The 56,740-nt window shown below is 59.0% G+C and carries 52 protein-coding genes, 1 pseudogene and 1 riboswitch (2 of these 54 cut by a window edge); of the genes and pseudogenes, 30 read left to right on the forward strand and 23 right to left on the reverse strand.

The genetic code is table 11. The annotated features are described in order from the left end of the window. Positions 1-163 carry the 3' portion of an SDR family NAD(P)-dependent oxidoreductase gene (locus AC6I8P_RS00810; protein ID WP_264441865.1) on the forward strand. The gene continues 596 nt to the left of window position 1, outside the view, so 163 of the gene's 759 nt are visible here — the last part of the coding sequence; the start codon falls outside the window, past its left edge; its stop codon occupies positions 161-163. 50 nt (positions 164-213) lie between these two features. Here the strand turns inward: AC6I8P_RS00810 and AC6I8P_RS00815 are convergent, their stop codons facing one another. Next, positions 214-1,062, reverse strand: a complete 849-nt coding sequence (locus AC6I8P_RS00815; protein WP_088516509.1) for a PhzF family phenazine biosynthesis protein — start codon at positions 1,060-1,062, stop codon at positions 214-216. A gap of 114 nt (positions 1,063-1,176) precedes the next feature. Here AC6I8P_RS00815 and AC6I8P_RS00820 point away from each other — a divergent pair. Beyond that, positions 1,177-1,798 (forward strand): annotated as a pseudogene (locus AC6I8P_RS00820) (glutathione S-transferase family protein). Here the strand turns inward: AC6I8P_RS00820 and AC6I8P_RS00825 are convergent. Then, positions 1,765-3,255, reverse strand: a complete 1,491-nt coding sequence (locus AC6I8P_RS00825; RefSeq protein ID WP_058775178.1) for an aminotransferase-like domain-containing protein — start codon at positions 3,253-3,255, stop codon at positions 1,765-1,767. The pseudogene AC6I8P_RS00820 and the gene AC6I8P_RS00825 overlap by 34 nt on opposite strands. A gap of 135 nt (positions 3,256-3,390) precedes the next feature. On the opposite strand from AC6I8P_RS00825, the gene AC6I8P_RS00830 reads away from it, so the two are divergent. Further along, a complete protein-coding gene (locus AC6I8P_RS00830) occupies positions 3,391-3,978 on the forward strand; it encodes a LysE family translocator (RefSeq protein WP_059011339.1) in 588 nt (195 codons plus the stop codon). 277 nt (positions 3,979-4,255) lie between these two features. On the opposite strand, the gene mqo is transcribed toward AC6I8P_RS00830, so the two are convergent. Together mqo and AC6I8P_RS00840 are read right to left on the reverse strand one after the other, a co-directional pair. After that, positions 4,256-5,866 carry a malate dehydrogenase (quinone) gene (gene mqo, locus AC6I8P_RS00835; protein ID WP_141496784.1) on the reverse strand — a complete coding sequence of 537 codons (1,611 nt, stop codon included), beginning with the start codon at positions 5,864-5,866 and terminating at the stop codon, positions 4,256-4,258. 526 nt (positions 5,867-6,392) lie between these two features. Continuing rightward, on the reverse strand, positions 6,393-6,638 hold the full coding sequence (locus tag AC6I8P_RS00840) for a DUF1158 domain-containing protein (RefSeq protein WP_010615729.1): 246 nt from the start codon (positions 6,636-6,638) through the stop codon (positions 6,393-6,395). Positions 6,639-6,923: 285 nt separating this feature from the next. Between AC6I8P_RS00840 and mntP the strand changes: the two genes are divergently transcribed. From mntP to treC, 5 genes are all read left to right on the forward strand, one after another. After that, a complete protein-coding gene (gene mntP, locus AC6I8P_RS00845; RefSeq protein ID WP_021507902.1) occupies positions 6,924-7,496 on the forward strand; it encodes a manganese efflux pump MntP in 573 nt (190 codons plus the stop codon). Positions 7,497-7,615: 119 nt separating this feature from the next. Continuing rightward, entirely contained in the window at positions 7,616-7,693 is a 78-nt protein-coding gene (gene azuC, locus AC6I8P_RS00850) for a stress response protein AzuC (protein ID WP_125310475.1), read from the forward strand. Between the two features lie 188 nt (positions 7,694-7,881). Then, positions 7,882-8,718, forward strand: a complete 837-nt coding sequence (locus tag AC6I8P_RS00855) for a fumarylacetoacetate hydrolase family protein (protein WP_104094200.1) — start codon at positions 7,882-7,884, stop codon at positions 8,716-8,718. A 270-nt stretch (positions 8,719-8,988) separates the two neighbouring features. After that, a complete protein-coding gene (gene treB / locus AC6I8P_RS00860) occupies positions 8,989-10,431 on the forward strand; it encodes a PTS trehalose transporter subunit IIBC (protein ID WP_059011347.1) in 1,443 nt (480 codons plus the stop codon). Next, positions 10,415-12,079, forward strand: coding sequence for an alpha,alpha-phosphotrehalase (treC, locus tag AC6I8P_RS00865; protein ID WP_498030904.1), 1,665 nt, complete (start codon positions 10,415-10,417; stop codon positions 12,077-12,079). Before treB ends, treC begins: the two co-directional genes overlap by 17 nt. A gap of 52 nt (positions 12,080-12,131) precedes the next feature. Here treC and AC6I8P_RS00870 read toward each other — a convergent pair whose 3' ends face one another. From AC6I8P_RS00870 to AC6I8P_RS00895, 6 genes are all read right to left on the reverse strand, one after another. Continuing rightward, entirely contained in the window at positions 12,132-12,917 is a 786-nt protein-coding gene (locus tag AC6I8P_RS00870) for a hypothetical protein (protein ID WP_058759370.1), read from the reverse strand. A 48-nt stretch (positions 12,918-12,965) separates the two neighbouring features. Further along, positions 12,966-14,372, reverse strand: coding sequence for a radical SAM protein (locus AC6I8P_RS00875; protein ID WP_498030905.1), 1,407 nt, complete (start codon positions 14,370-14,372; stop codon positions 12,966-12,968). Then, entirely contained in the window at positions 14,372-15,646 is a 1,275-nt protein-coding gene (locus AC6I8P_RS00880; protein ID WP_058759368.1) for a glycosyltransferase family 2 protein, read from the reverse strand. The genes AC6I8P_RS00875 and AC6I8P_RS00880 overlap by 1 nt, the downstream gene beginning before the upstream one ends. A gap of 13 nt (positions 15,647-15,659) precedes the next feature. Next, positions 15,660-17,033 (reverse strand): glycosyltransferase family protein, encoded by a 1,374-nt coding sequence (locus tag AC6I8P_RS00885; RefSeq protein WP_498028391.1) that lies wholly within the window; start codon positions 17,031-17,033, stop codon positions 15,660-15,662. Positions 17,034-17,433: 400 nt separating this feature from the next. Next, positions 17,434-18,786 carry an MFS transporter gene (locus AC6I8P_RS00890; protein WP_058780236.1) on the reverse strand — a complete coding sequence of 451 codons (1,353 nt, stop codon included), beginning with the start codon at positions 18,784-18,786 and terminating at the stop codon, positions 17,434-17,436. A gap of 171 nt (positions 18,787-18,957) precedes the next feature. Continuing rightward, positions 18,958-19,860 carry a GntR family transcriptional regulator gene (locus AC6I8P_RS00895; protein ID WP_021507893.1) on the reverse strand — a complete coding sequence of 301 codons (903 nt, stop codon included), beginning with the start codon at positions 19,858-19,860 and terminating at the stop codon, positions 18,958-18,960. Between the two features lie 135 nt (positions 19,861-19,995). Between AC6I8P_RS00895 and AC6I8P_RS00900 the strand changes: the two genes are divergently transcribed. Then, positions 19,996-21,024, forward strand: coding sequence for a zinc-binding alcohol dehydrogenase family protein (locus AC6I8P_RS00900; protein WP_498030906.1), 1,029 nt, complete (start codon positions 19,996-19,998; stop codon positions 21,022-21,024). Positions 21,025-21,032: 8 nt separating this feature from the next. On the opposite strand, the gene AC6I8P_RS00905 is transcribed toward AC6I8P_RS00900, so the two are convergent. Further along, positions 21,033-21,950 carry a nucleoside hydrolase gene (locus AC6I8P_RS00905; RefSeq protein ID WP_421040008.1) on the reverse strand — a complete coding sequence of 306 codons (918 nt, stop codon included), beginning with the start codon at positions 21,948-21,950 and terminating at the stop codon, positions 21,033-21,035. 107 nt (positions 21,951-22,057) lie between these two features. After that, a riboswitch (Fluoride riboswitch) is annotated at positions 22,058-22,132 on the forward strand. 91 nt (positions 22,133-22,223) lie between these two features. Here AC6I8P_RS00905 and crcB point away from each other — a divergent pair. Together crcB and AC6I8P_RS00915 are read left to right on the forward strand one after the other, a co-directional pair. After that, positions 22,224-22,601, forward strand: a complete 378-nt coding sequence (gene crcB / locus AC6I8P_RS00910; RefSeq protein WP_021507890.1) for a fluoride efflux transporter CrcB — start codon at positions 22,224-22,226, stop codon at positions 22,599-22,601. 107 nt (positions 22,602-22,708) lie between these two features. Continuing rightward, entirely contained in the window at positions 22,709-23,506 is a 798-nt protein-coding gene (locus AC6I8P_RS00915) for a sugar phosphate isomerase/epimerase family protein (RefSeq protein ID WP_421040009.1), read from the forward strand. On the opposite strand, the gene AC6I8P_RS00920 is transcribed toward AC6I8P_RS00915, so the two are convergent. The 3 genes from AC6I8P_RS00920 to AC6I8P_RS00930 all read right to left on the reverse strand — a co-directional run bounded on the left by AC6I8P_RS00920 (position 23,503) and on the right by AC6I8P_RS00930 (position 26,059). Beyond that, a complete protein-coding gene (locus AC6I8P_RS00920) occupies positions 23,503-24,108 on the reverse strand; it encodes an alpha/beta hydrolase (protein ID WP_058759363.1) in 606 nt (201 codons plus the stop codon). The two genes, AC6I8P_RS00915 and AC6I8P_RS00920, sit on opposite strands and share 4 nt — an antisense overlap. Before the next feature lie 11 nt (positions 24,109-24,119). Then, positions 24,120-25,061 carry a glutathione S-transferase family protein gene (locus AC6I8P_RS00925; RefSeq protein WP_136547232.1) on the reverse strand — a complete coding sequence of 314 codons (942 nt, stop codon included), beginning with the start codon at positions 25,059-25,061 and terminating at the stop codon, positions 24,120-24,122. Positions 25,062-25,159: 98 nt separating this feature from the next. Further along, entirely contained in the window at positions 25,160-26,059 is a 900-nt protein-coding gene (locus AC6I8P_RS00930) for a LysR family transcriptional regulator (protein WP_058759361.1), read from the reverse strand. 185 nt (positions 26,060-26,244) lie between these two features. Here AC6I8P_RS00930 and AC6I8P_RS00935 point away from each other — a divergent pair, with 185 nt between their 5' ends. Next, positions 26,245-27,369: a GNAT family N-acetyltransferase gene (locus tag AC6I8P_RS00935; protein ID WP_058770921.1), complete on the forward strand. Its 1,125-nt coding sequence runs from the start codon at positions 26,245-26,247 to the stop codon at positions 27,367-27,369. Here AC6I8P_RS00935 and AC6I8P_RS00940 read toward each other — a convergent pair. After that, positions 27,366-29,198, reverse strand: a complete 1,833-nt coding sequence (locus AC6I8P_RS00940) for an ABC transporter ATP-binding protein (RefSeq protein ID WP_141496773.1) — start codon at positions 29,196-29,198, stop codon at positions 27,366-27,368. The two genes, AC6I8P_RS00935 and AC6I8P_RS00940, sit on opposite strands and share 4 nt — an antisense overlap. A 63-nt stretch (positions 29,199-29,261) precedes the next feature. Here AC6I8P_RS00940 and AC6I8P_RS00945 point away from each other — a divergent pair, with 63 nt between their 5' ends. The 3 genes from AC6I8P_RS00945 to AC6I8P_RS00955 all read left to right on the forward strand — a co-directional run bounded on the left by AC6I8P_RS00945 (position 29,262) and on the right by AC6I8P_RS00955 (position 30,668). Continuing rightward, on the forward strand, positions 29,262-29,756 hold the full coding sequence (locus tag AC6I8P_RS00945; RefSeq protein WP_021507883.1) for a GNAT family N-acetyltransferase: 495 nt from the start codon (positions 29,262-29,264) through the stop codon (positions 29,754-29,756). A 125-nt stretch (positions 29,757-29,881) separates the two neighbouring features. Further along, a complete protein-coding gene (locus tag AC6I8P_RS00950; protein WP_498030907.1) occupies positions 29,882-30,343 on the forward strand; it encodes an RNase A-like domain-containing protein in 462 nt (153 codons plus the stop codon). Position 30,344: 1 nt separating this feature from the next. Continuing rightward, the gene (locus tag AC6I8P_RS00955; RefSeq protein WP_058759357.1) at positions 30,345-30,668 is read left to right on the forward strand and encodes a contact-dependent growth inhibition system immunity protein; all 324 of its coding nucleotides are present in this window, start codon (positions 30,345-30,347) and stop codon (positions 30,666-30,668) included. 73 nt (positions 30,669-30,741) lie between these two features. Here AC6I8P_RS00955 and AC6I8P_RS00960 read toward each other — a convergent pair whose 3' ends face one another. Then, positions 30,742-31,656 (reverse strand): sugar ABC transporter substrate-binding protein, encoded by a 915-nt coding sequence (locus AC6I8P_RS00960; protein ID WP_471808711.1) that lies wholly within the window; start codon positions 31,654-31,656, stop codon positions 30,742-30,744. Positions 31,657-32,091: 435 nt separating this feature from the next. On the opposite strand from AC6I8P_RS00960, the gene AC6I8P_RS00965 reads away from it, so the two are divergent. From AC6I8P_RS00965 to AC6I8P_RS01000, 8 genes are all read left to right on the forward strand, one after another. Then, positions 32,092-33,486, forward strand: a complete 1,395-nt coding sequence (locus AC6I8P_RS00965; RefSeq protein WP_498030908.1) for an MFS transporter — start codon at positions 32,092-32,094, stop codon at positions 33,484-33,486. 141 nt (positions 33,487-33,627) lie between these two features. After that, entirely contained in the window at positions 33,628-34,791 is a 1,164-nt protein-coding gene (locus AC6I8P_RS00970) for an HD-GYP domain-containing protein (protein WP_021507880.1), read from the forward strand. A 108-nt stretch (positions 34,792-34,899) separates the two neighbouring features. After that, positions 34,900-34,989 (forward strand): K(+)-transporting ATPase subunit F, encoded by a 90-nt coding sequence (gene kdpF / locus AC6I8P_RS00975; protein WP_021507879.1) that lies wholly within the window; start codon positions 34,900-34,902, stop codon positions 34,987-34,989. Then, positions 34,989-36,668, forward strand: a complete 1,680-nt coding sequence (gene kdpA, locus AC6I8P_RS00980; RefSeq protein WP_088516523.1) for a potassium-transporting ATPase subunit KdpA — start codon at positions 34,989-34,991, stop codon at positions 36,666-36,668. Before kdpF ends, kdpA begins: the two co-directional genes overlap by 1 nt. Before the next feature lie 7 nt (positions 36,669-36,675). After that, complete coding sequence (gene kdpB, locus AC6I8P_RS00985) at positions 36,676-38,724, forward strand: potassium-transporting ATPase subunit KdpB (protein ID WP_058759354.1); 2,049 nt, start codon at positions 36,676-36,678, stop codon at positions 38,722-38,724. Positions 38,725-38,735: 11 nt separating this feature from the next. Further along, positions 38,736-39,308 (forward strand): potassium-transporting ATPase subunit KdpC, encoded by a 573-nt coding sequence (gene kdpC, locus AC6I8P_RS00990; RefSeq protein WP_498030909.1) that lies wholly within the window; start codon positions 38,736-38,738, stop codon positions 39,306-39,308. 108 nt (positions 39,309-39,416) lie between these two features. After that, complete coding sequence (gene kdpD, locus AC6I8P_RS00995) at positions 39,417-42,092, forward strand: two-component system sensor histidine kinase KdpD (RefSeq protein ID WP_498030910.1); 2,676 nt, start codon at positions 39,417-39,419, stop codon at positions 42,090-42,092. Between the two features lie 54 nt (positions 42,093-42,146). After that, on the forward strand, positions 42,147-42,647 hold the full coding sequence (locus tag AC6I8P_RS01000; RefSeq protein WP_021507874.1) for a TIGR00645 family protein: 501 nt from the start codon (positions 42,147-42,149) through the stop codon (positions 42,645-42,647). Between the two features lie 162 nt (positions 42,648-42,809). Here the strand turns inward: AC6I8P_RS01000 and AC6I8P_RS01005 are convergent, their stop codons facing one another. Then, a complete protein-coding gene (locus AC6I8P_RS01005; RefSeq protein ID WP_264441874.1) occupies positions 42,810-43,739 on the reverse strand; it encodes a LysR family transcriptional regulator in 930 nt (309 codons plus the stop codon). Between the two features lie 93 nt (positions 43,740-43,832). On the opposite strand from AC6I8P_RS01005, the gene AC6I8P_RS01010 reads away from it, so the two are divergent. The 4 genes from AC6I8P_RS01010 to AC6I8P_RS01025 all read left to right on the forward strand — a co-directional run bounded on the left by AC6I8P_RS01010 (position 43,833) and on the right by AC6I8P_RS01025 (position 47,876). After that, entirely contained in the window at positions 43,833-45,041 is a 1,209-nt protein-coding gene (locus AC6I8P_RS01010) for an MFS transporter (RefSeq protein ID WP_459746263.1), read from the forward strand. A gap of 53 nt (positions 45,042-45,094) precedes the next feature. Further along, on the forward strand, positions 45,095-46,444 hold the full coding sequence (locus tag AC6I8P_RS01015; RefSeq protein WP_159378010.1) for a cation:proton antiporter: 1,350 nt from the start codon (positions 45,095-45,097) through the stop codon (positions 46,442-46,444). Positions 46,445-46,470: 26 nt separating this feature from the next. Further along, positions 46,471-46,818, forward strand: a complete 348-nt coding sequence (locus tag AC6I8P_RS01020; protein WP_021507870.1) for a hypothetical protein — start codon at positions 46,471-46,473, stop codon at positions 46,816-46,818. A 161-nt stretch (positions 46,819-46,979) separates the two neighbouring features. Further along, entirely contained in the window at positions 46,980-47,876 is an 897-nt protein-coding gene (locus tag AC6I8P_RS01025) for an alpha/beta hydrolase (protein WP_262265131.1), read from the forward strand. 281 nt (positions 47,877-48,157) lie between these two features. Here the strand turns inward: AC6I8P_RS01025 and AC6I8P_RS01030 are convergent, their stop codons facing one another. Then, the gene (locus AC6I8P_RS01030) at positions 48,158-49,075 is read right to left on the reverse strand and encodes a bestrophin family protein (RefSeq protein WP_150360782.1); all 918 of its coding nucleotides are present in this window, start codon (positions 49,073-49,075) and stop codon (positions 48,158-48,160) included. Between the two features lie 253 nt (positions 49,076-49,328). Between AC6I8P_RS01030 and AC6I8P_RS01035 the strand changes: the two genes are divergently transcribed. Next, entirely contained in the window at positions 49,329-49,970 is a 642-nt protein-coding gene (locus tag AC6I8P_RS01035) for a hydrolase (protein ID WP_021508093.1), read from the forward strand. Between the two features lies 1 nt (position 49,971). On the opposite strand, the gene AC6I8P_RS01040 is transcribed toward AC6I8P_RS01035, so the two are convergent. Then, positions 49,972-50,874 carry a LysR substrate-binding domain-containing protein gene (locus tag AC6I8P_RS01040; RefSeq protein ID WP_262256841.1) on the reverse strand — a complete coding sequence of 301 codons (903 nt, stop codon included), beginning with the start codon at positions 50,872-50,874 and terminating at the stop codon, positions 49,972-49,974. Positions 50,875-50,969: 95 nt separating this feature from the next. On the opposite strand from AC6I8P_RS01040, the gene AC6I8P_RS01045 reads away from it, so the two are divergent. After that, the gene (locus tag AC6I8P_RS01045; RefSeq protein WP_264240947.1) at positions 50,970-51,791 is read left to right on the forward strand and encodes an SDR family oxidoreductase; all 822 of its coding nucleotides are present in this window, start codon (positions 50,970-50,972) and stop codon (positions 51,789-51,791) included. Between the two features lie 95 nt (positions 51,792-51,886). Here the strand turns inward: AC6I8P_RS01045 and AC6I8P_RS01050 are convergent, their stop codons facing one another. The 3 genes from AC6I8P_RS01050 to gorA form a co-directional block, all read right to left on the reverse strand. Continuing rightward, entirely contained in the window at positions 51,887-52,690 is an 804-nt protein-coding gene (locus AC6I8P_RS01050; RefSeq protein ID WP_215480676.1) for an acyltransferase, read from the reverse strand. Between the two features lie 70 nt (positions 52,691-52,760). Beyond that, positions 52,761-53,693: a nucleoside recognition family protein gene (locus AC6I8P_RS01055; RefSeq protein WP_215480675.1), complete on the reverse strand. Its 933-nt coding sequence runs from the start codon at positions 53,691-53,693 to the stop codon at positions 52,761-52,763. A gap of 141 nt (positions 53,694-53,834) precedes the next feature. Beyond that, the gene (gene gorA / locus AC6I8P_RS01060) at positions 53,835-55,187 is read right to left on the reverse strand and encodes a glutathione-disulfide reductase (protein WP_498030911.1); all 1,353 of its coding nucleotides are present in this window, start codon (positions 55,185-55,187) and stop codon (positions 53,835-53,837) included. Positions 55,188-55,317: 130 nt separating this feature from the next. On the opposite strand from gorA, the gene rnz reads away from it, so the two are divergent. Continuing rightward, positions 55,318-56,229 (forward strand): ribonuclease Z, encoded by a 912-nt coding sequence (rnz, locus tag AC6I8P_RS01065; protein ID WP_058770934.1) that lies wholly within the window; start codon positions 55,318-55,320, stop codon positions 56,227-56,229. Between the two features lie 3 nt (positions 56,230-56,232). Here the strand turns inward: rnz and AC6I8P_RS01070 are convergent, their stop codons facing one another. Continuing rightward, positions 56,233-56,740: the 3' portion of a 23S rRNA (adenine(2030)-N(6))-methyltransferase RlmJ gene (locus tag AC6I8P_RS01070; protein WP_021508100.1), read on the reverse strand. The gene runs 335 nt beyond the window's last position; only the last 508 of its 843 coding nucleotides appear in the window; the start codon falls outside the window, past its right edge; it ends in the stop codon at positions 56,233-56,235.

Here is a 56,740-nt window from a genome sequence, read left to right on the forward strand (position 1 = left end):
GCGCGACACCAAAGATCTGAACGCGCATATCGCTTCAGTGACCGCGCTGGGCCGCGTTGGTCTGCCGGATGACATCGGTAATGCCATCAGCGCGATCCTGAGCGACGAAACCGGCTGGATTACCGCCCAGCGTATCGAGGCCTCCGGCGGTCAGGCACTGTAAAAACATCGCGCTGCGACCGAATCGTGTTAACGAACGGAGCAGCGCCCGTTTTACACCTCAATCGTGCCATCAATCAGGGTGACGGTTTGCCCGCCGATCCAGATTGTCTCACCGGCAAAACGCACCACAATGCGACCGGCACGCTGGATGGCGCTGCCCTGACGCGCGCAGTAATCCTGCCGCTGGCCCTGCGCCGCCAGATAGCGTGCCAGACAGGCGTTGGCGCTGCCGGTGACCGGATCTTCGACCAGGCTACCGTTCTCGACCAGCAGCGCGCGCACCTCGTACTGCGCCTCTGCGTCCTGCGGCAGCGGGCCAAACAGGGCGATGCCGTTCACGCCCGCATGCTGCTGCAGCCGCAGTAAATCGTCCGCCTGGGTGACCACCTCCAGCACCGCCTGCGCGCTGCTCATCGGAATCAACAGCCAGCGAATCCCCATATCCGCCACGGCTGGCGTCTGGCTGAGATCGAACGCGTCACTGTGCAGCGCGCTGCTCATCAGCGCATCACTGAACGGCGTCAGGCTGGCGTCCGGCGCGGCAAAGGCCAGCGTACCGTCAGCGCCAATCTGTACCTCAACCAGGCCCACGCCGCACTCCTGCACAATCTTACCCGCTGTTTTCAGGGGCCAGCCGGCTTCCAGCAAGGCATGCGCGGTGCCAAGCGTGGGGTGTCCGGCAAACGGCAGTTCGCCGCCGGGCGTAAAGATGCGCACACGATAGTCGGCTGTGGCATCCTGTGGTGGCAGCACGAAGGTGGTTTCCGACAGATTGGTCCAGCGCGCGATGGCCGCCAGCTGTGCGTCGCTCAGACCCTGGGCATCCATAATCACCGCCAGCGGATTGCCGCTGAACGCGCCTGTGGAGAACACATCCACTTGTTTAAACGCCACCTGCATGTTCGCTCCTTTCCTCATTGAGGTTGTCTGAAATCCGGATTTACATCCTGCTGATTGCTTAAGGCGTCTAACAGGACTATGAATAGATTAACAATTCTGCCAGCGGAGTCCGCTATGTTAAAAATTCTGGGCCGTAACTCGTCAATCAACGTTCGTAAAGTGCTGTGGCTCTGTTCAGAGCTGGATATTGCCTGGGAGCACGAGCCGTGGGGCGAAGACCCGCAATCGTTGCACTCACCGCAGTTTATGGCACTCAATCCCAACGCCATGGTGCCGGTGATCATCGAAGATGACTTCGTGATGTGGGAGTCCAACGCGATTCTGCGCTATCTCGCCAACAGCAACGGCGGTGAATGGCTCTACCCGGATAATCCGCGCGCGCGCGCCGGTCGATCAGTGGATGGACTGGCAGGCCACCGAGCTCAACACCTCATGGCGCTATGCTTTTATGTCGCTGGTGCGCAATTCGCCAGCCCATCAGGATCCGCGCCTGCTGGCTGCCGCCATCAAAGGCTGGAGCCACACCATGGGTATTCTTAATCAGCAGCTGGAAAAAACCGGGCGCTACGTCGCGGGGCGAAACTTTACCCTGGCCGATATTCCGGTTGGCCTGGCGGTGAACCGCTGGTTTGAAACCCCGCTCGACCATCCGGACTTTCCTGCCGTGCAAACCTATTACGAGCGCCTGACCGAACGCGAGGGTTACACCACCTGGGGCCGCAACGGTAAGCCCTGATCCTGACCCGGCGCGATACCGGTGATTTCACAGGCCAGCGCGCCGGTGCGTTTCAGTGCCCAGGTGTAACGCTCATCAAACGGATAGCAGCAGGAGAGACGCAGCGCATGGCGATAGCGATCGCTCAGTGAATAGAGCGCGCCCGGCGTGACGCAAATTTGCTCCTGCAACAGGCGATGGAACATCTCCACCGTGTCAACCTTACCCGGCAGCTCGACCCAAAACACAAAGCCGCCGCGCGGCAGGGTAGCGCGCGTGCCCTGCGGGAAATGACGGGCAATGATGCCGCGCGCCGCATCCAGATTGGCGGCATAGCGACGCCGCAGCGAACGCAGATGGTGATCATAACCGCCGCTGGCGAGAAATTCGGCCAGCGTTTCGCTCAGCAGTTTTGATTCGGTCATCGACGATACCGCTTTCAGCCGCGCAATCGCCGGGTGGAAGCGGCCGGCAGCCGTCCAGCCCACGCGAAAATCGGGCGCGACGGTTTTGGTGAAGCTGGTGCAGTAAATCACCCAGCCGTCGCGGTCAAAGGCTTTGACCGGCGGCGACAGCGGCCAGTCAAACTGCAATTCGTCATACAGCCCATCTTCCAGCAGCGGAACGTGGTAAGTGTTCACTAACTTCGCGAGACGCTTTTTATTTTCCAGCGGCATCACGTAGCCCAGCGGATTCTGCGCGCCCGGCATGGCGATCAGCGCCTGAATGCGCTGCTCCTGTAGCAGCATCTCCAGCGCATCCAGCGACAGGCCGTTTTGCGGATCGGTGGGGATTTCCAGCGCCTTCAGCCCGAGTGAGGCCAGCAGCGGGAACAAAAAGAAGTAGGTCGGCGATTCAAGCCCGACGCAGTCGCCCGGCTTCGTCACCGCACGCAGCGCCAGCTGCAGCGCTTCCATGCAGCCGTGGGTCAGGGTGATGTCCGCGACAGTCAGATTCAGGCCGGTGTGCAGGCTACGGCGCGCAATCTCCTCCCGTAAGCGCTCACTACCCGGCGGAAGCGCGTAGCGACCAATGATGTCGTTATCGCGGCGAATAAGGGAGGCGGTAATGCGTCCCAGTTTCGCCGCCGGAAACAGCTCACTATCCTGCGGGCAGGCCAGCGAAATATTGGTGTAGTCGGGGTGATTCTGCGCGGCGAACACCTGCTCGATCAGTTCCAGTTTTTGCGTGCTGGGGTCATTAACGCTGGCGCTCATTGGCCTGAGCGGTCGCGTCACCGCGGGCAGCACGCCACGCACGTAGTAGCCCGACTGCGGACGGGCTTCTATCAGGCCGCGATCTTCAAGGATATGCCAGGCACTTAGCACGGTATTGATGCTGACCTGGTGCGACTGTGCCACGCGCCGGATGGCCGGCAGGCGCTTACCCGGCTTCAGTGTGCCCTGATGGATAGATTCGGCAAAACTGTCCGCCAGCTGCTGGTACAGCGTCTGGCCGGATGAGAGAGGAAGGGACACAAAAGCCTCCGCGCGCGATAGGTACAATTTAAAATTGCCTTAACTGTATCCATCACAATAGTGATTTTGTGTCTCTGTTGCCATTGTAATTTGCGCATTAGCATGGTGTTTCGTTGATTCTCAGGGAAACGCACCATGCTCGATCCATCCTTCTTTAGCTACGTTACAGTGATGTCGATTACACCGGGTCCGAACAATCTGTTACTGGCCACGTCCGGCGTCAATTTTGGCTTCCGGCGCACGCTGCCGATGCTGTTTGGCATCCTGCTCGGCTGTGCGTTACAGATGCTGCTGGCGAGCGTGGCGCTGGAGCTGCTATTGCACTGGATGGCGTCGGTGCGGTTGCCGCTGACGGTGGTGGGATGCAGCTATCTGCTGTGGCTGTCGTGGAAAATCTTCCGCGCCGGTGCGCCGCAGCTGCGCGAACGTCCGCGTCCGATGACCCTGCTGGGCGGCGTGTGTTTCCAGGCGGTGAATCCCAAAGCCTGGCTAATGGTCACCAACGTGGCGCTGATGTACGCCAACAGCAACGGTGTGCTGGCGGTGCTGCTCGGCTTCGCCGCCCTCAACCTGCCGTGCATTTTAATCTGGGCAGCGCTGGGCGACCGGCTGCGCCATCACCTGCAGATTGCGTGGAAACGTCAGGCATTCAACACGCTAATGGCGCTGTCGCTGGTGGCGACCACCGGGTGGATGCTGTATGACGCGCTGCTATTGGGCTGATGCCACGGCGTTGGATGGCGCGGTAAGCAGGGGCACAATATGGGGGGCTGGTCAGTTAACGAAGCCGTACGACGCACCCTGATGTAGCGGCGCGATTTATCGCGCAATGTGCAATGTATTGTGCCGCTAACAAACGTGCGCTTCCTGGTGAATAAATTCCAGGCTGGAACCGTCAGGGATTGCGTCATCCAAAGGGCGACACTGTAATCAAAAAAGAGGCCGCGATTGCGGCCCCAGTCAGGTCTGTATTTACCGGTGAAGGGACAGGCGTCGCCGCTTACTTGCCCACCACATGGGCGGTTTCACGGCCTTCGTCGTTGGCAGCTTCCGGCGTGATGACCGGTGCGTAATCCAGCTGCAGCACGCGACTGGTTTCGGCCAGCACCTTCTCGGTCAGCGCTACGTCGCCGTTCAGCTTGCGGCCCCACGACGGGATTACCGCGCGGATTTTGGTTTGCCACTCTGGCGAGCGCATTTGCTCCGGGAACACTTTCGCCATCAGCTCCAGCATAATCGGTGCTGCGGTGGAGGCGCCCGGTGACGCGCCCAGCAGCGCAGAGATCGAGCCGTCGGCCGAGGTGACCACTTCGGTACCGAGACGCAGCACGCCGCCCTCTTTCTCATCATTTTTGATGATTTGCACGCGCTGACCGGCCGTGACCAGCTTCCAGTCTTCCTGTTTTGCCTGCGGTACATAAGCGCGCAGCGCTTCCATACGATCGTCATCGCTCTGCAGCACCTGATCGACCAGATATTTCACCAGATCGAAGCTTTTCAGCCCAACCTGCATCATCGGCAGCAGGTTACTGCTGTTCATCGCGCCGAACATATCCAGTAGCGAGCCCTGCTTGAGGAATTTTGTGGAGAAGGTCGCAAACGGGCCAAACAGCAGCACCTGCTTGCCATCCAGCACGCGGGTATCAACATGCGGTACCGACATCGGCGGTGCGCCCACGCTGGCTTTGCCATACACCTTCGCCATGTGCTGCGCCACCACGTCCGGGTTTTCCGTGACGAGGAACGAGCCGCCCACCGGGAAACCAGCGTAGCCTTTTACTTCCGGGATGCCGGTTTTTTGCAGCAGCGGCAGCGCGGCACCGCCGGCACCGATAAACAGCTGGCGCGCGGTCAGCACACGCGGCTCACCGCTGGCGAGGTTGTGCAGGCTTACCTGCCAGCGCCCATCGCTCAGGCGCTTGATGTCGCGTACTTCCTGACGCAGACGCAGGCGGAAATTCTCTTTCTTCTCCAGCGCAGCAATCAGCTGGCGCGTCACCTCACCGAAGTTAACGTCGGTGCCCATGTCGGTCCAGGTGGCCGCCACTTTCTGCTTGCGGTCGCGCCCGTTCATCACCAGCGGAATCCACTCAGCGATCTGGTCACGATCTTCGGAATAGTTCATGCCGCGGAACAGGGTGCTTTTCTGCAGCGCCTGGAAGCGCTTGCGCAGGAAAGCCACGTTGGCCTCGCCCCAGACAAAACTCATGTGCGGCGTGCTGTGAATAAAGCTTTGTGGATTACTCAGGTTGCCTTTCTGTACGTGATACGCCCAGAACTGGCGGGAAATCTGGAAGGATTCGTTAATCGCCACCGCTTTGGCAATGTCGATGCTGCCATCCGCTCTTTCGGGCGTATAGTTCAGCTCGGCCAGCGCCGCGTGGCCGGTGCCGGCATTGTTCCAGCCGTTAGAGGATTCGACCGCGACATCATCCAGCCGCTCGACCATCTCAATCGACCAGTCCGGCTCGAGATCCTGCAGCCAGGTGCCTAAGGTAGCACTCATCACGCCTGCGCCGATCAGCAGGACATCTACGTCTTTTCGTTCCTGAAGGTGTGTGCTTTCCATGCCAGCGGCGGCTAGCGCCAGATTTACCGCAGTGTTGCTCATGAGGCGACATCTCCTCTCTGTTGCCCTGAAGCTCAACAGGTTCGCAGGCGAAACAGCCACGCTTTTTGCAAGCGCGTTGCGCTATTTCTCAAAGGTTAAGACTCAGGTTTAAGCCATAGGTGTGATAACGGTTAACTGCACGTTATGCATATGCATTCGAATATAACATTCTCGTATCGGAATTAAACGTTTGTTTATTTTTTAAATGCAGAAATGATTCAGCATAAGAATTAATCAGCCCGACGGCGCTGTCATAAGGGATTTTTATCCCCTAATCAGGCAGTTATAGTAACGTAGTTGTTGCGGCAGTGTGAGGGAAATGGAGAGGGTTGATTTCACACGGTGAGCTGGATCACAAATTAACGCATTGAAAAAGATAGGTTTTATCGAAATTGATTTTTTATGCGGATTTTATGTTGCCTGATGTTTCGCCAGATCGTGTAAAAATAATGTTACATTTGTGTGACTTTTAATTTGGGCACCTTGTCAGGCGCCCGTCAGAAGAAAAATGCATCACGCGCACCGCTCAGCGCAGCTGGAACCAGCGGCGCCAGACGAAGCGGATAATGAAAAACTCAACGGTACCCAGCAGCAAAAACCAGACGCAGAACACCATGGTGTACAGCTGATTCACATCCTGCAGATGCAGAGCCTGCTGCAGCTGTTTTGCCAGCGCCACGCCAAACGAAGGGGCGGGCAGTAGTAGCGCCGAAAGAAAGCCCAGCAGCAGAATGCCGCCCGGGATGATCAGCGTTTCAAACGGGTTTTTCATCGCATCATTCCAAATCAGTTAGCGCGGGCATTAGCGCATAAAACCGCGGCGCGGTGCAATCCCCGCCGCAGCGCGCGCTAGGAAATTTCTTCAATTCCATCCACTTAGCTGCAGAAATAGCGGCAGTTAAGAGTTATAGCCTTTGCTATACTTAAACCCATGATTTTGTTGTCTTTTTTTTAGCGGGTTAGCGTGCTAGACTGCGCGCACTTTTTCATTACTGAACCCGATATGCGGACAAAGTGCAGGCTTAATCGTCTTATTTCACCGCATTGACTGAAAACCATGACATTTATCGCAACCCTGATTCTGGCCTTTGGTATGTCGATGGACGCTTTCGCTGCAGCACTGGGCAAAGGCGCGTCGCTGTATCGTCCGGGCTTCAAAGAAGCATTACGCACAGGGCTGATTTTTGGCGTCATTGAAATGCTGACGCCGCTGGTGGGCTGGGCCATCGGGCTGGCCGCCAGCCACTACATTATGGCGTGGGATCACTGGGTGGCATTTGGTCTGCTGGGCATTCTTGGTGGCCGCATGATCATGGAAGGTTTCCGTCAGACGGCCGACGAGCCGTGTGAAGCGCCGCAGCGCCACGGCTTTATGGTACTGGCGCTGACGGCGGTAGCGACCAGCCTTGATGCGCTGGCGGTGGGGGTTGGCCTCGCGTTCCTGCAGGTTAACATTGTGCTCACCGCGCTCACCATCGGTGCGGCTACCACTATCATGGCGACCACCGGTGTGCTGGTCGGCCGCTTTATCGGTCCGGTAATGGGCAAATGGGCGGAAGTGCTGGGCGGCGTGGTACTGATCAGTATTGGCTGCACCATCCTGATTGAGCACTTAGGGCTGTTCCGTTAACGTCTGGCACCCTGAGGTGGGCGCGTTTTTGTGATCTGGTTCAAAAATAATTGCGTGAAAAATGCGCGGGCGTTATAATTTTCGCGTAATTCTTCAACAATTTTTGTATCAGGTGCACCATGAAACGTTTTTTCCGCTCCGTGTTTCGCTCTTATGTTGAGACCTTCAAACACGTACCGCCGGGCGCCTTAAACTAAGCGCTCCGCCAGAAACCCTCGATAATCGCGGTCAGGGATCGACCTGTGGTTATCACCCGGCACCGTTCCCCTCTGCGCCTCTGTCACCAAAACTCACAAACATTAATTACTTTACCCTCAGGTCATACCGCTTTTCCGTCTGGCTTTTGATAACCTGCGCGCAAATTCTCTATAACATTGAGGCCATCATGCAGCTGTGCAGTTTTTCTCTTATTGACCAGGCAAGAAAAAGTTATGGCATCGTGCAACCCGACGGCGTGATCGATCTCGGTGCGCGGCTGGGCGACAGCTGTCCGGATTTGAAAACTCTGCTGCAGCGCGGTGGCCTGAGTGACCTGCAGGTTTACCTGAGCGAGCCGGTGGACTATGCCTTCAGCGCGATTCGCTTCCTGCCGGTAGTGGAAAACCCAGGCAAAGTCTTCTGCGTTGGCATGAACTATGCCGACAAGCGCCAGGAGTTTGCCGCCACGCTCGACGCGCCGACGCTGTTCGTGCGCTTTGCCGATTCGCTGGCTGCGCACGAGCAGCCCCTGCTGAAACCGGCGACCACGGCTGAATTTGATTACGAAGGCGAGCTGGCGGTGATCATCGGCAAAGCGGCTTATCAGGTAAAAGCCGCCGATGCGCTGCAGCATGTGGCGGGCTACAGCTGCTTTATGGATGCCACGGTGCGCGACATGCAGTTCACCTGGTTTACCGCAGGCAAAAACTGGCAGCAAACCGGCGGCTTTGGCCCGTGGATGACCACCGCCGACGACATCCCGGACCCGCAGCAGCTGGCGATCAAAACCTGGCTGAATCAGCGTGAAGTGCAGAACGATACCACGGCCAGCATGGTGCATCCGGTGGCGAAGATCATTGAATACATCTCGGCGTTTAGTCCGCTGTCACCGGGCGATGTCATCATCACCGGCTCACCGGGCGGCGTGGGGAAAAAGCGTACGCCCCCGCTGTTTATGTTCCCTGGCGATGAGATCGAAGTGGAAATTGAGAAGATTGGTCGTCTGCGCCACCGCATCGTCTGACGCATTGCTGCGCGGTGGCAAACGTTGCACAGCCACCGCGCTACCGTTTAAATAAATATTCAACAATACGAAATGTCCCGAATTTATATTTATATGGCGCAGATTTAGTTATCAGGTTAAATAATTATTGTTAAGTTAATTTTCCTGCAATGTATTACGTAAATATTTTTGTGATCGCCAACTAATTCCCTCGCTTTGCTATAGTTAAAATTAAAAGCAGCGGCGTATTATCGTCCACTGCCGATTCCGGCATGGAAATAAGGGATGATAATGAAAACCATCAGTCGCGAGATCATTAACGATCTCATTGACCGCGTGGGCGGTCGGGAAAATATTCTGTCACTTTCGCACTGTATTACCCGCCTGCGCTTTGTGCTGCAGGATGTCGACAAGGCCGATCCAGAGGCCATCCGCGCCACGCCCGGCGTTAAAGGATGCTTTAACTCTGCCGGACAGTTTCAGGTAATTATTGGAACCGAAGTTGACACTTATTATAAAGCGTTAGTAGAAGCACTAAATATTAGTGAGACCTCTAAAGAGCAGATTAAATCTGCGGCGCGCAGCCAGATGAAATGGCACGAGGCATTATTATCCCATTTTGCCGAGATATTTTTCCCGTTATTACCGGCGTTAATTAGCGGCGGTTTAATTCTCGGTTTCCGTAACGTGCTCGGCGATATTGCCGTGGCGGATGATAAAACCCTGGTGCAGCTCTATCCCGGTGTGAAAGGGCTGTACGATTTCCTCTGGCTGATTGGCGAAGCGATCTTCTTCTATTTGCCGGTGGGGATTTGCTGGTCGGTGGTGCGCAAGCTGGGCGGTACGCCAATCCTTGGGATTGTGCTGGGCATTACGCTGGTTTCACCGCAGCTGATGAATGCGTATCTGATTGGCAGCCAGGTGCCGGAAGTGTGGAACTTCGGCTGGTTCAGCATTGATCGGGTCGGCTATCAGGCGCAGGTGATCCCGGCGCTGCTGGCCGGGCTGGCGCTGGCGAAAATCGAACTGGCGCTAAAACGTATCGTGCCCGCCTATCTGACGCTGGTGGTGGTGCCGGTGTGTGCGCTGCTGCTGTCGGTTTTCCTCGCCCACAGCCTGATTGGCCCATTTGGCCGTCTGATTGGCGACGGCATCGCCTTCGCGGTGCGTCATCTGATGACCGGCAGCTTCGCGCCGATTGGTGCCGCGCTGTTTGGCTTCCTGTATGCGCCGATGGTGATCACCGGCGTGCATCAGACCACGCTGGCGGTTGATCTGCAGATGATTCAGAGCATGGGCGGCACGCCGGTGTGGCCGCTGATTGCGCTGTCCAATATTGCACAGGGTGCTGCGGTGGTCGGCATCATTGTCGCTAACAAAGATCGTGCTGAACGCGACCTCACCGTGCCGGCCGCCATTTCAGCGTGGCTCGGCGTAACGGAGCCGGCGATGTACGGCGTCAACCTCAAGTACCGCTACCCTATGCTGTGCGCCATGATTGGCTCTGCGCTGGCGGCGCTGCTGTGCGGCCTCAACGGTGTGATGGCCAACGGCATCGGCGTGGGCGGCTTGCCGGGCATTCTCTCGATTCAGCCACAGTACTGGACGGTTTACTCGCTGGCGATTCTGGTGGCAATTCTGGTTCCGCTGCTGCTGACCATCATCATCACCAAACGAAAAGCGGCAACCGCCATCATCAGCCAGGCCGAGGTGCAACATGAACAGGCACGCTGAATATCCCTGGTGGCGCCAGGCGGTGATCTACCAAATCTATCCTAAAAGTTTTCAGGACAGCGGGGCGCGCGGCACCGGCGATCTCAGGGGTGTGATCCAGCGGCTGGATTATCTGCAGCAGCTGGGCGTCGATGCGCTGTGGCTGACGCCGATCTATGTGTCGCCGCAGATCGATAACGGTTACGACGTGGCGGATTACACCGCCATCGATCCCGCCTACGGCACCATGGCCGACTTTGACCACCTGCTGGCGGAGACGCACCGGCGCGGTATGCGCATGGTGCTGGATATGGTGTTCAACCACACCTCGACCGAGCATGCCTGGTTTAAGCGTGCCGAAGCCGGTGAGCAGCCGTACGTCGATTTCTATATCTGGCGCGACGGGGTGCCCGGCACGCCGCCCAATAACTGGCAGTCTAAGTTTGGCGGCAGCGCCTGGGCGTGGAACGAACGGCGTCAGCAATACTATCTGCACCTGTACGCGCCGGAGCAGGCCGATCTCAACTGGGAAAACCCGGCGGTGCGCGAGGCGTTAAAGCAGGTGTGCCATTTCTGGGCGGATCGAGGCGTCGATGGATTGCGGCTTGATGTGATCAACCTGGTGTCGAAGCACCAGGATTTTAGCGACGATCTGCCCGGCCATGACGGGCGGCGCTTTTACACCGATGGTCCGCGCATCCATGACTACCTGCAGGAGTTCAACCGCGATGTGTTCACGCCGCGCGGGCTGATGACGGTGGGGGAAATGTCCTCGACCACGCTGGCCAACTGCCAGCGCTATGCTTCGCTGGCGCAAAACGAGCTGTCGATGACCTTTAACTTCCACCATCTCAAGGTGGATTATCCCCAGGGCGACAAATGGACGCTGGCGGCACCGGACTTCGTTCAGCTCAAGGCAATTTTTGCGGAGTGGCAGCGCGGGATGCATGACGTGGCGTGGAATGCGCTGTTCTGGTGTAACCACGATCAGCCGCGTATCGTCACGCGCTTTGGTGATGAAGGTGCGCTGCGCATCGCCTCGGCAAAATGCTTTGCGATGCTGCTGCACGGCATGCAGGGCACGCCCTATATCTATCAGGGCGAAGAGCTGGGGATGACCAACCCTCATTTTACCCGCATTGAGCAGTATCAGGACATCGAGAGCCACAACATCCACGCTGCGTGGCTGGCGCAGGGCAAGCCGGAGGCGGCAATCCTGGCGATTCTGGCCAGCAAATCGCGCGACAACAGCCGCTCGCCGATGCTGTGGGACAGCAGCGCCAATGCCGGCTTCACGCGGGGTGAGCCGTGGATAGGCGTGGCGGATAACTATACGCTGATCAACGCGGCTAACGCGCTGCTCGACAGCAACTCGGTGTTCTATGGCTACCAAACGCTGATTCGGCTGCGTAAGCGTTACGCTATCTTCACCGAGGGCGATTATCAGGATCTGGCACCGCAAGCGTCACACATCTGGTGTTATCGTCGCAATTCGCCGCGTGAAAGCCTGCTGGTGGTGGCGAACCTGAGTCACAGTGCGCAGCCACTGCTGTTGCCGGAAGTTGAAGGCAACTGGCAGGTACTGATGAGTAATTACAGTGAGGCATCGCCGCCTGGGGCATTGACGCACCTGCGGCCTTTTGAAGCGGTGTATTACTACCAGTCGTAACGGAGAAAACCGGCGGCGCGTTTCAGCAATGAGCAGAGCGCGCCGCCAGCACTCACTTCAGTGTGCCACATTCCGCCACGGCGAGATAATCGGTATACAGCTGCGGCGAACCGGAAAAGGACGCCAGCTGCTTCCACTCTTCATACATCTGTTTGGTATCCCGGTGCGCGCGCGCAAAGTCAGCCGCGCTGGCGGTGGCGATATCAGGCTGCGGATAAAACACATTCAGCGCCGCTTCACTCTCAATCTCCATCATCACCACATAGCCGTCCAGGCGGTTGCCGCTGTGGCCTTTCAGCAGATGAAACTTCCAGCCGGGATAATCAACGATACGCGCGGCATTCTGCGCGATGAATTGCTCAAATTCCTGCGGCTGCACGCCCGGTCGCAGCGCCAGATAGTGGGTACCGAGAATGCGCGCGGTGCCGCTGCGGGCATCAAATCGCGGGCCACCCGGCAGCGTACTGTGAGGATTCTCTGCCAGCAGATCGAAATGGGTGAAAATTGTCGGGCGCCGCGCGAAGGTCGCCAGCTGGCGCCACTCGCTGAGCAGCGCGTCCGCGTCGGGATGCAGGTGCCAGAAGTGCTCTGCCTCGGCGGTAAGTTCACCGTCATCCTGCATAAAGCGCGCGCGCTGTGCCGCATCTTTCATTTCAAACAGCATCAGGTATTGATCGACGCGCTCGCCGCGCAGACCGCGAAACAGCGTCCAGCGCCAGCCGGGATAGCAGGGGAGATGCACGCCTTTTTCGCGCACGAAGGTTTCAAACTGTTCAGCGGTGACGCCCGCTTCGGTGTCGATGGCGATATAAAAAAAGCTATAAACAGACTGGGACATAACAGGCTCCAGGCACGCCGTCGCGTGCCGTTGAGAGGTAAGGGCGGTTTAGTCGAACTGGGTATTGATGATGGCTTCTACCAGCACGCGGCCGGCGGGGGTGAGCGTGACGTAGCGGCCATCGCTGTGCACTAACCCGCGCTGCTGCAACTCACGCAGCGCACGGGCGATGGTTGGCTGGGCAAACAGGCTGACGCCAAACTTCTGCTGAAACAGCACATCGTCGAGCGGAACCAGCGTTGACAGCGCCATCTTGCAGCCGTTGATGGCCTGCTGATCCGGCGACATACCGCGCACCGAGGCGATCGGCAGCTCACCGTTATCCAGTGCGCGCTGATAATCGGCGTAGTCGGTCAGGTTAATCAGCTCCGCGCCGGCACATTTGGAGCTGCCGCCAAGGCCAATCGCCACTTCCGGTGCCTGCTGGTCGAGATCGGTAATGATCGCTTTCCACTTTTCCGGCGGTGCGCTGCGATGGTGGAAATACATGGTGGGATGTTCAAGGTAATCGCCATCCAGCCACTGCTCGGCCAGCGCGCGCATCTGATATTGCTGACCCAGACTGGGCATCGCCGCATTCTTACGCTGCCAGGCATTTTCTCCCTCCGCCGACACGCCGGTGCGGCTTTCGGCGAACGGCTTCATGTGCAGCTTGGTGAACACCAGATGCGACAGGTCAAGCGCGCGCGCCTGCTGCAGATCGTCACGCACGTCATCCACCGTTTGTCCCAGCAGGCCATACATCAGGTCGACGCTGACCAGGGCGAAGCCCAGCTCGCGCGCATCACGAATCACCTTGTAGCAGGCATCCGCGCTGTGCAGGCGACCACAGCCTTTGATCAGGCGGTCAGAGAATGACTGCGCGCCAAACGACAGTTTGCTGAAGCCCAGTTCGCGCAGCTGCGCGAGGAATTCGCGCGTCAGCGTGCCGGGCTCGCCTTCGAAGCGCAGCGTGGCCTCGCGGAAGTTGAAATGGTTGCGGTAAAAATCCATTAAGCGCCGCAGCTCATCCGGTGGCAGCAGCGAGGGCGTGCCGCCGAACAGGTTGAACTCACCCACCGGCACTTCACCCAGTGCCGGCAGCTGCGCCAGCCACAGTTTCGCCTCCTGAATGTTGCGATCGACGATATCGCGGAACAGCTCAGGCGCGCGCGGCGACTGCGGATTTACAATCACCGTAGGAAACTGGCAAAAGTGGCACTTGTAGCGGCAGGTGGGGATATACGCCCACAGATGAATTTGCGGCGCATGGCTCAGGCTGTGCTGCATGGCGCGGAAAAAATTCGGCAGCGGAAAATCGTCGATATCACCGGGAAACACATGGCAGCCAAAAGGATCATGTACCACGTATTCCAGCAAATCGGCGTTTTCCGGCCGGCTAAGCACCTCGCATATGGCCGGGCGAGGATAGTGACGATCGATATCCTGCAGGGATTGCAGCCAGGCAGCACGCATCAGAACACCCCGCCGTTTGCAAAGTAGTTATGCGCCTCACCGGATTCGCGATCTTCGCAGTAATACCAGACAAAGCGGGCGAAATCATTTTCCGTCACCTGGGCAAAGCAGGCCGGCAGCGGCGGTGGCTCGCCAATCTCTGCGCCGACGGCACGCCGCAGCGCGGCAAACAGCTCATGGCGGAATTCAAAATAGAGGCGAAACGCCGGGGTTTTGTAGCTGTGAATCGGCAGGAAATCGGTCACGCTCATCTCCAGCATTATGCTGTGAATGCGGTCGAACAGGCGTTCAGCCACCTCTGGCGTGAAGAAATCAATCACCGCGGCATCGTCGCGCAGCAGCGACGGATTCAGCAGCACCGGCAGCACCAGATTTTTTGGCACGTAATCTTTAATCGAGTAGTGCCACGCCTGCTGCGCCTGCTCTGCGCTGACATCGGTGAACGGCGTCAGCGCGGTGAGCGTGGGGCGCACATCTTTCATGATGATGGTGCCGTTATGGCCGTAGGCCACGCCTTCAATCACTTCGTGCAGCAGGTTATCCACCCGGCGGCTGTTGATCTGCACGCGGGAGTTGGGCGCATACACCGGTTTGCCGCCGGCCGCGATCACCTTGATGCCAAAATCCCAGTCGTCTGACAGATGTTCAACAAACTCACCGTTTTTCAGCTGGTAAAAAATCTCGATGCCGCCCACTTCGTCGTACAGCTGCTTTTCGACGCCAAAGCCTTTGCCGTCCGGAAAGCCGCCAAACAGGGAGAAGGAAGCGTGGCGGCAGCGCAGCGTTTTATCAATCTCCGCATACAGCCGCGGGCGCTCGTGAAAATCCGCGGTTTCGTAGTAGTAGTTACAGGTGCCCAGATCGCCGTTTTGCGCAATCATGGTGCCGACCAGTTCGTCGATCCACAGCGCATCAACGGTGCAGTCCGCATCGGCCGAAAGAATGTAGTGCTTGCGCTGAAAACCGCTGTCCTCGTCGCGCAGACCGGCGCGCTGTGAGGCGAAATCCATGCCTTTTTTCCGCGCCGAAGAGACGCCCTGCACCGTCTCCTGCAGCTGATGAATTGTCAGCTGCGGATGCTGCGCGGCAAAGGCTTCAATCAGCGCGACCGAGTTATCGGTGGAATTATTATCCACCATGATCACTTCCAGATTATCAAAATTAAACAATCCGCCGGGTGAACGCTGCTGCAATATTGATTCCAGCACCGCGTTAATACGTGCTGCCTCGTTATAAACCGGCAGCACGACAGAAATAAAACAACGGTTATCCATAGTCACTCCTTAACTACACATTAAATATCTGCCGGAAGATATGATCCGACAGCAGGGATTTTCCTTTCTGATAATTGCGCGTGGCGATGGCGTCGCGGCGTGCGTCATCTCGTAATAAATCACTGACGCGCTGAATAAAATCGGCATCCGGCAGGCCATCATGACTGGCGGAAATTTCCATCAGTTCGCCTTCAAAACCGTACTGGCCATACACCTCGTGATAATATTCATAGCGGGTGGCGATATAACAGCGCTGATGGCTGATCGCCTCGCCAATCGGATTACCGTAGCTGTCGTAATCCCATGCGGTTAAAAACGACACCACATCGCAGGCGTGATAAAGATCCTGAATGGTGGTGGCCTGTGGATTACGCTCCATGAAGTCGTGATTTAACGCGCCAAAAAAGATGACGTAACGCTCCAGCTGGAACCGGCTAATTAACTGCTTTAATGCGTGATAATGCACGCTGTCTTCCAGCGGATCGCCAGCGACCATTAAATAAACGCGCTGTGGCTGATGCTGCGCGATAAGTTCACTGTTCAGCGCATGCAACAGGTGAATATCCCGATCGAGTCGCTTAGCCGGAATAATTCGCGTGGTGCGGGCAATCACCTTGTCCTGCGCCAGCAACCCAAACTGGCGGCGTAAATCTTTGCGCGGATGGCTCGGGTCAAAAGGATAGGTATTACGCATCACCTCGATTTCGACCTGATGTTCGCACCAGGCCGCCAGCTGTGAGGCCAGTGCCTGGTTCAGCGTGACGTAGGTGATATGCGGCGAGGGCTGTGGCCTGACGGCATGTGGCCAGGGCGCGCTGCCGTAACGCGATGAGGTGGATTCGCTGTTCCACATCAGGTCATGGTCGCGCCACAACACAAACCGGCCGAGCTGTTTTGCGGCGCCGTATTGCGCAATCGCCAGATAGAGCGCGCGGGTAAAAATAATATTATCCGGCAGCGTCCCGTTCTCAATGATTAAATAATTGATATCCAGCGCCTGCCATTTTGCGCACAGCGCGTTTGCCACCGCCTGTGCCATCTTTTCCGTCTGCTGCACCAGGATTTTTTCTGCCGCGGCATCCAGCGTCTGGCTATGATTAATCAGCACGTCATGAATATATTGCAGAAAGGCCGGGTTATAACCTTCCACCTGACGAATTTCATCGTGCCGGACTAAGGTAAAATGATGCTTTAGCGAATTAATTTCATTTTCGGAATAGGGGCGTCCGAAGTTTCCCTTATCAATTTTTATGTCGTAGCCGATATCAAGAAAGGAGGTGATTCCCTGCTCGCGTAAACGAACGGCAATTTTAGTGGCTTCTACTGTAATACCCGATAATGCCACGGCATCAAAAGAGATAAAAAGGGCCTTGCGTTGTAAATCCATTTGGTCACCACGCTCATACCTGAACATTAATAGTGACTGAACGGTAAGTTAAATTATCCGGTCAAACTTTGATCCAATCCACAAAAGTTTACTGTAGCTAATTAATTCACCTTCGTTAATGCATTAATGGATAATAATGCACTGAGGGTGGTGATTTATAATATTCGTCCTTGAGTTTTGTCTTAAAATAATAACTATTACCGGCGTGTTTAGCGGTATATTTTCCTTATTTTGGGCTTAATGGTGCTGGATAGTGATTGCCATCATTCAGTTTAATTTATCTGATCATGCGCAGAATCAGGGGATAACGCGGCGGCTGGAATACATGTGGCGGGCGGATGAAGCAAGGGTGCGCATAATCTGCGCACCCGGAGAAGAGGATTAAGCAGAAACCCTGGCGTTACACCCCATCGGTGATCGGTTTTCTGACCAGCAGCAGGTAAGCCAGCGCGCCGACCACCGTGACGCCAGCACATATCATCAGCGCGAGGCTGAACGATTTGGTGGTATCCAGCACCCAGCCGGTAATTACTGGCGCAAAAGAGGCGAAAACGAAGCTGGCAAAGTTCTGGATACTGCCCACTGATGCCGTCATGCGCGCTGTGACGTTAGCGTGGATCAGGCCCCAGCATGAGGTACCGGCAAAGTGAATGCAGAACAGCGCCATACCAATCAGCGTCACCGCGCTGGTGGTGTCGGTGGCGCGCGTCACAAAGGTGGTAAAGGCCGCGGAGAGCAGCATGCCGCTGACAATCGATACTTTACGCACTTTCACCGCGTCAAAACCGCGACGCACCAGTGAATCCACCACGTAACCGTTGAGCAGCATGCCCGCCGCGCCGAACAGGAAAGGAATGGCGGCCAGCAGGCCGGTGCTTTTCAGATCCAGATGATAGGTCGACTGCAGATAGCCCGGCAGCCAGGCGATGTACAGCCACGCGGTATAGTTGATGCCGCTGAAGCCAATCATCATGCCCCACATGGTGCGCTGCTTAAACAGTCCACGCCACTCGGCGAAACTTAGCGGCTCTTTGCGTGATGCCACGCTGCCCGCCTGCAGATAGTGAATCTCTTCACCGCTCAGCTTGTTGTTATCCCGGTCGCGGTAGGTGAGATACCAGCCAATGGCGAGAAACATACCCAGCACGCCGATGGTGACAAACATGCCGCGCCAGCCCATCACCAGCATCATCGCCGCCAGAATCGGCGGTGCCACCGACAGACCAATCATCGACGCCGCGTTAAACATCCCCATCGGCATACCGCGATCTTTGATGTTGAACCAGTCGTTGATCACCTTCACGCCGCACGGGTTCATCGGCGCTTCGCCAATGCCCAGCCCGATGCGCACCAGCACAAACTGCGTGAAGTTATGCACCAGCCCGGCCGCCGCCTGGAACAGTGACCAGAAGAACATGCCGATGGCCAGCATAATGCGCGGGCCTTTGCGATCGAGCAGCGCGCCGCACGGCAGCTGGGCTAAACCGTAGGCCAGCGAAAACGCCGACAGCAGCACGCCAATCTCGGTGGCCGATAAGCCCAGCTCCTCGCGGATGGTCATGTTGGCCACCGACAGCGAGCTGCGGTCAAGGTAGTTGATGATGGCGGCGAACAGCAGCAGCAGCATGGCGGTGATTTGAATCTTACGGATGCGCGGAGAGCGCACCACATCGGCGCGCGCCGGCACATAATCCTGCCCGGCGTGCTCGGGTGCTGGCGCGGTGGTGCCGCCGCGCGTTGATGTATTTTCCATTGCAACCTCCCAGGTTCGGGTACTTATCGTTATCAGTCTTGGGGTTCCTGCGGCAGCGAAACGGGCTGCCCTAAGGGGCTGCCTTCGAGACTAGAAGTAAACCGCGGGAGATGTTGCAAACATGTTTCTGATTCGTGCGGGCGCTTATGCTTTGTGGTTTTTAATCGGTTTTTAATTGTACTGCCGGATAGAGCGGATCATCGAGTGTTTGGCGGTTCTGAGATGCGCATGCAGCGCGCACAGCGCGTCCACATCCTGGCGGCTGATGAGCGCGGTAAGAATCGCCATATGCTCCTCCAGCGCGACGATGTTGCGCTGCTTGAGATCGCTTTCATCCCACTGATAATGCGAGTGAAAAATCACAGAGATAATTTCCAGTGACTGATTGAAAAACGGGTTGTTGGCGGCGGAGAGAATCAGCGTATGCATCTCTTTATCCAGCGCGGCAAACTGGCGGTAGTTGCTGGCGATGGTGTCGCGCAGCGCGCGATGACGATCCAGCAGATCGCGCGCCTGCACCCAGCGTTCATCACCGGCGGCGAGGTTAAGAAAGCGGGTCAGCGCGTGCGTTTCCAGCATCTCGCGCAGTTCAAACAGCTTTTCGGCGTACTCCTGATCGAATTTCTTCATCCGCCAGTGGCCGCGCTTAACCGGTTCCAGCAGGTTATAACGCATAAAACGCAGCAGGAACTCGCGCACCACCACCGGGCTGACCCGCACCTGCTGCGCCAGCTGCAGTTCGGTGAAACTGTCGCCTGGCATCAGCAAACGCTGGTTAATCAGGTTAAAAAACGCCTGCTCAAACTGCACCGCCTGTTGGTCGATCGGTGGGCTGAGTACGCTAAACCCATCCTCCTCGCAGGGATCGCGCACAATCACGTAGGTCTCAGCCACTTTTTCCAGCACGCCGCGCTGATGCAGATGCTGCAGCGTGTGTCGCACCGTGGTGCGGCTGATGTTAAACATCTCGGCCAGCGCCGCCTGCGGAGGCAACGGCGAGCGCACATGGCGGCGGGCAATGGCTTCCAGCATTTGATTGATGACGTTCTGGCGCAGATTCTGGCTTCGGCTCATACGGCCCTCCGGTTTTTTATGCATTAAAAACCACACAAAGCCCAAAAAAATCGCGCTGACTCACACTTCGCACAGCGCAACCTCCCGCCGCGGTCGATTTTCGCCATAACTGCGTGAACAGCCCAGGAGGAAACGATGACGAACATGAAAACGCTGGTGGTCGCCGAACCGCGCAGCATGGTGTGGCAGCAGCGCAGCGTACCGACGCCTGCCGCGCACGAAGTCCTGATTAAACCAATTGCCGCCGGCATTTGCGGCACCGATATTCACGCCTGGGCCGGCAATCAGCCGTTTTTCTCCTATCCGCGCGTGCTCGGTCATGAGCTGTGCGGTGAAGTGGTGGCGCTGGGCGCGGCGGCGCAGGGATTTCAGCCAGGGCAGCGCGTGGCGCTGATTCCTTACGTGGCCTGTCAGCGTTGCGACGCCTGCTTAAGCGGCAAAACCAACTGCTGTGAACAGATTTCAGTGATTGGCGTGCATCAGGACGGGGGTTTTTGCGAGTTTATCAGCGTACCGGACACTAATTTGCTGGCGGTTGACGATGTGGCGCCTGAAGCAGCGGCACTGATCGAGCCCTTTGCCATCAGCGCCCATGCGGTGCGACGCGCGGCGCTGGTCGCCGATGAGCAGGTGCTGGTGGTCGGGGCCGGACCGATTGGCCTGGGCGTCGCGGCGATTGCCGCCGCAGCCGGTGCGCAGGTGGTGGTGGCCGATACCAGCGCTCAGCGGCGCGCGCACGTTGCGCAGCAGCTGCAGCTGGCGACGATCGATCCGCTGGCGGAGGATTTTATCGCCGCGCTGCGTGCAGAGTTTGGCGGGCGGCTGGCCGCGAAAGTGATTGACGCCACCGGCAGTCCGGCGGCGATGAACAGCGCCGTGCAGCTGATTCGTCACGGCGGTACCATCGTGTTTGTCGGCCTGCACAAAGGCGATCTGGTGATCCCCGACACCGAGTTTCACAAAAAGGAGACTACGCTGCTGGGCAGTCGCAACGCCACGCGGGAAGACTTCGACAAAGTGCGCGCCCTGATGGCCAGCGGTCAGCTGCGGGCCGATATGATGCTCAACCGCCATTACGACTTCTCGACGCTGGCCGAGACTTTTGAGCCCGGGGTGATCAACAACCCTGAGCTGATCAAAGGCGTCATCCATTTCGCCCGATAGGAATACCGTCAGGCGCGCAGCGTGGCAAAAAAATGTTGCCGTACCGCCTCGGCATCGACGCCCAGACACAACCGCTGGGCGTGCAGGCCGGCGAACGGATCGTCGCGCGAGGCGAGAGCGCTCACGCGCTGTAGCGTCTGGCCGCGGCTGATGCCTTCGGTCACCACGCGCACCGGCGCTGTCGTCACGCTGAACGCCTGCGGCAGCGCCAGCCACGACAGCGTCAGGGTATCGTGCAGCGCCATGCCATCAAACCCCTCTTTTTGCAGGCTGTAAGCCAGATAAGGCCGGCAGATGGCACTCAACACCGGCTGATTCAGCTGGCGCACTTCCTCTCCGCTGATTAGCACCTTGTGCGTCACATCCAGCGGCAGCATCACCACCGGCAGCGCCGAGGCCAGCACCTGATCGGCGGCATGCGGATCTTTCCAGATATTGAACTCGGCGAACGGCGTCACGTTACCGGCGTGGCCGTCGGTGCCAAACGCACCGCCCATGATCACCAGCTCTTTCACCAGCGGAATGATGTCTGGCGCCTGGTTGATGGCGCAGGCGATGTTGGTCAGCGGCCCGATTGCCACCAGGGTAATCGCATGCGGCTGCGCGCGTACGCTGTCGATGATGAACTGTACCGCGCTGTCGGCGGCATCGCTATACGGGTTATCGAAGGCATCGCCGAGACCGTCTGCGCCGTGCAGGGTGGCCGGTGCGGAAGGGGCCAGCGCCAGCGGACGCGAACAGCCACGATACACCGGCGCGCTGATGTTCATCTTTGCACAGAACAGCCGGGCATTTTTTACCGCCTGGCCAACCGCGACATTACCAAACACCGTGGTGATGCCCAGCAGTCGCTGCGTGCGCGCCGCATACGCCAGCGCAAAGGCGTCATCCACGCCGATATCAGTATCAAAAATCAGGGTACGCATCGGAATCTCCTTGCTGATGATATCTGCCACGGTAAAACATAATCGTTCCCGACGATACGGAGACGGCAGGTGAATATTGTCACCTTCGGCGCGCCAGCGTATTATCGTGCCTCTGAGGTGATGGCGTGCCACCTTACCCAACCGCCCTCTGGTTACAGACGGCTGATGACGCCTGACAACTTGCTTATCCCTGCGCGGGAGACGGCGGTGTGTCAGGTGTAGTTTCTGTCCTGCCGCGGCCCTGCGCGTATCTCAATTCAGGAGCTCCAGACTATGCTGAAGTCGCTGTTCGCGGTCATGATCGGTGGTGCCATCGGTTGCACGCTGCGCTGGCTTATCTCTTTGCGTTTCAATACGTTATTCCCCAACCTGCCGCCAGGTACGCTGATCGTTAATCTGGTCGGTGGCTTTATTATTGGCGCGGCGATGGCGTGGTTTGTGCGCAATCCGCACATCGATCCCGTATGGAAACTGCTGATCGTCACCGGCCTGTGCGGCGGGCTGACGACCTTTTCGACCTTCTCGGCCGAGATCGTGGTGTTGCTACAATCAGGAAAATACCTGTGGGCAATGTCGAGCGTGATGGTGCATGTCATCGGTTCATTGCTGATGACCTTTGCCGGTTTCGCCGTGGTGAATCTGCTGGGCTAAAACGACACGCTTGAAATCACCCTGAAGAGGGGGATACTGATCAGGATGCTGTGCGGGTGGCGCACAGCCTCTGTCACCGCTTTATCCGGACGATTAAGGAGCTGTTGATGTCTGCAAACCCGAAATTCCTTAACCTGGTGCTGTTAAACGGTGAATCGGCGCATAAGCTGCAGGCGGCGCGTGCCGCCGGGTTCGATCAGGTTGAAATGTGGCGGGAAGAGATTACTGAGCATACGGCGGCGCTGGCCGCGCAGCTAAACCTGGGCTTTACCAATCTGCAGGTGCTGCGTGACTTTACCGGCGCGCCGGACAGCGAACGGCTGCAAAAGCGCGCCGAACTGCGTGATTTCATTCGCGTCGCGCAATCGCTGGGCTGCGATACCATTCAGGCGCCGGCAACCACGCGCGAAGACTGCGTTGCGGAGCGCATCGATGAAGATCTGCGCTGGCTGGCCTCGGAAGCCGCGCGCTATAACATGCGCATCATGTATGAACCGATGGCGTGGTGCAGCGTCGACAATACGCTGCCGCTGGCGTGGCAGCGTTTGCAGCGGCTGGATCAGCCCAATATCGGGCTGGTGGTCGATCTGTTCCACATCTGCGCACGCGGTGGCGATGCCTCTCAGCTCGACGGCATTCCGGCCGACCGCATTTATGAAGTGCAGCTGTGTGATATGGCGCAGATGCCGCCGCAGGAAAAGCAGGCGCTGAGTGATTATGCGCGCCATCAGCGCTTACTGCCCGGCGACGGCATCATTGAAGTGGAACGCTTTGTCGATAAGCTGAAAAGTGCAGGCTATCGCGGTCCGGTGGGCATCGAAGTTTTTAACGATCGCCTCAAAGCACAGCCGCCGGAAGCGGCCGCGCGTCAGGCGTGGCAGGCGCTGCAGCGCTACTGGCCTTAATCCTGCAGGCACTGGGCGATGTAGGCCGCTGCCTGCATCGCGCCGTGGCTGGAAATGGTGTGACCGGTGGTGGGTTCATACTGTGCGGTGACCGCGACGCCCGCGCTCTGCAGGCGCTGCGCGGCGGAGACGGTTTCGCTGAACGGGATGACCTCATCGGCTTTGCCGTGAATCAGCAGCGCGGAGGCATGCGGCGGCGGCGTGAGCGCCTCGTCAAAGGCCAGGCGACCGGAGAAGGCCACCACACCAGCCAGCGGATAGCGTCCGGAGGCCAGCGCATCCAGCGCCATGATCGAGCCCTGCGAGAATCCCACCAGAATCACCTTTTGCCACGCGCCGGCCATCGCGTGCTGCGCCATCAGCTGCTGCAGCGTGGCGTCAAAGGCGTCGCGCGCAGCCCGTACGCGTGCCGGACGGTTTTCCGGCGTGATGCCGGTCAGGCTGAACCACTGATAGCCCATGGCGTGTTCAAAGGGAAAGGGCGCATCGGGCGCGGCAAATGCCACGTCGGGCAGCAGCGCTGACCAGTGTTGCCCCAGCACCGCCAAATCCGCGCCATTACTGCCGACGCCATGTAAAAACACCACTAACGCTTTTGCCATTGCCCTGCTCCTTAAAAACCGTAGTCCGCCATATCCGGTCCCGCTGGCACGATGCCGTTGGGATTCAGCGCTTTAATCGAATAATAGCCCTGTTTGATGTGGTCGATGTTCACCGTTTGCCGCACGCCGGAGACCGCCAGCACACTCTTCAGATAACGATCGAGCAGCGGGTAATCGCGCAGGCGGCGCAGGTTGCATTTGAACAGGCCGTGATAGGCGACGTCAAAGCGTATCAGGGTCACGAACAGGCGGATATCGGCTTCGGTCAGTCGTTCACCCAGCAGAAAAGTGCGGCCATCTTTCAGCCGTTGCTCCAGCTCATCCAGCTGCTCAAACACCTCATTAAACGCCTGCTGATAGCTCACCTGGGTGGTAGCGAAACCGGTGCGATAAACGCCGTTATTGAGACGCGGGTAGATCGTTGCGTTCAGCGCGTCGATCTCCGGGCGCAGATCCTCAGGGTAGAGATCGAGCCGGTTGTCTGCCAGATCGCCAAAGCCGCTGTTGAACATGCGCAGAATATCCGCCGACTCATTGTTAACGATGGTCTGGGTTTTTTTATCCCACAGCACCGGCACGGTGGCGCGCCCGGTGAAGTCGGCGTCGGCGCGCGTATACAGCTGGTGGAGATACTCAGCGTTGTTCAGCGGGTCGCGATCGGCACCGGGATAATCGCCGAAGCGCCAGCCCTGCGCGCCAAGCTGCGGCTCAACCACCGACACGCTGACAATCTGCTCCAGCCCTTTCAGGCTGCGTGCAATGAGCGTGCGCGAGGCCCACGGGCAGATCAGCGCGACGTACAGATGATAGCGATCCGGCCCGGCGGCAAATTCGCTGCTGCCATCGGCGCTAATCCAGTGACGAAAGCTGGAAGTCTGGCGTACAAAGCCACCCTGTTTATCGGTGGCCTGAACCGGATGCCACTCTGCGCTCCACTTACCGTTTACCAACATCGCTCTGCTCCTCTAAAGTGATGTCAGCAGCTTACCGTGCTGCCGTTATGCTGATAATCCGGGCAAAACGGCTTTGATTGTTTCCAGAATGGAAGGAATCAGCCGGGCGGATGCAGGCGGAAGTGCTCGGCCAGAAAGTCGATCAGCAGGCGGGTTTTCTGCGCCAGATGGCGCGCGGGCGGATACAGGGCAAACAGGCCCATGGCTGGCGGCGCAAAGTCCTCCAGCAGCGTGACGATTTCGCCCCGCTGCAGCGCCGGTGCAGCGATAAAACCGGGCAGACGCGCAATGCCGAGGCCGGCCAGCGCCGCCTGCAGGCAGGCTTCGGTGTTGGAGAAGCACAGGCGGCCGCGAATCGGCATGCTGACGCTGTCGCCACACGGCGTAACGAACGGCCAGTGCCAGGGATCGCGAAAGTTGGTGTCGCTGATGCACTGATGCGTCGCCAGATCGCGCCAGTGCTGCGGCGTGCCGTGCTGCAGCAGATAGCCGGGCGCGGCGGCGAGGCGAATCGGCACCTCGCCCAGACGGCGCGCAATCAGGCTGCTGTCGTCCAGCTTGCCGATGCGGATCGCCATATCGAAGCCTTCATCGACGATATTCACGGCGCGGTCGGAGAAGTTGACGTCCAGCTCAATCAGCGGATAGTGACGCGCGAACGCCACCAGCACGCTGGCCAGCACCGCGGTGCCGAAGGTGCCGGGTGCGCTAATCTTCAGGCGGCCGGTGGGCGAGCGGGCATTCTCCTGCACCGTGGCATCCAGCGCGTCGAACGCCTCCAGCAGGGTTTTCACCCGCTCGTAATAGGCGCGGCCGATCTCGGTGGGCGACAGCGCCCGTGTGCTGCGCTTGAACAGCTGCACGCCAAGCTGCTGCTCCAGACGCGACACCAGCTTTGACGCCTGGCCGCTGCTGGTGCCGAGCCGGGCGGCGGCACCGGCAAAACTGCCGACTTCGAGTACGGCGACAAACATGCGATCACAATCAAGACGATCCATGGCATTTCCTGCAAGGGAAAAGGGTGAGTATACACAGGCGAAGTGAAAAATCGTGGCACGGGCCGCGACAGCAATGTGCGCAGCATGGCGCAACGATCCGCTTTACATTCAGTGCGCCGCACCTTTCGCACGGCGGCAAAACCTGCTGAACTAGGCATTCGCCTTAAGCTGGCCGGGAGCCACCAATGCCTTTGCTTCACCTGTCATCGCTGGCGGAGATCACCGCTGCCGAATGGGATGCGCTGTTACCTGACAATCAACCTTTTTTGCGTCACGCCTTCCTGCTCGCGCTGGAAGAGAGTGGCAGCGTGCGCGCGGAAAACGGCTGGCAGCCGGATCATCTGCTGTGGCGCGAAGACGGCAGGCTGCGGGCGGCGCTGCCGGGCTACCGTAAACGCAACTCGTGGGGCGAATATGTGTTCGATCACGCATGGGCCGATGCCTGCCAGCGTGCCGGCATCGCCTATTACCCCAAATGGCTCGGCGCCATTCCGTTCAGCCCGGTGACCGGTGCGCGTCTGCTGGGCGACGAGACGGTCATCATCCCGATGCTGGAAGCGCTGCCCGATGCGTTGCAGCGGCACGGCTTAAGTGGGGCACATATCAACTTCACCACGCCGCACGCCAACGCGCTGCTGGCAACCCAGCCGGACTGGCTGGCGCGCCTCGGCGTGCAGTATCACTGGCACAATCGCGGCTACCGCGATTTTCACGACTTTCTCGACACGCTGATGTCGCGCAAACGCAAGCAGCTGCGCAAAGAGCGCGAACAGGTGGCCAGCAGCGGCTTTGCGTTTAACTGGTATCGTGGCGATGAGCTGCGTGAAGATCAGTGGGATTTTGTGTATACCTGCTACGCCAACACCTACGCGGTGCGCGGCCAGCGTCCCTATATGACGCGCTCCTTCTTCAGCCTGCTGGCGGAGCGGATGCCGCAGGCGATTCGCGTGGTGATCGCCACGCTACAGCAGCAGCCCGCCGCCATGGCCTTCTGTCTGGTGGATGACGACACGCTGTATGGCCGCTACTGGGGCTGTCTGGCGGAGTTTGACCGGCTGCACTTCGAGACCTGTTTCTACCAGGGCATGGATTTCGCCATCGCCGAAGGGCTGCAGCGCTTTGATGCCGGTGCGCAGGGCGAGCACAAGCTGGTGCGCGGCTTTGAACCGCAACTCACCCATTCCTGGCACTATCTGTGCCATCCGGGGCTGCGTGATGCGGTCGGGGATTTTCTGCAGCAGGAGCGGGCAGGCGTGCGCGCCTGGGCACAGGAAGCGCGCGACGCCCTGCCTTACCGGCGCGGCGATTAATCGACGCCGACAAATCCGCCGGTCTGATGCTGCCACAGGCGCGCGTACAGCCCGCCGTGCGCCAGCAGTTCGCGATGGTTACCCATCTCAACAATGCCGCCATTTTCCAGCACCACCAGCCGGTCCATTTTCGCGATGGTCGACAGGCGATGGGCGATGGCGATCACCGTTTTGCCCTGCATCAGCGTCTCCAGGCTCTCCTGAATCGCCGCTTCCACTTCAGAGTCGAGCGCCGACGTGGCTTCATCCATGATCAGAACCGGCGCATCTTTCAGCAGCACGCGGGCGATGGCAATACGCTGGCGCTGGCCGCCAGAGAGTTTGACGCCGCGCTCGCCGACGTGCGCATCCAGCCCGGTACGGCCCTGCGGATCGGAGAGCAGCGGGATAAATTCGTCGGCGCGGGCGCGCACAATCGCCGCCTGCAGTTCGGCTTCGCTGGCATCCGGGCGACCGTACAGCAGGTTTTCGCGAATCGAGCGGTGCAGCAGCGACGTATCCTGGGTGATCATGCCAATCTGACTGCGCAGGCTCGCCTGTGTGACCTGCGCGATGTCCTGATCGTCAATCAGAATGCGCCCGCCGTTGATGTCATACAGCCGCAGCAGCAGGTTCACGAGGGTGGATTTACCGGCGCCGGACGGGCCAATCAGACCGATTTTCTCGCCAGGCTTGATATTGAGATTCAGGCGGTTAATCACCTGGCGGCCGCCGCCATAGTCAAAACGCACATCCTCAAAGCGGATCTGGCCGCGCGTCACCTGCAGCTTTTTCGCCTGCGGCGCATCCTGCACGCTGAGCGGTTGCGCAATGGTGTTCAGGCCATCCTGCACCATGCCGATGTTTTCGAAGATGCCGTTCACCACCCACATGATCCAGCCGGACATGTTCACCAGGCGAATCACCAGCCCGGTGGCCAGCGCGATGGCGCCTACGCTGATCAGCGACTGGCTCCACAGCCACAGCGCGAGGCCGGAGGTGCTGACAATCAGCAGGCCATTGAGCGTCGACAGCGTGATATCCATGCTGGTCACCATGCGGCTGGCATGCTGGGTTTTGTCGGTCTGCTCCTGAATGGCGTCGCGCGCGTAGCGTTTTTCCAGATCGTTATGGGCAAACAGTTTCAGGGTAGCGATGTTGGTGTAACCGTCAACGATGGTGCCCATCAGCTTCGAGCGCGCCTCGGATGACACCACCGAGCGCTGCTTGACGCGCGGCACAAAGAAGCGCAGCGACAGGCTGTACGCCACAATCCAGACGATTAGCGGAATCATCAGGCGCCAGTCAGCTTCCGCGAACAGCACCAGTGAGGTCACGGCGTAAATCACCACGTGCCAGATCGCATCCACCAGCTGAACCGCCGAGTCACGCAGCGAGTTACCGGTTTGCATGATGCGCTGGGCGATACGGCCGGCAAAATCGTTCTGGAAGAAATTGAGGCTTTGCCGCAGCACATAGTTGTGATGCTGCCAGCGGATCATGCTGGTCATGCTGGGGTTAATGCTTTGATGCACCAGCATATCGTGCAGCGCGATCACCACCGGCCGCAGCACCAGCGCCACTGCCGCCATCCACAGCAGAATCGGCCAGTTATCGCTGAACAGCGTAGCGGGCGTGGTGTGATTGACCAGATCGATAATACGGCTGAGATAGCTAAACAGCGCCACTTCGATCAGCGCCTGCGCCAGTCCGACAATCAGCAGCGCGACAAAACTTGGCCACACCTGACGCAGATAATAGAGGTAAAACGGCCACACGCTGGCGGGTGGGGAATCGGTGGGGGCATCCTGAAAAATATTGATAAAACGTTCAAAACGACGATACAACATAAGGCCACTCTTTCCGATCGGTGAGAGTTAACAGCTTAGTGCAACTGAACAGGGATTATCGACATGGATTTGCAGATTCGCGGACGCGAACCGGGCGATGCCGCCGCCTATCAACGTTTATACAGTCATCCCGAGGTGTATCGCTGGACCACGCAGCTGCCGTTTCCCAGCGTCGCCACCTGGCAGAAAAAATTCGAGCGTATGGACAGCGAAGGCTATATCGGCTTTGTGGCGGAAATCGACGGGCAGATGGTGGGCGAGCTGACGCTGTTTACCGAACAGCGGCCGCGTACGCGTCACAGCATCAGTTTTGGTATTGGCGTCGATCCGGCGTTTAGCGGTCGTGGCATCGGTGAGCGGCTGATCCGCACCGGTATCGACTATGCCTTTAACTGGCTGGGCGTGATTCGCGTTGAGCTGGAAGTGTTTCACGACAACCAGCGCGCGCTGCGTCTGTATCAGCGCCTGGGCTTTGAGCAGGAAGGCGTGAAGCGCAAAGCCTGCCTGCGCGAGGGCGAGTACCACGACATTATCGTCATGGCGATACTGCGCGAGTGATGGTTGCGTCGGCCTGGAACCGGGGCGCCCGGTAACCAGGTCGCCATAAATGGCGCCCCTACAGTGCTCACAGAATATCTGTAGGGTGCGCATTGATGCGCACCAGGCAACCCAGGTCGCCATAAATGGCGCCCCTGTGGCGTTTACAGGCTACCCGTACGGTGCGCGTTGCTGCTGTACGCTCTGGTCGCATCAACCTGGCGGTTCATGAAGCGCTAGCGGGCAGCACTGGCGGACACACGCTTGAACGCCATATTGGTAAAACAGCTGAAGAGTTAGTTGCCAGGCTGGAACGCAGGCCCTCTCTTTCCGCGACCAGTAGCTTCAGGACAGTGAATGAGGCGGAGCAGCTAATTAGTCGGGTAATCAGGGACAATAGCCACCAGATAGAAATGTGGGTAAAACATCTCCCTCCCGGAATGAATGCCAAAATGGAGCTGGAGAGAATTTTTGCCACTCAGACGGGTATCATGATTCGTCGTGGTTCCCCGGACGTTATTCGCTGCTATAGGGTTCGGTTGGTGCTTCGTTTTGAGCAGTGGCATGGAAAACCCTATTTTATTCTTACTGCGTTTCCTAAGGCCTGACATGAACCGTTCAAATTTCAATGAGCTAGGCTGTTTCATTACAATATATTTTGGTCAGGACTATGACCTTATAGATGATAGTGATGAAATCGAACCAAAAATTGATGCGTTTTTACGCAACGAGCATCCCGCCAGTTGGCAGGGACTAGCGGCGGATATTGATCTTTTTTTGAGTGAAAGTTCGGATCCAGAAACGACGTTCGAAGCGTATTTTCAGGACGAGTTTGATCCTCATTTATGGGGCACCACTGCTGTCGATTTTCTGCATAGGGTACGCACAAACCTACGCAAAGCGCTGGCCGAACAATCCGATCAGCTCAGCTAAGACCGCTGGAAGTGGCCCACCATCTGTACTACGAACCAGGTCGCCATAATCGCGACCCGGCAGTGTCCGTCTGCTACTGGCTGCGCTCGACGTATTTCTGCATATTCTCTTTGGTCACCAGCTCGAACGGGATCCACACGTGTGAAGCCACTTTCTCGCCTTTGATCAGCTTCTGCGCCACGTCTACCGAGGTTTTGCCCTGACCGATGGCGTCCTGAAACACCGTCACCTGCATCTTATCCTGCGCCATGGCCTTCAGGCCGTCCGGCGTGGCGTCGATGCCGCCCACCAGAATCTTTTTATTGCTCTTTGCCAGCGCCATGGCCGCGCCAATCGCCATCTCATCGTTATTGGCCGCGACGATATCGATCGCTTCACCGTTGCCCATCCAGTTGAGCATCAGGTCCATGCCTTCGTTGCGTGCATAGTTTGCTGGCTGCTTCTGCACCACTTTCATGCCCGGGTATTTCGCCACCACCTGCTCGACATCTTTGGTGCGCTGCAGCGCGCCGGCATCGGTCAGGTTGCCGATCATGATCGCCACGTTACCTTTATAATTGGCCAGCTTTGCCAGCGCCTCCATTTGCAGCGTGCCGGATTCGCGTTCGTCCGAACCGACAAACACCACGCCGGGCGGCAGGGTTTTATCGCCTGGCGTGCGGTTAACGTACACCAGCGGAATTTTCGCCTGCTGCGCCAGTCTGGTCAGCTGCGGCGTGCTGGCGGAATCCACCGGATCGACGATGATCGCATCCACGCCGGCGCTGATAAAACTCTGCACCTGATCGGTCTGGCGGCCAACATCGCCGCGCGCATCTTCAAACTGGGCATCCAGCCCGCGCGCTTTGGCTTCTTTATCAATGGCATGACGAATAATGGTGAGGAAGTTCTGGTCAAAATAGGCCATCGACACGCCGATCTTCTCCGCCAGCGCGGAGGCTGAACTGGTCAGCAGGCCAAGTAACAGTATCGCCTTGAGGGTTTTCATCGCAGACTCCAGAGTAAGCTGTTTATTAGAATAAATTTTTCATTGGTGTTAAAAATGGCTCAATGAAATCATTTTCAGCCTACGAGCCGGCAGCAGAGCTGGCAATCTGCTGCGTGGTAATTTGCTGTGTAGCGCACAATTTGCCCGACGCGCATGGATGCTTTGCCTGCTCATAGTGATCGCGCAAACTCTTTTCTCAGCGCTGGCGCACATTCCGCGGCGAAAGCCAGCACGGATTGAAGATTTTGTGCGCTACCGCACCCGGCTTTGTGTCAGCGACCAAAACCCGCGCCGTTTCGCCGCGCGGATTCCTTCATTCGCACAATGACCAGAGCAACACTGGCTTCCTATAGTTGCTGAACAGGGAAATCTGCGCGGTATTCCTGACCATCATCGCTTCGGGGCAGGATGCTCCTCCATCAAGGAATTCAGCCTATGTTGCAACGCAAAAACCGCAGCCAGAACAGCCATGTGCGTATCTGGATCCTTTGCCTGATTCTGTTCCTGTCAGTGGTCGCTTATGCCGATCGCTCGATCCTGTCGATCTCCGGCTCAGCGATCAAACAGGAGTTTGGCCTGTCGGCGATCCAGCTCGGCCTGATCCTTTCGGCCTTTAGTTGGGCGTATGTTATCGGTCAGATCCCCGGCGGATTGATTCTCGATCGCTTCGGCACCAAAAAGGTCTACGGCGTGACGCTGGCGCTGTGGTCGGTTTCGACCCTGCTGATGGGATTTGTCGGTGAGTTTTCCAGTGGCATGACCATGGCGCTGACGCTGATGTTTGCGCTGCGCTTCGCGCTGGGCCTGATTGAGGCGCCGAGCTTTCCCGCCAACGCCCGCGCAGTGATCATGTGGTTCCCGGGCGCAGAGCGCGGACGCGCATCGTCGCTGTTTGCCTCGGCACAATACTTTGCCGTGGCGATATTCTCACCGCTCTCCGGCTGGCTGGTGTCGCGTTATGGCTGGGAATGGCCATTCTTTGTGCTCGGCGGCATCGGCGTGCTGGCAGTGTTTGTCTGGGCGGGCTATATGCGCAGCCCGCGTCAGCATCCGCACGTTTCCGCCAGCGAGTTACATTACATTGAACAGGGCGGCGCGCTGGTGGATATCGACGCCGCGCAAACGCTGCGCGCACGGCCACCGGTCAGCAAAGCGATGTTCAAAACATTGCTCACCAATCGCATGCTGTGGTGCGCCTACCTCGGCCAGTATTGCACCATCGCGCTTAGCTACTTCTTCATTACCTGGTTCCCGATCTATCTGGTGCAGGCGCGCGGCATGAACATTCTCGATGCCGGTTTCGCCACCATTGCTCCGGCGCTGTTTGGCTTTCTGGGTGGCATCTGCGGTGGCTACATCTCAGATAAGCTGCTGGCGCGCGGCTGGAGCCTGTCGTGGGCGCGCAAAACGCCGTATATCGTTGGCATGCTGATGGCCGCCTCGCTGATTCTGGCGGCGGTGATCCCTTCCAACGCCGGCATTATCGCCATCATGTCGTTTGCCTTCTTCGGCAAAGGCGTGGCGGCGGGCGCGGGCACCTGGACCGTGGTCAGCGATACGGCACCCAAAGAGGCGGTTGGCCTCGCCGGCGCGATCTTCAACGGCATCGGTAACATGGCGGGCTTTATTACGCCGCTGTTGTTTGGCGTGATCGTTGGCCTGACCGGCAGCTACAGCATTGGCCTGGTGTTCGTCGGCGCGCACTGTGTCGTCGCGGCACTGCTGTTCCTGCTGGTGATGGGCCCGATTGAACGCGTAGGCGATCGGCACAACGCTGCCGTTGCCACAGAAGAGAAAACGGCGCAAAAGGCTGGCATTAAAGTGGCTTAATGCACTGCGCGGTAGCGGCGCAATTTATTGCGCAATGCTTAAACGTTCCTGCCTGACCCGACCAGTCACGCCGCCCTGAAGATTTTTTGCTCAGCTGCCGATATCACTCCTTACCATCCACTGATATTAAGGAGCGATATCGTGATAAAGCTGATTACCGTTGACGAGCTGCGGCCAGGCATGTTTATCCACAAGCTTGAGGTCTGGTGGATCAAGGACAAACGCATTCGCAACCAGATGCTGATCACCGATAAGCGTCAGATCGCCCTGATCCGTAACGAGGGGATCCAGCAGGTATGGATCGATCCCGAGCGGTCGGTGCGCGCGCCTGCCACGCCGCAGCCGAAAAAAGACATTCCGCAGACGCCGTTTTTCCGCGAGATGGATCAGGCGCAGTGCATCTTCAATCAGGGCAAGCCGCAGGTGCTGGCGATGTTCAACGAGGCGCGCATGGGGCAGGGCCTCGATCTTGCCTTTACCCTTGAGCTGGTCGATGAAATTGCCGGATCGATTACCCGCGAGCCAACCGCGCTGCTCAGCGTGGCGCGGCTGAAAAATCATGACGATTACACTTACCTGCACTCCATGGCGGTGTGCGGTCTGATGATTTCGCTGGGCAAGAAAATGGGGCTGGATGAGCAGCAGCTGCGTCGCGTGGGCATGGGCGGATTGCTGCATGACGTCGGTAAAGCCGCGGTGCCGCTGACCATCCTCAACAAGCCGGATAAGCTCACCGACGAAGAGTTTACGATTATGCGCCAGCATCCAATCGTCGGTGCGCAAATGCTGATGGAAGCCCATGCGGATGAAGATTTGCTGGATATTGCGCTGCATCACCATGAAAAATTCGATGGCAGCGGCTATCCACATCGGCTGCAGGGCGAAGAGATCTCGCTGTACGCACGCATGGCGGCGGTGTGTGACGTCTACGACGCGGTGACCTCCGATCGCCCGTATCGCAAAGGCTGGACGCCGGCTGAGGCGATGCACAATATGCTGAGCTGGCGCGGCCACTTTGACAGTGCGCTGCTGCACGCGTTTGTGCGCACCATCGGTATTTATCCGGTGGGCTCGCTGGTACGGCTGGCCTCCGGGCGCGTGGCGCTGGTGGTGCAGGCCGGAGAAAAATCGCTGCTGAAGCCCAAAGTGCATGTGTTCTGGTCGCTGCATTCGCAGCGCGAGGTCAAACCGGAAGCGCTGGACCTCGGCGACAGCTTCTGCACCGATACCATCACCGGCGCTGAGGACAGCGGCTTGTGGCACAACGTTGACCTGAATCGCATCTGGGCGCTGGAAAGCGCCTGATCCGCCCGCATTTTTATACTTTCTTTACGCCCGCTCTGCGCCTTTTTACCCCTTCTTTATGCCGCGCCGCGCATGCTTGCTGCACTACCAAATCCTCTGGAGGTTGCTGTGAGTGTGGGCGTGATAGCCGGCATCGTGCTGGTATTTTTATTACTGGGCTACCTGATTTATGCCCTGCTTAATGCGGAGGCATTCTGATGGCGGCGAATGCGTTTTTACTGATTGCGTGCTATCTGCTGGTGCTGATGGTGCTGGCGCAGCCGCTGGGCCGCTTGCTGGCGCTGATGGTGGCGGATAAACCCCTGCTGGCGCGCAGCGAACGCGTGCTGTGGCGTCTGGCCGGCGTTGACGGCGCGGCGATGCGCTGGCCGCACTATCTGCTGGCCATCCTGCTGTTTAACGCGCTCGGCTTTGTGCTGCTGCTGGCGATGCTGATGGGGCAGGGCGCGCTGCCGCTCAATCCTCAGCATCTGCCTGGCCTGAGCTGGGATCTGGCGCTCAATACGGCGATCAGCTTTGTCACCAACACCAACTGGCAGGCGTACGCAGGCGAGAGCACGCTGAGTTACTTCAGCCAGATGGCGGGCTTAACGGTGCAAAACTTCCTTTCGGCGGCAACCGGTATTGCGGTGGCGTTTGCGCTGATGCGCGGTTTTGCCAACCGTTCGCTGGAAACGCTCGGTAACGCCTGGCGCGACCTGACGCGTATCACCGTCTACGTGCTGCTGCCGATTAGCCTGCTGATGGCGCTGTTTTTTGTCAGCCAGGGCAGCATTCAGAACTTTGAACCCTATCATGCCTTCACCACGCTGGAAGGCGCGCAGCAAACGCTGCCGCTCGGGCCGGTAGCCTCGCAGGAAGCGATCAAAATGCTCGGCACCAACGGTGGCGGTTTCTTCAACGCCAACTCGGCGCATCCGTTCGAAAACCCTACGGCACTGACCAACTTTGTGCAGATGCTGAGCATCTTCCTGATCCCGGCCGCGCTGTGCTTTGCCTTTGGTCAGCAGCTGGGCGATCGCCGTCAGGGCCATATGCTGCTGTGGGCCATGAGCATCATGTTTGTGCTGGCGGTGGTCGCGGTGATGTGGGCTGAGCTGCGCGGCAATCCGCACTTTCTGACCCTGGGCGCCGATAGCGCGATCAACATGGAAGGCAAGGAGACACGCTTCGGCATTCTCAACTCCAGCCTGTTTGCGGTGATCACCACCGCGGCGTCGTGCGGTGCGGTAAACGCCATGCATGACTCCTTCACTGCTCTGGGCGGTATGGTGCCGATGTGGCTGATGCAGCTGGGCGAAGTGGTGTTTGGCGGCGTCGGTGCCGGCTTGTACGGCATGCTGCTGTTCGTGCTGCTCGGGGTGTTTATCGCCGGTCTGATGATTGGCCGTACGCCGGAGTACATGGGCAAAAAGATCGATGTGTGGGAGATGAAAATGACCGCGCTGGCGATTCTGGTGACGCCGACGCTGGTGCTGCTGGGTACTGCGCTGGCGATGATGACCGAAGCCGGACGCGCCGGTATGGCCAACCCTGGCATTCACGGCTTCAGCGAGGTGCTGTATGCGGTGTCGTCGGCGGCCAACAACAACGGCAGCGCCTTCGCCGGTCTCAGCGCCAACACCCCGTTCTGGAACCTGCTGCTGGGCTTCTGCATGCTGGTCGGCCGCTTCGGCATCATCATTCCGGTGCTGGCCATTGCCGGTTCGCTGGCGGCGAAGAAAATTCAGCCGGTGGGCAACGGCACGCTGCCGACTCACGGCCCGCTGTTTATCGCACTGCTGGTGGGCACCGTGCTGCTGGTGGGTGCGCTGACCTTCGTTCCCGCGCTGGCGCTTGGCCCGGTGGCGGAACATCTGCAACTTATTCAGGGATAACGGAATCATGAGTCGTCAACAACTGGCGCTGTTTGATGCGGCGCTGACGCGCACCGCGATGCTGGATGCGGTGAAAAAACTCGATCCGCGCGTACAGTTTCGCAACCCGGTGATGTTTCTGGTGTGGATCGGCAGCGTGCTCACCTCGCTGCTGGCCATCGGTATGGCGGCGGGGCAGCTGAACGGCAGCGCCGGCTTTACCGCGGCGGTCGCCATCTGGCTGTGGTTTACCGTGCTGTTCGCTAACTTCGCCGAAGCGCTGGCGGAAGGGCGCAGCAAGGCGCAGGCCAACAGCCTGAAAGGGGTGAACAAGCACAGCGATGCGAAGAAACTGGCGGAACCGTTTCACGGTGCGCAGTGGCGGCCGGTGGCGGCCGATACGCTGCGCAAAGGCGATGTGGTGCTGGTGGAAGCCGGCGACATCATCCCGTGCGACGGTGAAGTGCTGGAGGGCGGCGCATCGGTCGATGAGAGCGCCATTACCGGCGAATCGGCACCGGTGATTCGTGAATCCGGCGGGGATTTTGCCTCGGTAACCGGCGGGACGCGCATCCTGTCGGACTGGCTGGTGATTCAGTGCAGCGTCAATCCGGGCGAAACTTTCCTCGACCGCATGATCGCCATGGTGGAAGGCGCGAAACGCCGCAAAACGCCCAACGAAATCGCCCTGACCATTCTGCTGGTGTCGCTGACCATTGTGTTCCTGCTGGCGACCGCCACGCTGTGGCCGTTTTCCGCCTGGGGCGGCACGCCGGTTAGCGTGACGGTGCTGGTGGCGCTGCTGGTGTGCCTGATTCCCACCACTATCGGCGGACTGCTGTCGGCGATTGGCGTGGCGGGCATGAGCCGCATGCTGGGAGCCAACGTGATCGCCACCAGCGGGCGCGCCGTGGAGGCTGCCGGTGACGTCGATGTGCTGATGCTGGACAAAACCGGCACCATCACGCTCGGTAACCGCCAGGCGACGCAGTTCCTGCCCGCGCCGGGCGTCAGCGAGCAGCAGCTGGCCGACGCGGCGCAGCTGGCATCGCTGGCCGATGAGACGCCGGAAGGGCGCAGCATCGTGGTGCTGGCGAAGCAGAAATTTAACCTGCGCGAACGCGATCTCAGCAGCATGGGCGCCAGCTTTATCCCGTTCTCCGCGCAGACGCGCATGAGCGGCGTCAACGTGCAGGATCGCCTGATCCGCAAAGGCGCGGTCGACGCGGTACGCCGTCATATCGAAGCCAGCCACGGCAGCTTCCCGGCTGAGGTTAATGCCCGGGTGGAAGAGGTGGCGCGCGCCGGCGGTACGCCGCTGGTGGTGGCCGAAGGCGCACAAGTGCTGGGCGTGGTGGCGTTAAAGGACATCGTTAAAGGCGGCATCAAGGAACGTTTCGCCGAGCTACGCAAGATGGGCATCAAAACGGTGATGATCACCGGTGATAACCCGTTAACCGCCGCGGCGATTGCGGCGGAAGCCGGTGTCGATGACTTCCTGTCGGAAGCGACGCCGGAAGCCAAGCTGGCGCTGATTCGCCAGTATCAGGCGGAAGGGCGCCTGGTGGCGATGACCGGCGACGGCACCAACGATGCGCCCGCGCTGGCGCAGGCTGACGTGGCGGTGGCGATGAACTCCGGCACCCAGGCGGCGAAAGAGGCGGGCAACATGGTCGATCTTGACTCCAACCCGACCAAACTGCTGGAAGTGGTGCACATCGGCAAACAGATGCTGATGACGCGCGGTTCGCTTACCACCTTCAGTATCGCCAACGATGTGGCGAAATACTTCGCCATCATCCCGGCGGCGTTTGCCGTGACCTATCCGCAGCTCAATATGCTGAACGTGATGGCGCTGCATTCACCGGCCTCGGCGATTCTGTCGGCGGTGATCTTCAACGCGCTGGTGATTGTGTTTTTGATTCCGCTGGCGCTGAAAGGCGTGAGCTATCGGCCGATGAGCGCGGCAGCGCTGCTGCGGCGCAATCTGTGGATTTATGGCGCAGGCGGTTTAGTGGTGCCGTTTATTGGTATTAAAGCGATCGACCTGCTGCTGACGCTGTCGGGCCTGGTGTAAGGAGAAGAGAAATGAGTCAGGTACGTCCGGCTATAGTATTGTTAGTGCTGCTTACCCTGCTGACCGGCGCGGTCTATCCGGTGCTGACCACCGGCCTGGCGCAGTGGTGGTTTCCGTCGCAGGCCAACGGTTCGCTGATTGAGCGCGACGGCGCGGTGCGTGGCTCAGAGCAGATCGGTCAGGCGTTCAGCCAGCCGGGCCACTTCTGGGGCCGTCCATCGGCCACCAGCGACGTGCCGTACAACGCGCAGGCGTCAGGCGGCAGCAACCTTGCCGCCAGTAATCCGGCGCTGGATAAAGCGGTGGCGGAGCGGGTGGCTGCGCTGCGCGCTGCCAATCCGCAGGCGCCGGCAGCGGTGCCGGTGGAGCTGGTAACCGCTTCAGGCAGCGGCCTGGATCCGGACATCTCCCCTGAAGCCGCGCTGTGGCAGGCACCGCGCGTCGCGGCAGCGCGCAACATGACGCTGAAAGACGTCGAGGCGCTGATTGCGCGCAACACCGAGCGTCCGCTGCTGCCGTTTATCGGCGAAGAAACGGTGAACGTGCTGCGGCTGAATATGGCGCTGGATGATTTGCAGGGATAGTTTCAAACCGCGCGAAGAATCGCGCCGCTACAAAAATGTGCACATACCGTAGCGGCGCAATTTATTGCGCAATGCCACATTGGTGCACGCGATAAAAATGGACCTCGCATGAACGACGAATTACCGCGCCCCGATCCCGATGCCCTGCTGCTCAATCACAGCGACAGCCATCGCGGTAAACTGAAAATCTACTTCGGCGCCTGTGCGGGCGTAGGGAAAACCTACGCCATGCTGCAGGAGGCGCAGCGCCTGCGTGCGCAGGGGCTGGACGTGCTGGCTGGCGTGGTCGAAACCCATGGCCGTGAAGAGACCGCCGCGCTGCTGCAGGGGCTGGCGGTGCTGGCGCGGCGCGCCACCGGTCGGTCGCGCCATGCGGAATTCGACCTCGACGCCGCGCTGGCGCGCCATCCGGCGGTGATCCTGATGGATGAACTGGCGCACACCAACGTACAGGGCTCGCGCCATCCCAAGCGCTGGCAGGACATTGAAGAACTGCTGGATGCCGGTATCGACGTGATTACCACCGTCAACGTGCAGCATCTGGAGAGCCTGAATGACGTGGTGGGCGGCGTCACCGGCATTCAGGTGCGCGAAACCGTACCCGATCCCTTTTTCGACAGCGCCGACGAAGTGGTGCTGGTGGATCTGCCGCCGGACGATCTGCGTCAGCGGCTGAAAGAGGGCAAAGTGTACGTCGGCGACCGCGCCGAGCGCGCCATCGAAAATTTCTTCCGCAAAGGCAACCTGTTCGCGCTGCGTGAACTGGCGCTGCGTCGCACGGCCGACCGGGTAGACGATCAGATGCGCGCCTGGCGCGATCAGCAGGGGCGCGACAAAGTGTGGCACACGCGCGACGCGATTCTGCTGTGCATCGGTGACGACACCGGCAGTGAAAAGCTGGTGCGCACCGCCGCCCGTCTCGCTGCCCGTCTCGGCAGCGAGTGGCATGCGGTGTATGTGGAAACGCCGCGCCTCAACCGACTGCCAGAAGCGCAGAGGCGCGCCATTCTGCGCACGCTGCAGCTGGCGCAGGAGCTGGGCGCGGAGACCGCCACGCTGTCCGATCCGGACGAGGCGCGCGCAGTGCTGCGCTATGCGCGCGAGCACAATCTCGGCAAAATTGTTACCGGCCGGCAGCCGCAGCGGCGCTGGCGACGCGACAGCTTTGCCCAGCGTCTCGGCGAGCTGGGGCCGGAGCTCGACCTGCTGGTAGTGGCGCTCGATGAGCCGGTGCGCGATGTGCCAGCGGCCCTGAGCGGCCAGCGTGCCAGCGGCGAGAAATGGCGGCTGCACCTGCGCGGGTGTCTGATGGCGATCGCGCTGTGCGTGCTGGTGACGCTAATTGGCCGCTGGTGGCTGGTGGAGTTTGATACCGCCAACGCGGTGATGATCTATCTGCTGGCGGTGGTGCTGGTGGCGCTGCGCTTTGGCCGCTGGCCGTCGGTGTTCGCCACGGTAATCAATATTCTGGCCTTCGACCTGGTGTTTGTGGCCCCCACCGGCACGGTGGCGGTATCGGATCTGCAATATCTGGTGACCTTTGCGGTGATGCTGGCGGTCGGGGTGATTGTCGGCAATCTCACCGCCGGCGTGCGCTATCAGGCGCGGGTGGCGCGCTACCGTGAACAGCGCGCGCGCCATCTGTATGAGATGGCGAAATCGCTTGGCAGCGCGCTGACGCCGCAGGATATCGCTGCTACCAGCCAGCGCGTCATTGAGGTGACGCTGCAGGCGCGCAGCCAGCTGCTGCTGCCCGACGAACAGGGTGATCTGCAGTCGGCGGGTGAAAGCACCATCGGGACGCCGCCCGACCTCGGCATCGCCAAATGGAGCTACAGCAAAGGGCAACCGGCCGGTGCCGGCACCGATACGTTACCGGCGGTGCCGTACCAGATTCTGCCGCTGAAAAGCGGGGCGCACTGCCGCGGCCTGCTGGTGGTTGAGCCGGACAACCTGCGCCAGCTGATGATTCCCGAACAGCAGCGGCTGGTGGAGACCTTTACGGTGCTGATTGCCAACGCGCTGGAACGCATGGCGCTGTCGCACAGCGAAGCCGCGTCACGGCTGGCCGCCGAGCGCGAGCAGCTGCGTAATGCGCTGCTGTCGGCGCTGTCCCACGATCTGCGCACGCCGCTGACGGTGTTGTTTGGCCAGGCTGAGATGCTGATGCTGGACCTCGCCAGCGAGCAGTCGAAATACGTTGGCCAGGCCAATCAGATCCGCGAACAGACGCTGAGCACCATCCGGCTGGTGAGTAACATGCTGGATATGGCGCGCATTCAGTCCGGCGGGCTGAATCTGCGCGAAGAGTGGGTGGCGCTGGACGAGGTGATTGGCGGCGCGCTAAGCAGCATGGGACCGTCGCTGAAAGGGCACGACTTTACGCTGGATTTACCGCCGGAGCTGGTCCTGATCAAAGGCGACAGCGCGATGCTGGAGCGGGTGTTTACTAACCTGATCGAAAACAGCCTGAAGTATGCCGGCAATGCCGCGCAGCACGGCATTCGCGCCTGGCGCGATAAAACCCGGCTGGAGATCGCCGTATGGGATAACGGACCGGGCATTGCGCCGGAGAATCTGACGCGCATTTTTGACAAGTTTGCCCGCGGCGACAAGGAGTCGGCCGTGCCGGGCGTCGGGCTGGGGCTGGCCATCAGCAAAACCATTATTGAGTCACATCGCGGTCGCATCTGGGCGGAAAACCGGCCGCAGGGCGGGGCGGTGTTTCGCCTGTCGCTGCCGCTGCCAGTCGCGCCTGAAATTTCTGAAGAAGCACTGAAATAACTTCACATAAGTTCGGTTATACTCGATGGCTTGTCTGTTGATAAATGGGAACTTATGGAACGTTTTACCGAAAACCTGATGTATGCATCGCGCTGGCTGCTGGCACCGGTTTACATTGGACTTTCGCTGGGGCTGCTGGCGCTGACGGTTAAATTTTTTCAGGAAATTTTTCACCTGCTGCCCAACATTCTCAGCATCGCGGAAAACGATCTGATTCTGCTGCTGCTGTCGCTGGTGGACATGACGCTGGTTGGTGGCCTGCTGGTCATGGTGATGCTGTCCGGCTATGAGAACTTTGTCTCCAAGCTGGATATCGATGAAAGCAAAGAGAAGCTGAGCTGGCTCGGCAAGATGGATTCCGGCTCGCTGAAAAACAAAGTGGCAGCTTCGATTGTGGCGATCTCATCGATTCACCTGCTGCGTATTTTTATGGATGCGCGCAACGTCGCCAACGAAAAGCTGATGTGGTACGTGATTATCCACCTGACCTTCGTGCTGTCGGCCTTTGTGATGGGCTGGCTGGATAATATGTCGAAGGTTGAAAAGAAATCGTGACCTTCACGCACGAGCTGACCGATTGCACCAGGTGCGCATCAATGCGCACCCTGTAAAAAACCTGCAGTGCCCCGTAGGGTCGCCATTCATGGCGACCTGACCAGTCGTACCAGGTGCGCATGAATGCGCACCCTACAAAAACCCGAATGGCGACCTGGCCCCTTACCGCACCGGCTGCGTGCCGGTCAGCTGCGGCATCACGTCCCTGATCATCGCGAAAAAATGCTGCAGGCGGGCCGGATAATAACTGGCCCACGGGTAGGTCAGCCACACCGGCAGCGGCGGCGCCTGCCAGTCGGGCACCAGCTGCACCAGCGCGCCGCTGGCTAAATCCTCCTGCACCACCCATGACGACACAATCGCGGCACCCATGCCCGCCAGCGCGGCTTTACGCACCGCGTACAGGCTATCGCTGGCGAGGCGCGGGGCAATCGCCAGGTTGATCGGCTGGCCGTCGCTGAGACGCTGCAGCGCAATTTCGTTACGATAAAAACTGGTCAGCGCCAGCCACGGCAGCTGCGTCAGCTGGGTAACCTCTTTCACCGGCGCATGAACCGCCAGCAGCGCAGGTGCCGCGACGACAAAGCGCGGCACTTCCGCCAGCAGCACTGCCACCACCGACGGATCGGTGGGCGCGCCGACCTGAATGGCGCAGTCAACGTTTTCACTGACAAAGTCCGGCGTGCGGTCGTTGAGCATCCACTCCACTGCCAGGCGCGGATAGCGCTGCAGATAATCCATCAGCGGCGCAATCAACTGATCCTGACCAAATGCATGCGGCGCACGCACGCGCAGCGTGCCGATCGGGTCGTCATTCGCGCCGGTTAACTCATCTTCCAGCGCGTGCCAGGTCGCCACCAGCTGCCGCGCCTGGGCATAGCAGCGTTCCCCGTCGTCGGTGAGTTTCAGCGCATGGGTGGTGCGTAAAATCAGTTTCAGACCGAGCCGCTGTTCCAGCGCCTGCAGACGGCGACTCACGGTGGGTTGGGTGGTGCCGAGCTGCGCCGCGGCCGCCGATAGCGAGCCGCTTTCAACAATGCGGATAAACGTCTGCATCAGTTCGATGCGGTCAACGCTGGTGAGTGTGCTCATACGTAACATGCATAACAGTTCTGTGTCGTAGCAGTCTACCGCGTATGGCCGCAACGCGCTTTAATAAGCGCATTATCACGGGGGAAAACCACTATGTCTGCCATGTCTCAATCTTCTGTCATGCCTGCTGAAAAGCTGCCGGCGCCGCTGGTGTTTACGCTGGCGGCCGGTGCCGGTCTCAGCGTGGCATCGATTTACTACAGCCAGCCGATGCTGGATATCATCAGTAAGCAGTTCAATGTGGGCATCGGCAGCGTTGGTATGGTACCGATGCTGACCCAGGCCGGTTACGCGCTGGGGATTCTGCTGCTGGCCCCGCTCGGTGACCGCCACGATCGCCGCACCATCATTCTGGTTAAAGGCTTGCTGCTGGTCGCCGCGCTGCTGCTGTGCGGCTTTTCCGGCGGTATCAATGCGTTGCTGATCGCCAGCTTTGTTACCGGATTAACCGCTACCGTGGCGCAGGACATTGTGCCGGCGTCGGCGGCGCTGGCACCGGAGCGCAGCCGTGGCAAAACCGTCGGCACGGTGATGACCGGGCTGCTGGTCGGCATTCTGCTGTCGCGCGTGGTGAGCGGCGTGGTGGCGGAGTATCTGGGCTGGCGCACCATGTACATGATGGCGGCGGCGGCGGTGCTGCTGAGCAGTCTGGCGCTGTGGCGCGCGCTGCCGCGCTTTACGCCGGGCACCACGGTGAGCTATCCGCGTCTGCTGCTGTCGCTGGCGCATCTGTGGCAGCATCACCAGACGCTGCGCCGTGCGGCGCTGGCACAGGGCCTGCTGTCGGTAAGTTTCAGCGCCTTCTGGTCTACCCTGGCGCTGATGCTGAGCGATCGCTTCCATCTCGACAGCGCCGTGGCAGGGGCCTTCGGTCTGGCCGGTGCCGCCGGTGCGCTGGCCGCGCCGCTGGCGGGCAGTTTTGCCGACCGCATCGGCCCGGCGCGTGTTACCCAGTATGGCGCCACGCTGGTGATGGTGTCGTTTGCCCTGATGTTCCTGCTGCCGGTACTGCCGGTGCCGGCGCAGCTTGGCCTGATTATCCTCAGCACCATCGGCTTTGACCTTGGCGTGCAGGCCACGCTGGTGGCGCATCAGACGCTGGTCTACAGCCTGGCGCCGGAAGCGCGCAGCCGCCTCAATGCGCTGATGTTTACCGTGGTGTTTATCGGTATGGCGACCGGCGCGGCGCTCGGCAGCCTGGCGCTGGCCCATTTCGGCTGGAATGGCGTGGTCAGCCTTGCGACGGCTGCCGCTGTGCTTGCGCTGCTGATTCGCCTCGCCAGTCGCCATCTGCAAAACTAATTCACGATCATGTGCCAGGCTTAAAGGAGAATGTTATTTAAAAACGGAGCGTTATGAACTTCCTGGCCTGGACCGCCCTCACTGGCGGTCTGCTACTTTTGATGTCACTGGCTTCCGGCTGGATTCACCGGGGGCCGGTGACGTCGTTTGGTCTCTACCTGTTCGCGGGCATTCTGTGCGGCCCGTGGATGCTTAATCTGCTGCAAATCGACATTATCGGCCACGCCGAGCTCGCCGCCCATATCACCGAAATCACCATGGCCGCCTCGCTGTTTATCACCGGGCTCAAGCTGCGTCTGCCGATGAGCGCGCACGCGTGGCGCGTCGGCCTGCGGCTGGCATTCCCGGCGATGTTGCTGACCGTCGGCGGCATGGCCTGTCTGATTCACTGGATTACCGGTTTTGGCTGGCCGCTGTCGCTGGCGTTTGGTGCCATTGTTGCTCCGACCGACCCGGTACTCGCCAGCCTGATCTCTGTTAACGATGCGCGCGATGACGATGCGCTGCGCGTGGCGCTCTCCAGCGAGGCCGGCATGAACGATGGTTCGGCGCTGCCGCTGCTGATGCTGGCGCTGCTGCTGATGCATCCGGGCGCCTTCAGTCTCGAGCTGCTGGGCGGCTGGGCAGCGCGTGATGTGGTGTGGGCGATTGGCGGCGGGCTGGCGATTGGTTATCTGCTCGGCCGGCTGATCGGCCAACTGGCGACCCATCTGCGCAGCGCGCATCACGACGTGGCGCCTAATGATTTCCTCGCGCTGGCGCTGATCGCCCTGAGCTACGCGGCGGCGCAGTCGGTGGATGCGTCTGGCTTTCTTGCCACCTTTGCGGCAGGCGTCGGCTTACGCCGCGCCGAGCTGCGCGTGACTAAACGCTTTCCGCTGGAAGACCTGCCGGAAGAGAAGCGCTACCTGCCGGCAGAGGTGCTGGTCAATCCTAACCAGCGTCTGAAGCAGCAGGGCGGCAGCCCGGTAAAATCGGTCGGCCTGGTGGTCGGCGATGCGCTGTCGTTTGGTGATACTATCGAACGCCTGCTGGCGGCAGCGATGATGGTGGTGCTGGGCATCACGCTGGCGCATCACTGGAATCTCACCGGCATCGGCCTGGCGTTGCTGCTGTTTGTGGTGGTGCGGCCGCTGGCGGTATGGCTGACCACCTGGCGCTGCGAAATGCCGTTTATGCGGCGGATGCTGATTGGCTGGCTGGGGATTCGCGGCATCGGCAGTATCAATTATATTGCTTATGCCTGGGTGCATGGCCTGCAGGGCCCGCAGGCGGAACAGATGATGGACATGGCGCTGACGCTGGTGGTGTGCAGCATTGTGCTGCACGGCATCACGGTGACGCCGCTACTGAACTGGCGTGCTGCCCGGCAGGCGGCACGCACGCAGCAAGATGAAACGTGATTTTCTGGAAATAACGGGAGCTTATTATGAAAGCATTGCTTATCGCCCTGGTAGGGCTGTCGCTGTCCGCCAGCGCGCTGGCGGATGATACGGATGCCGACGCGCAGGAGAATATCTATGCCAGCCAGCTGTGCCACATTGTTAGCGGGGAGCAGAAAACCGGTGACATGCAGAGCTACACCGAGAAAATGAAGTCACAGCTGGCGGCCAGCCAGTCACCGTCGGCCATGAACAAGCCTTCCTTCAACGAGGAAACCGCGCAGGAAGTGGTCAACGGCTGGCTGGAGCTGGGCGAAGAAGAGCGGGCGAAGCTGCGTCACGATCAGCAGCAGTGTGAGCAGACGGTGATGACTCAATTCCAGCAGCAGGATTAATTTTCCGTTCTCTTCGTGAATACGCGCCTTTTCTGGCGCGTTTTTTTATGGCTTTTTTGTACGAAATGCGTACATTATCGCCAGATTGAAACAGGACCTGCATCACATAATGAGACGCCGCCTCCGGGCTGGCGCATTTTCCATACCGGCTACTGGGCAAGATGATTACACGGCGTCGTTTTCTGTTGGCTAGCGGAGCAACCGTACTCTCCATGACGGCGGGCAAACTGTTTGCCCGGGATGATATTATTCCGCTCTGGCCGGACGACCCACCGGGCGGCGGCGGTCCGTCTGGCCTGCTGAAAGTCAGCGCTAACGGTTCATGGACCAATATCGTTTCTCCCGCCATTCAGCGCTTTCGTCCGGAGAATCCCAACGGCGAAGCGGTGATCGTTGCGGCTGGTGGTGGCTACCGTTTTATCGGCATGGGGCGCGAAGCCTGGCCGGTCGCGCGCTGGCTTAATGCCAACGGGTATACTGCCTACGTGCTGAGCTACCGACTGCCGGGTGAAAAGTGGCAGGCCGGCAGACTGGCGCCGCTGCAGGATGCGCAGCGCGCGATTCGCATGGTGCGCGCGATGGAAAACAAGGTGCATCTGCTGGGCTTTTCGGCCGGCGGCCATCTGCTCGGCATGGCGGCAGCGCGGCCTGACTTCGTCACCTATTCACCGCAGGATTCGCTGGATGACATCCGGCCATCCGCAGACAGCGTCGGGCTGATTTACCCGGTTATCACCCTTGAAGCGCCGTATCAGCACACCCGTACTCACCAGATGATCGTGGGCAATGACGCCACGCCGACCCAGGAAGCCAACTGGTCAGTGCAAAATTACGTCACCCGCGCCTACCCGCCAACCTTTCTGGCGCAGGCGGAGGACGATCATACCTCCAACCCTCATAACACCGAGCTGATGCGCGACGCCTGCCGCCGGATGCGCGTGCCGGTTGAGCTGATTGAACTGAGCAGCGGCGGCCACGGCTTTGGCCTCGGTAAAGCCGGCACCCCCGCCGCGCTGTGGGACCAGGCGTATGTCCGCTGGCTGGATAAGCTGGGATAAGGTGTGATGGGCTGCGGTCGCCATGAATGGCGACCCTACAGCAGCGTGACGCGCTGTTTTATAGGGTGCGCATTCATGCGCACCTGGATATTCGCCAGGTCACCGTTTTTTGGGTCGCCATGAATGGCGCCCCTGCAGCAGTATGATGCGCTATTTTGTAGGGGGCGCATTCATGCGCACCTGGATGCTCGCCAGGTCACCGTTTTTTGGTCGCCATGAATGGCGCCCTTGCAGCAGCATGATGCGCTGTTTTGTAGGGTGCGCATTCATGCGCACCTGGTTCACGTCAGATTAAAATACCGGTCCGGCTGGCTCGCTGCCGGCAGCGGGAAATCGTTGTTCATCGCTTTCAGATTGCGTTCGATATTCACGCACAGCGCATCCAGCGGCAGGTGATTGGGCGCGGTGCCGAACGGATCTTCCAGCTCCTCCGCCAGCGACTCCAGCGACAAAAAGGTATACGAAATAAACACCGACACCAGCGGCGTCATCAGGTGCAAATCGGCCACCAGCGCGAACGGCAGCAGGGTGCAGAACAGATACACCGTGCGGTGCAGAATCAGGCTGTAGGCGAAGGGAATCGGTGTGCTGGCCAGCCGGTCGCAGCCACCCAGATACGCCGACAGATGATTGAGGTTGTCATCAATACTCTGCCAGACGATATCCGTCACTAATCCCTCATCACGCCGCTGCGCCAGCCATTCGCCCATGCATAACATGATTTGCGAGGTCGGCATCGGATGGCCGAGCACCGCGGCGTGCCACGCGGGCGGCAGCAGCCGCTGCAGATCGGGCTGGGCATCGGTTTTACGCAGCCGGTGTTTCAGGCTCCAGCTAAATGCCAGCTGCAGCCCGATAAACTCCTGCACCTGTTCCGCACGCAGTCCGCGCAGCGTTTTCACCTGGCGCAGCAGCGAGCGCTGAGTAATGTGCATATTGCCCCACAGCGTGCGCGCCTCGATAAAGCGCGCGTAGCTGGCGTTATTGCGAAAGCCAAGAAAGATGGCAATCGACACGCCAATCAGGCTGAACGGTGCGGTGGTCAGGTGAATGCCGAGCGTGGAATACCAGGGATAACCCAGTATGGCGATCACTGACATCAGCAGGTTAAGCGACAGGCGGAACGCAATGCGAGACAGCACTGAGCCGTGCCAGTCAAACAACCGGAGAAACCAGTGTTGATGAGGACGTACGATCATTTTGCGATGGTGTTTTTTATGATTTTGTCGCCACAGATTACGCCCGTCGCAGGCGCAGAATCAACGCCGGTGAGCCGCTGTTTAACCAGCAAAAACGCTGCGCTTGGGCGAATTAACCTATTTAAATCAAGCTTCTAAAAACGCTTTGAACAAGTTGTAAAATTCTTTGCGTTATCTCTTTGTCCGCGCTTTCTCTAAAGTTTATTCCAGCAGCACAACACACAAATTTAAAACCACTTTAGAGGAAACTATCATGTCTAAACTCGACCTGCTTGACCCACAGAACTCAACCCTGATCTTCATCGACCACCAGCCACAGATGGCGTTTGGTGTCGCCAATATTGACCGCCAGCAGCTCAAAAATAACACCGTCGCCCTGGCGAAAGCGGGGAAAATTTTCGACGTGCCGGTGATTTACACCTCGGTAGAAACGGAAAGCTTCAGCGGCTACATCTGGCCAGAACTGCTGGCGGTGCACCCGGAATCGAAGCCGATTGAGCGTACCTCCATGAACTCCTGGGAAGACGCGAAATTTGTCGAGGCGGTAGAGAAAACCGGCCGCAAAAAACTGATCATCTCGGCGCTGTGGACCGAAGTGTGCCTGACCTTCCCGGCTCTGATGGCGCTGAAAGCCGGTTACGAAGTGTATGTGGTGACCGATACCTCCGGCGGCACCAGTGTTGATGCGCACGAACGTTCCGTGCAGCGCATGGTGCAGGCGGGTGCGGTGCCGGTGACCTGGCAGCAGGTGCTGCTGGAGTACCAGCGCGACTGGTCACGCAAAGAGACCTATGATGCGGTGATGGATCTGGTGCGTGAGCACAGCGGTGCCTACGGCATGGGTGTCGACTACGCCTACACCATGGTGCACAAAGCGCCGCAGCGTCAGGGCTGATTCAGCGGTAGTGCGGCAGGCGGGTTTTCAATGCGTCGATAAACAGCCGCAGCGCCATCGACTGATGCCGGTTCGGCGGGAACCACAGCGCGATTCCCGCCGACTGAATGCGCCAGTCGGCCAGCAGCTCCACTAATTTCCCCTGCTGCAGTGCCTCGCTAACGTACAGCGAAGGCACAAACGCAATCCCTGAACCGTTGATGGCCGCGCGTGCCATCAGCGCGTTATTGTCTAACGTCAGCGTACCCGGCACGTCAATCTCCAGACTTTCTTCCGCACTCTGATACTCCCAGCGATAGCGTTTGCCCCCGGGCAGGCGATGACGAATACACTGCTGCTGCAGTAAATCCTGCGGCTGACGCACCGGCGCGTGCACCGCCAGATAGTCGGGCGAGGCCACGGTAACGAAGGTCAGCGGGCCGCCGAGCGCAATAGCCACCATATCCTGCGGCACATCTTCAATCAGCCGGATACCGGCATCAAACCCGGCAGCGGTGATATCCACCAGCGCGCCCTGAGCGGCGAAATCAAGCTGAATACCGGGATAGCGCGCGCTGAACTCGGGCACTACCTGATCCAGCAGCAGGCCAATCACCACATCGCTGGCGCTGATGCGCAGCGTACCGTACTGCTGCTGGCGGCTCAGGCTGACCTCGTGCAGCACCTCATCCATCTGATTGAGCAGCGGCGCGAGGCGCTGTAATAGCTGCTCACCGGCGTCGGTCAGCGACACGCTGCGTGTGGTGCGCTGAAACAGCTGCACGCCGAGGTTGTGCTCCAGCGTTTTCACCAGGTGGCTGAGCGAAGATCGCTTCAGGCCAAGCAGCTCGGCAGCGCGCCGGAAGCTGCGCTGCTCGCCCAGCGTTTTGATCGCCTGCAGTTCGTGCCATGAAGGGCGTTTCATTGGTGGTATTTCCTCACCAGGTCATGTGCGATTGGGGAGATTATGACCACCAGTAAAGCGATCTATCATCAGGTTTTCAACATGAGGAGCGCAAAATGAAAACCTGGTTAATTACCGGTGCCAGCAGCGGACTGGGCCGACTGATGAGTGAACGTTTACTTGAGCGCGGCGATCGCGTGGTGGCAACGGTGCGCCGCGAGCAGGCGCTGGAAGATTTGCAGCAGCAATATGGCGATCGGCTGCTGGTGATGCGGCTGGATCTGGCCGAAACGGCCAGTATCGCACCGGCCATCGCCAGCGCCTTTGCCCGTGTCGGGCGTATTGATGTGGTGGTAAGCAACGCCGCTTACGGTCTGTTTGGCGCGGCGGAAGAGCTCAGCGATGCGCAGATTGCACGCCAGATCGCCACCAATCTCACCGGATCGATCCAGCTGATTCGCGCCGTCATCCCGCATTTGCGCCAGCAGGGCGGGGGCCGCATTGCGCAGATCTCGTCTGAGGGCGGCCAGGTGGCGTATCCCAATTTCAGCCTGTATCACGCCAGCAAATGGGGCATTGAAGGTTTTGTCGAAGCGGTGCGCCAGGAAGTGGCCAGCTTTGGTATTGAGCTGCTGCTGGTGGAGCCGGGCCCGACCGTCACCAACTTCGCCAGCGGGCTGGATATCGCCGCGCCGCTCGACGCCTATCGTGATAACGCATCCGGTCAGTTCCGTCGGGCGATTGAAGCGGGTGACTTTGCTATATTGGGTGATGCCGGAAAATGCGTGGCGGCCACGCTGGCGACGCTGGATCAGGAAACGATGCCGCTGCGGCTGGCGCTCGGCAGCACGGCCTATCAGCACATCGAAGCCGCGCTGGAAGCCCGGCTGGCAGAACTGCGAACGCAGAAAGCGCTGGCGTTTGGCGCGGATGCGTAACTTTGCCGTGTAACCTGGTTGCGCAGACCGTTAATAATGGCGGTCTGCGGCTGGTTAATACGGACTGGCTGACATCGTTAGCCCTAATATTTACCTTAACCATAAAAACGATTTTTATTTTCGTTTTTAACGATATGCTTCAATAGATATTGGCATTTATCAACAACAGTGCGGGCATCTTTAAACCCCTGTTCAATCACGGCAATATTTAATGCATGGTCGTCATGGTTAAACTGCATTGGTTCGGTATCGCACATGTTCCAGGCACGCGTTGTCGCTTCTGTCCAGTGATGAACGCTTTCTCCGGACCAGGCAATATTCTCTTTAAGCATTCTCACTGGGTTACCGCCCCAGCAGCTATTGGAGTGTATCGTTTTCCCCGCCACCAGACTCATGGCACCAATTACGCTGCCGGAGTGGATCGATGAACCTTTTAAAATTATAGCGTTTTGTCCGATCCACACGTGATCGCCGATATAAATGCTACAGGAATGATTGATGCGCTGATTATCCGCAATGTTATATATCAGATGAGGATCGGCGGTTCGCATCCAGATACCAAAGGAGAGACAACAATGATTGCCAATGATGATATTTTTTTCTTCTGAGAGAATCAGCGTTAACTTTTCATTGAAGTAATTATGTCTGCCAATGAAGCAGACCGAATTTGAGAATGCAATTATTTTAACGATATAGGGTATCGCACTTTGGCTCAAATAAATGATTGAATTATCCGCCCGAAAATCCACTACGGAATCCTGCAGGACTACGCCCTCCTCACATACCAGAATATTGTTCTTACCATGAAAATTAATCTGGCTATTGATGAGTGTCGGTTCTTTACCGAGAAATTTGTTACCTTCAATAAGCCTGAGCTGCTCTGGATGTAATATTGTCATTTTTCGCTACGTGAGTCGGGATGGCCGCTTTCAAAGCGGCCTGAATCACGTCAATATTAAGCGTTGGGCATCAGAACAGCAGGCTGTGCGCCGTGGCGCGCAGCGCAATGCCCAGCAAAATGCCGGGCACGGCGAAGCGGAACAGGCGCGGAAAACGGCTGGAGAGACCGAGGAAAATGCCGATGCCAGGCAGATCGAAGGTCTGAATCAGCAGGCCTGCCGAGGCGTTGATGTTGTGCGCACTGTACTGCCCCTGTTCGACCAGACCGGCAACCACGCCGTAATAGGCGGTGCCGCCGGCCAGGCATTTGGTCAGCGCGGGCAGCACATACACCTCGGCGATATGCAGTTTGTGTAACAGCGGTGCCAGCAGCTGCGTCAGCAGCTCAATGGCGCCGGCACTCTTCAGGATGCCCACCACCGACAAGGAAAGGATCAGCATCGGCAGCGAACCGAGCGCAAGGCGAATGGCGTCGGCACCCGAGGTGTTGATGATGGCGATTAGCCCCGGCTTCGCGTCGCTGTTCTCCACGCCCTGATCTTCATCGCGCAGCGCGATGTCGGAAAGTTTACGGGCAAAAAAGTGATAGGTTGAGGCGGCCGCCAGCACGCCGCCGCTGATGGAGAACAGCAGCGCGGCGCTCCAGTTGAGCCCGTCAGGAATCAGCGGATAAAAGGCGTTGGCCTGGCCCATCGCAAACAGCATCGCCAGCGTGGCTGCCATGTGGCGGTCTGACGTGCCGCGCTTCTCCATGATCGCCAGCGCGGCGAGCGGTGCGGCAAAGCTGACAAAATTTAACTGGATAAGTGCGAACAGCGCCAGGCCGGTAATCCCCAGCGGCTTCAGTAACGGCGTGGCGTGGCGCACGACAAAATCCAGCACGCCTTTCACTTCGAGGTATTTCATGATGAATAGCATCACCACCATGATGGGAATCAGGGTGTAAAGCGCGACGTCGACCGCGGCTTTGCCCGATTCCATAATTATGCTGATGATATTCACGCGCTGACGTCATCCCGTTACCGCAAAACGCTGGCCGCCGGGCCAGCAAAGCAAAAATCATAGCGGGTATGCGCGCTGTTGAGTAGTCAGCAAACAAAAAAGCCCCCAGGCGGGGGCTGCGATGATGGCGCGGAGGCGGTGTTAGCGCATGGTGACGAACTCTTCCGCCGCCGTCGGGTGAATCGCCACGGTGTTGTCGAAGTCTTTTTTGGTGGCGCCCATCTTCAGCGCCACCGCAAAGCCCTGCAGCATCTCATCCATGCCGTTGCCGATACCGTGAATACCCACAATCTTCTCTTCCGGCCCCACGCATACCAGCTTCATGCGGCACGGCTGACGGTGCTGGGTCACCGCGGTATACATGGCGGTGAACGACGATTTGTACACTTTTACCTGGTCGTCGCCATACTGCTCACGCGCCTGCGGTTCGGTCAGACCGACGGTGCCAATCGGCGGATGGCTGAACACCACGGTGGGAACGTTGCTGTAGTCGAGATGCTCGTCCGGCTTGTTATTAAACAGGCGTTCGGACAGGCGACGGCCTGCCGCCACGGCCACCGGCGTCAGCTCGACCGCACCGGTGTTATCACCTACCGCATAGATGCCTTTAACGTTGGTGTTCTGGAACTTGTCGACCTGAATGTAGCCTTTGTCATTCAGCGCCACACCGGTCACCGCCAGGTTGAGGTTATCGGTAGCGGGCTCGCGGCCAATTGCCCATACCAGGCAATCCACCGTCTGCTGCTGGCCGTTTTCCAGCTGCAGCGTCAGGCTGCCGTCAGCATTCCTGATCACCGCTTTCGGGATCGATTCGGTGTGCAGCGTCGGACCTTCTGCCTGCATCACTTCCACCAGCGTCTCAACAATCAGCGGGTCAAAGCTGCGCAGCGGCGCATGCTGACGCACAAACAGGTGAGTTTCTGCGCCCAGCGCATTCACCACGCCGGCCAGCTCTACCGCAATGTAGCCTGCGCCGACTACCGCAACGCGGTTTGGCAGCGCCTCCAGCTCAAAGAAGCCGTCGGAATCGATGCCGTACTCTGCGCCCGGCACCTTTGGATGGCTGGGACGACCACCGGTGGCGATCAGGATATGGTCGGCAGTAATGGTCTCGCCGTTGACTTCCACCGTGTGGGCATCGACAAAGCGCGCGAACCCTTTGATCACTTCCACCTGGTTTTTACCCAGCACGTTGTCGTACGAGGTGTGGATACGGTCGATGTAGGCGCTGCGATTTTTCACCAGCGTTGACCAGTCAAAGCGATTAACGGTGGTATCAAAGCCGTAATCCGGACCGTACAGGTGAATCGCTTCGGCGATTTGCGCGGCGTGCCACATCACTTTCTTCGGTACACAGCCGACGTTGACGCAGGTGCCGCCCAGCTCTTTCGCTTCGATCAGCGCGCACTTCTGGCCATACATCGCCGCACGGTTAATGGAGGCGATACCGCCGCTGCCGCCGCCAATGGCGAGGTAATCAAAATGTCTGGTCATCCGTTGTGTCCATCTGTTGGAGGAAAACTGGCATAGAGTGTAACGCCGCTTCAGTTACCGGCGCAAAGTTTGCACCTATGTATGTAATAGGGTTGAATGCCGGCAAAGGGTTGGCTCAAAGGAACTTATCATGCACCTGACATTTCTTGGTACCGGCGCGGGCGCGCCCAGCCTGCAGCGTAACGTCACCGCCATTGCGCTGACGCTGTCGAAACGCGGCGAGACCTGGCTGTTCGACTGTGGCGAAGCGACGCAGCATCAGTTTATGCGATCGGCGCTTAAGCCCGGCAAGCTGGAAAAAATCTTTATTACCCATTTGCATGGCGATCACATCTTTGGCCTGCCGGGTCTGCTCACCAGCCGTTCGATGGCGGGCCTGACCGAACCGATGACGCTGTACGGTCCGAAAGGGTTGCGCCAGTTTGTCGACACTGCGCTCAGCCTGAGTGGCTCTTATACCGGCTATCCGCTGGAGATTGTCGAGATCGAAGCCGGTCCGGTGCTGGATGACGGTGAGTTTCGCGTCACTGCTTATGCGCTAAACCACGTGGTCGAGTGCTATGGCTACCGCATCGAACAGCATGATAAGCCGGGCTTCCTTGACGCACCGCGCCTGAAGGCGGAAGGCGTGCCGCGCGGCCCGTGGTATCAGGACCTGAAACAGGGCAAACGCATCACGCTGGAAGATGGCCGCGAGATCAACGGTGCCGACTATCTTGGCCCGGCCACCAAAGGCAAAGTGCTGGCGATCTTCGGCGATACCGGCCCTACCGAGGTGGCGTTGCAGCTGGCGGCGAACGCCGATGTGATGGTGCATGAAACCACGCTTGAAGCGGCGATGGCGGAAAAAGCCAACGGGCGCGGCCACTCCACTACGGTGCAGGCGGCCAGCGTGGCACAGCGCGCTGGCGCAAAACGCATGATCGCTACGCACTTTAGCTCGCGCTATTTGTCACAGGATCGGGAAAGGCTACTGGCTGAGTGCCAGTCGGTGTTTCCGGCCACCGAACTGGCGCATGATTTTGCGATATTTGAGGTGTAGCGCTTATTCCGGCACGATTTGCGTCACGCTGTAGTGACCGGTGCCGGCGGGCACCAGTTTCTGGTGCAGCCACGGCAGCAGCTCTTCCATCTGCGCTTTCAGCTTCCACGGCGGGTTGATGACAATCATCCCGGACGCGGTCATGCCGCGCTGATCGCTGTCCGGACGCACTGCCAGCTCGATCTGCAGAATATTGCGGATGCCGGTGGCTTCCAGATCCTTCAGCATGTGCTTGATCTGCTGGCGCAACACCACCGGATACCACAGTGCATAGACGCCGGTGGCGAAACGTTTGTGACCTTCCTGAATGCCTTTCACCACATCCTGATAATCGCTTTTCATTTCGTACGGCGGGTCGATAAGGATCAGGCCGCGACGGGTCGGTGGCGGCAGTTTGGCCTTCAGCTGCTGATAGCCATCCGCGCGTTCAACGCGGGCGCGCGCATCTTTACTGAACTCACTGCGCAGCAGCGGGTAATCGGTCGGATGCAGTTCGGTGAGCTGCAGCTTA

The sequence above is a fragment of the gamma proteobacterium symbiont of Lampromicra miyakona genome, assembly GCF_059730895.1.

Coding starts and splice junctions, on each gene's coding strand:
- AC6I8P_RS00815 (WP_088516509.1), bottom strand. CDS start 1,062: ATGCAGGTGGCGTTTAAACAAGTGGATGTGTTCTCCACAGGCGCGTTC.
- AC6I8P_RS00830 (WP_059011339.1), top strand. CDS start 3,391: ATGCTCGATCCATCCTTCTTTAGCTACGTTACAGTGATGTCGATTACA.
- mqo (WP_141496784.1), bottom strand. CDS start 5,866: ATGAGCAACACTGCGGTAAATCTGGCGCTAGCCGCCGCTGGCATGGAA.
- AC6I8P_RS00840 (WP_010615729.1), bottom strand. CDS start 6,638: ATGAAAAACCCGTTTGAAACGCTGATCATCCCGGGCGGCATTCTGCTG.
- mntP (WP_021507902.1), top strand. CDS start 6,924: ATGACATTTATCGCAACCCTGATTCTGGCCTTTGGTATGTCGATGGAC.
- azuC (WP_125310475.1), top strand. CDS start 7,616: ATGAAACGTTTTTTCCGCTCCGTGTTTCGCTCTTATGTTGAGACCTTC.
- AC6I8P_RS00855 (WP_104094200.1), top strand. CDS start 7,882: ATGCAGCTGTGCAGTTTTTCTCTTATTGACCAGGCAAGAAAAAGTTAT.
- treB (WP_059011347.1), top strand. CDS start 8,989: ATGAAAACCATCAGTCGCGAGATCATTAACGATCTCATTGACCGCGTG.
- treC (WP_498030904.1), top strand. CDS start 10,415: ATGAACAGGCACGCTGAATATCCCTGGTGGCGCCAGGCGGTGATCTAC.
- AC6I8P_RS00870 (WP_058759370.1), bottom strand. CDS start 12,917: ATGTCCCAGTCTGTTTATAGCTTTTTTTATATCGCCATCGACACCGAA.
- AC6I8P_RS00875 (WP_498030905.1), bottom strand. CDS start 14,372: ATGCGTGCTGCCTGGCTGCAATCCCTGCAGGATATCGATCGTCACTAT.
- AC6I8P_RS00880 (WP_058759368.1), bottom strand. CDS start 15,646: ATGGATAACCGTTGTTTTATTTCTGTCGTGCTGCCGGTTTATAACGAG.
- AC6I8P_RS00885 (WP_498028391.1), bottom strand. CDS start 17,033: ATGGATTTACAACGCAAGGCCCTTTTTATCTCTTTTGATGCCGTGGCA.
- AC6I8P_RS00890 (WP_058780236.1), bottom strand. CDS start 18,786: ATGGAAAATACATCAACGCGCGGCGGCACCACCGCGCCAGCACCCGAG.
- AC6I8P_RS00895 (WP_021507893.1), bottom strand. CDS start 19,860: ATGAGCCGAAGCCAGAATCTGCGCCAGAACGTCATCAATCAAATGCTG.
- AC6I8P_RS00900 (WP_498030906.1), top strand. CDS start 19,996: ATGACGAACATGAAAACGCTGGTGGTCGCCGAACCGCGCAGCATGGTG.
- AC6I8P_RS00905 (WP_421040008.1), bottom strand. CDS start 21,950: ATGCGTACCCTGATTTTTGATACTGATATCGGCGTGGATGACGCCTTT.
- crcB (WP_021507890.1), top strand. CDS start 22,224: ATGCTGAAGTCGCTGTTCGCGGTCATGATCGGTGGTGCCATCGGTTGC.
- AC6I8P_RS00915 (WP_421040009.1), top strand. CDS start 22,709: ATGTCTGCAAACCCGAAATTCCTTAACCTGGTGCTGTTAAACGGTGAA.
- AC6I8P_RS00920 (WP_058759363.1), bottom strand. CDS start 24,108: ATGGCAAAAGCGTTAGTGGTGTTTTTACATGGCGTCGGCAGTAATGGC.
- AC6I8P_RS00925 (WP_136547232.1), bottom strand. CDS start 25,061: ATGTTGGTAAACGGTAAGTGGAGCGCAGAGTGGCATCCGGTTCAGGCC.
- AC6I8P_RS00930 (WP_058759361.1), bottom strand. CDS start 26,059: ATGGATCGTCTTGATTGTGATCGCATGTTTGTCGCCGTACTCGAAGTC.
- AC6I8P_RS00935 (WP_058770921.1), top strand. CDS start 26,245: ATGCCTTTGCTTCACCTGTCATCGCTGGCGGAGATCACCGCTGCCGAA.
- AC6I8P_RS00940 (WP_141496773.1), bottom strand. CDS start 29,198: ATGTTGTATCGTCGTTTTGAACGTTTTATCAATATTTTTCAGGATGCC.
- AC6I8P_RS00945 (WP_021507883.1), top strand. CDS start 29,262: ATGGATTTGCAGATTCGCGGACGCGAACCGGGCGATGCCGCCGCCTAT.
- AC6I8P_RS00950 (WP_498030907.1), top strand. CDS start 29,882: ATGGCGCCCCTGTGGCGTTTACAGGCTACCCGTACGGTGCGCGTTGCT.
- AC6I8P_RS00955 (WP_058759357.1), top strand. CDS start 30,345: ATGAACCGTTCAAATTTCAATGAGCTAGGCTGTTTCATTACAATATAT.
- AC6I8P_RS00960 (WP_471808711.1), bottom strand. CDS start 31,656: ATGAAAACCCTCAAGGCGATACTGTTACTTGGCCTGCTGACCAGTTCA.
- AC6I8P_RS00965 (WP_498030908.1), top strand. CDS start 32,092: ATGTTGCAACGCAAAAACCGCAGCCAGAACAGCCATGTGCGTATCTGG.
- kdpA (WP_088516523.1), top strand. CDS start 34,989: ATGGCGGCGAATGCGTTTTTACTGATTGCGTGCTATCTGCTGGTGCTG.
- kdpB (WP_058759354.1), top strand. CDS start 36,676: ATGAGTCGTCAACAACTGGCGCTGTTTGATGCGGCGCTGACGCGCACC.
- kdpC (WP_498030909.1), top strand. CDS start 38,736: ATGAGTCAGGTACGTCCGGCTATAGTATTGTTAGTGCTGCTTACCCTG.
- kdpD (WP_498030910.1), top strand. CDS start 39,417: ATGAACGACGAATTACCGCGCCCCGATCCCGATGCCCTGCTGCTCAAT.
- AC6I8P_RS01000 (WP_021507874.1), top strand. CDS start 42,147: ATGGAACGTTTTACCGAAAACCTGATGTATGCATCGCGCTGGCTGCTG.
- AC6I8P_RS01005 (WP_264441874.1), bottom strand. CDS start 43,739: ATGAGCACACTCACCAGCGTTGACCGCATCGAACTGATGCAGACGTTT.
- AC6I8P_RS01010 (WP_459746263.1), top strand. CDS start 43,833: ATGTCTGCCATGTCTCAATCTTCTGTCATGCCTGCTGAAAAGCTGCCG.
- AC6I8P_RS01015 (WP_159378010.1), top strand. CDS start 45,095: ATGAACTTCCTGGCCTGGACCGCCCTCACTGGCGGTCTGCTACTTTTG.
- AC6I8P_RS01020 (WP_021507870.1), top strand. CDS start 46,471: ATGAAAGCATTGCTTATCGCCCTGGTAGGGCTGTCGCTGTCCGCCAGC.
- AC6I8P_RS01025 (WP_262265131.1), top strand. CDS start 46,980: ATGATTACACGGCGTCGTTTTCTGTTGGCTAGCGGAGCAACCGTACTC.
- AC6I8P_RS01030 (WP_150360782.1), bottom strand. CDS start 49,075: ATGATCGTACGTCCTCATCAACACTGGTTTCTCCGGTTGTTTGACTGG.
- AC6I8P_RS01035 (WP_021508093.1), top strand. CDS start 49,329: ATGTCTAAACTCGACCTGCTTGACCCACAGAACTCAACCCTGATCTTC.
- AC6I8P_RS01040 (WP_262256841.1), bottom strand. CDS start 50,874: ATGAAACGCCCTTCATGGCACGAACTGCAGGCGATCAAAACGCTGGGC.
- AC6I8P_RS01045 (WP_264240947.1), top strand. CDS start 50,970: ATGAAAACCTGGTTAATTACCGGTGCCAGCAGCGGACTGGGCCGACTG.
- AC6I8P_RS01050 (WP_215480676.1), bottom strand. CDS start 52,690: ATGACAATATTACATCCAGAGCAGCTCAGGCTTATTGAAGGTAACAAA.
- gorA (WP_498030911.1), bottom strand. CDS start 55,187: ATGACCAGACATTTTGATTACCTCGCCATTGGCGGCGGCAGCGGCGGT.
- rnz (WP_058770934.1), top strand. CDS start 55,318: ATGCACCTGACATTTCTTGGTACCGGCGCGGGCGCGCCCAGCCTGCAG.